The sequence below is a fragment of the Thioalkalivibrio sp. ALE12 genome, assembly GCF_000381105.1.
Taxonomy (GTDB): Bacteria; Pseudomonadota; Gammaproteobacteria; order Ectothiorhodospirales; family Ectothiorhodospiraceae; genus Thioalkalivibrio.
On record NZ_KB905905.1, the window covers coordinates 568826 to 624958 of the forward strand.

Here is a 56133-nt window from a genome sequence, read left to right on the forward strand (position 1 = left end):
CCAGTGTCTCCAGATGCCCCTGGATCATGCGTCGGGGGACCGGATTGATGGCGGGCTCGCCCGGCTCCAGCACCAGGCCCGGGCGCGTGACCGTCCCGACCCCGGCACCCGCCACGAACTCGACACCGGGCGCACCGCACAGATTCACCTCCACCCAGACCCGGGCCCCGTGGGTGGCATCCGGGTCGTCGCCGGCATCCTTGATGACCCCGGCAACCGCGCCGCCCGGAGTGGGTTCGAGGTCGTTCAGTGTCAGGCTCACGACCTGTCCCTTCGGCAGGATGACTTCCACCATCTCGAGCCGCCGCCCCTCCAGCAGCCAGCGTGCGCCGGCAACGGCACCGGCGGTCGCACACACACCGGTGGTCAGCCCCGTGCGCAGACGCCCGCTCGTCTCGGGCGTCTCCGGGCGCATTCCGCCCGCCGAGCTGTTCTGCTCAGCCGGTTTCATGCGTTCCCGGGACGGACTCGGCACCCTGCGTGGCGATCGTCTCGCGCAGGCGCACGACCTCGCCCGCGATCAGCAGCGCCGGCGACTGGATATCCAGATCCGCCACCCGCGCGGGGAGGTCGGCCAGAACGCCTTCGATGACACGCTGGCCCGGGCGCGTCCCCTGTTCGACCAGCGCGGCCGGCATCGCGCCGTCCGCACCCGCCGCCATCATCTCGCCACAGACCTCGGCCAGGGTATGCAGCCCCATGTAGACGACCAGGGTCTGCTGCGGATGCACCAGCGAGGCCCAGTCCAGATTGGTCTCGCCGGCACGCCGGTGGGCGGTCACGAACTGGCAGCGATAGGCGTGATCGCGATGGGTCAGCGGGATCCCTGCATAGGCTGCACAGCCACCGGCTGCGGTAATCCCCGGCACGATGCGCACTGGCACCCCGGCGGCGGCAATCGCGGCGGCCTCCTCGCCGCCCCGCCCGTAGACAAACGGGTCACCCCCCTTCAGGCGCACCACGTAGTGCCCCTCCCGGGCCAGCGCGACCATGCGATCGTTCAGATCGCCCTGATCACAACTGTGCCGCGAGCGCGCCTTGCCCACGTACAGACGCTGCGCCTTGGGGTTTGCCAGATCCAGGATCGCCTGCGGGATCAGGCGGTCGTGCAGCAGGATCTCCGCGTGCTGCATCGCGCTGAGCGCGTCCAGTGTCAGCAGGCCTGGATCGCCCGGCCCCGCGCCCACCAGATCCACGCACCCGGCCCGCCGCTCGCCGCGAAACGGGAGGGTCACCCCAGGGCGCGCACCGGATCCGATCCTGGCCACCTTGTGCTGCCCTGTACCGCTCATGCCTGGAACAGTCGCGCCGTGGCCTGCGGGTTGGAGGGGAACCAGGCATGCAGATAGGTCGCGGTCAGGCGCCCGTCACGATAAATCGCCTCGCCCTGCGACCCCGTCCCGCGCGCACGCCAGCAATGACCATAGGGCTCGAGCCCGACCTCGGAATGGGTGTGATGGAAGGTGTGCCCGCGCAGCTCGCCCTCCGGCAGCGGGGCCGCCTGGAGCCCCAGACCCTGCAGGCGGTCTGCCAGCTGGGCCTTGCCCGGCACCAGCCCGGCCATGGCCGCGGCATGACCCTCGCGATTGGCCAGTTCATCCAGCAGGTAGAGAAAGCCCCCGCACTCCGCCAGGATGGGGCGACCCGCCGCATGATGGGCCTCAAGGTCCGACTTCAGGACAGCATTGGCGGACAGCTGATCCAGATACAACTCGGGGTAGCCACCCGGCAGCCAGACGGCATCGGCCTCTGGTAACCCGTCCCCCGCAAGCGGGGAAAAGAACCGCAGTTCGGCGCCCATCTTCTCCAGCAGGCGCAGGTTGGCCGGATACATGAAAGCAAAAGCCGCATCCCGCGCGATCGCAATGCGCACGCCGGACAGCGCCGCCTCGATCGGCGCAATTGTTTCCGGATCAAAGCGCACCGGCTCCGGGAGCCCTGTCACCCCAGCCTCTTCAATCGCGGCCGCTGCCGCCTCCAGCCGCGCATCCAGATCGGCGATCTCGCCGGCCTGCACCAGCCCCAGGTGACGATCCGGGACACTCAGCGTTTCGTTACGCTGCACGGCACCAAAGAAGCGGATCGCCTCCGGGGTGCAATCCTCCAGCATCCGCGCATGGCCCGGACTGCCCACCCGGTTGGCAATCACGCCCGCGAAGGACAGACCCGGGCGGTAGGTCGACAGGCCATGCACCAGCGCCCCGAATGTCTGGCCCATGCCGCTGGCGTCCACCATGGCCAGGATCGGCAAACCGAAGGCCTGCGCCAGATCCGCCCCGGAGGGATCGCCATCGAACAGCCCCATCGAGCCCTCGACCAGGATCAGATCGGCATCCTGTGCGGCCTCGTACAGCATCGCTCGACAGGCTTCTTCCCCGACCATCCACAGATGCAGGGCGTCGACCGGATGCCCGGATGCCTGTTCCAGGATCATCGGGTCGAGGAAGTCGGGGCCGGTCTTGAACACGCGCACGCGCAAACCCTGGTTGCGGTGGTAACGGGCGATGGCGGCGGTGATCGTGGTCTTGCCCTGCCCCGAGGCCGGGGCCGCCACGAACGCCGCGGGGCAGCTCACACTCACAGCTCGATCCCCTTCTGCGCCTTGATGCCGGCCTGAAAGGCATGCTTGACCACGCCGATCTCGCTCACGGTGTCGGCCGCCTCGATCAGTGCCTTCGGCGCGGCGCGGCCGGTGGTAATCACGTGCTGCATCGGCGGGCGATTGGCGAGATCCTCCAGCACCTCGTCCACATCCAGGTACTGATATTTCAGCGCGATGTGCAGCTCGTCGAGCAGCACCAGGTCGACGTTCGGGTCGTGCAGCATGTCGCGGGCATGTGCCCAGGCCTCGCGGGCCGCGGCCACATCCTTGTCGCGGTCCTGGGTCTCCCAGGTGTAGCCCTCGCCCATCACGTGGTACTGCACCTTGTCCTGGCCACGGAAGAAGGCCTCCTCGCCGGTGGCGAACTGGCCCTTGATGAACTGCACGATGCCGACGTGCATGCCGTGCCCCAGGGCGCGCGCAACCATGCCGAAGCCGGAGGAGCTCTTGCCCTTGCCGTTGCCGGTCAGGATCAGGAACACGCCCTTTTCTTCCTGCGCCTCGGCGATCTTGCGGTCCACCACTTCCTTCTTGCGCGCCATACGCTGCGCGTGGCGTTCGGCCTTAGCTGCGTCGGTATCGTTGGTCATGTCGCTCTCTCCTGCAGTTCGTAATGGAAAAACGCGGTGCGGGTGCGGCCGGACAAGCTACTGGGCCGCCGCCCACTCGGTGTGCCGCGTTTCAAGCTCGGCCAGTCCATCCAGGATCACCGGTGCCGGGTGCGAGAAATACCCGCTTGGCAGATTCACCACCCTCACCGGGCTCGATGCGACCACCGCTCGGCAGCTGCGAGCCTCGGACCCAGAGAAGGTGAACACCACGTCGGCGTCATACTGGTTGATCAGATCGGCCAGTTCGTCGGTGTCCTCCGACAGTCTCAGGTGATGCACACCTGGCTGGTTCGCAACGACGTCGAATCCCGCGCGGGTGAAGGCATCATGCAGCCAGGTCTTCGGGCCGTACACGTAGGCTTGCGCGCTGCACGAGGACATCAGGACCGCACGCTCGCCGGAGGCCCCCACGGCATCGGCCGCCTCCTTCCACGCATCGTCGAATGCGGCGGCGCGCACCGCACCGTCGTCCAGGCCCGCAGCATCCGCAATGCGTTCGAGATTTTCGCGCACGGCATCCATCCCTTCGAAGCCGCCCAGCACGATGGCCCGGGTCCTGGCCGGCACGGTATCGGCCCAGTCATCGCGCTCGACCCAGCTCGAGGTGAACGCCAGATCCGGTTCGACGCGGCCGATCGCCTGCTCGTCCGGGTCCAGAATGCCGCCGGTATCCTCCACGTCGAGATCGTCGTAGCGGCTCGCCCCCACGATGCAGGGGGTCAGGCCCAGGTACTCCAGCGAGTGCGTGATGTACGGTGACTGGCTGACAATCCGCGGGCACTCGCCCGCTGTCGCCGTTACCGGAAACACCAACCCCGCGGTCAGGACAAGGGCCAGAAACCCGGTCCCCGGGGTCCATGGCAAGCTGCAACCGAAAGCGCGCGTGTATCGGCAGACCTGAGTGATCATCGGAAACTCCCCTTGTTAGTTGCCCGCGGGCCAACACGGTACGCAACGGCGTTCACTCGCCGATCAGGATCATGCGACCGGTGTCCGGGTCGCGGTACACCTGCCCCATGGATTCGAAGCCCGAGCCAGCCTCGCCGGCACCTTCGGGCGGGTCCGGGATCTCGCGCCCGGGTTCGATCTCGGCACCGCCACTGGCCGGCTCCAGTCCGCTCCCCGAGGCGGCCATCACCACCATCAGGCCGACGGCGAACACCAGCATGATGTCGGCCAGATTGGCCAGTGGGCCCATCGGCTCCTCGTCGGGGGCGTCGAAGCGCGAGGCGCGGTAGTGCGGGACCCTCATGCCGCTGCCTCCAGGCGCTCCATCGCAGCGTCATACCAGCGCCGCCGGAGGCGTCCGAGCAGGAAGCCGAGGATGCCGACCAGCAGCCCCAGCACCGTGGTGTTGAACGCCACCGTAACGGCCTGGGCGAGGATTTCCAGTTCGCCCCGGCCCATCGCGGCCAGCCCAGGCCCCAGCGGGATCAGCGTGCCCATCAGCCCGAGCATCGGGCCGATGCGTGCCAGCAGATCCGCCCGGTCGATGCGGCGCCGCGCGCGATAGGCCAGGCGCTCGGCGTCACCGGTGGCCTCCAGCCGCCGCACCCCCCCGGAGCGTTCGCCCAGGGCCAGCCCGAACTCCCAGACCGCCACCGCGACCAGCACCAGCAGGCCGACGATCACCGGCTCCAGCAGCCAGCGCACCACGGTGTCCATCAACTCCATCGTGATCGAGAACGACATTCGCGTTTACCTCATTAACCTTTGTTCAGCGCTTCCCACGTTCTTATGTAGGAGGCCAGCCCTCTGGCCGATGGGCCGCCGGACATACCCCATCGGCCAGAGGGCTGGCCTCCTACAGGAGACATTTCCAGCGGCGGTTATCGCCGCCGGCCTGCCGCGATACCGCCGATCAGCAGCAGGAACAGCGCGGCGGCGACCAGCCAGGGAATCCAGGGCATGCCGGCCGCGTCGTCGCCGGTTTCCTGGCCGCCCTCGGCCGCGGCCGCTTCCGGCAGCTCCTGCATCTCCCGGGCGTCCGGGTCCTCCAGCGGCTGGATCTCGGTGACACGGCTGGGGTCGGCCTCCGCCTGTGCGCGATCGATCTGCGCGGACGCGCGCACGGCCTCGAAGGCCTCGCGCAGTTCGGGGTCCTCCAAGCGCTCGGCCACCTCGTCCAGCATCGGGTGGTCGGGGCGCGTGTGCCCGCTGCCCGGCAGGCCGTGTTCCGCAACCAGTTCGGCAAAACGTTCGGACAGGGCCTCCAAGACCTCCGGCTCGGCGTCCCAGAACCCGCGACTGGCGGCCACCAGGTGCACGGCCTGCAGGTGGGTCTTCACATGCACGTTGTGGCCATCGGCGAGGAACGCCTCCAGGCCCAGCCCGTGGCGGTCCTGCAGATACACGTCATGCACCTCGTCCCAGACCCAGGAGCGGATGATTTCGGGATTGGTGGCCTGCCAGCCCCACAGGTTGTCGACGAAGTCACGGGCCATGGTGCGGGCCCCGGCATAGCCGTGATCCATCAGCGGCTCGATCCACTGCGGGTTCAGGTTCTGCCCCTGCAGCTCGCGCATCAGCGCGCGTCCCAGCGTCTCCACCTGCGGGTTGTCCGGATCGGCATGCTGCAGCACGCGGTTGTCCGGCGCCTCGCCGCGGATGCTCTCGACCGCGGTCGAGAGCCCGCCCTGGAAATCGAAACCGTCGTCGTTGTCCAGCAGGCCGTAGAGGTGCGAGGCGCGCCCGAGATAGGTGCGCCCGACCTGGCCCAGCCGGGCCTCGAAGGCCTCGTGCGCGGAGCCACCGGATTCGTCCGCCCCGTAGGCGTGGCCCATCCGGCGCATATAGGCCGCGCCCAGTTCGGCACGATCCTCCCAGGCGCCGGAACGGTCCGCGAGACGATTGACCCCGGCCCCATAGGCCCCGGGGGCGGTACCGAACACCCGCAGCGCGGCCTGTTGCCCCGCCTCGAGGCCATTGAGGCCTGCGGCGCGCAGGGCCTGGGTGTCCTCCACCCATTGTGCGGCCACGTCGTTGCGCGACAGGGGCTCGGCGCCCGGATCGCGCAGGTCCTGCCCCAGCGGGGCCAGGGCCGCCTCCAGTGCCTCTTCCAGCTCGGGGTACTCGGCAAGAATGGTCTCGAACGAGCCGTCCAGTGCGAGGCGGGCGGCTCGATCCAGCCACACCAGCTGGTCCTCGTAGAGGTCGCGGAACAGACCGGAGGTGGTAAAAAGGGCATCGCGACGGCGATCGCGCGCGGCCTCGTCGAGGTCCATGCGCTCCAGCCCCTGGACGATCCCGCGACTGTTCCAGGCCGGACGAATGCCCAGCATGTCCATGCCGAAGGCGATCATCACGCCCTCGTCGCGCACGGTATCCGATGCCCAGAGGATGATCGCCTCACTGCCATCCGCCTCGGGATCGCCGTGTTTACGGGCATCCGCGGCCAGTTCCTGACCAATGCCCCAGGCGATGCGCGTGGGCACGAGATCCGCCGCCAGCGCGTGGAAGTTGCGCCCGGTCGGCAACACCTCCGGCGTGCGGATCGGATCGTTGCCCTGCCCTGGCGGCACGAAACGTCCCTCCAGCGCTGCCAGCAGATGCGCGCGCTCGCTGGCCGGGGATCCACGCAGCTTGGCGTCCCAGTCGTCGCCGACCGCGTCGTCACCCGCCATCGACTCGAGCATCGTGTCCACGGCCTCGTCGCTCCAGTCACGCCCGAACACATGCAGCCCCAGCGGCATCTGGTCTTCCTGCATGTCCGTCAGGTAGTGGCCGATCTCGTGGACCAGCAACTCCTCGTCCATCTCCGCCAGCGGGGTATCCCCGTGATCGTGATCATGGCCATGGTGGTCGTGATGATCGCCCGAATGCCCGTGATCATCGTCGCCATGACGCGCATGAGCCTCCTGATGACCGTGTTCGTTGGCATGTTCGTGCGCTTCATCCCCGTGTTCGCGGTGATGGTCCGCGTGGCGATGTTCGTCGCCGTGTTCGTCCGCATGCACTTCGCCATGCCCGGAGTCGGATTCGTCGTGGTGCCTCTCGTGGTGCCCCTCGTGATGACCCTCGTGGTGACCCTCGTGGTGACCCTCGTGGTGACCCTCGTGGTGACCCTCGTGATGACCCTCGTGGTGATCGTCGTGGTGATGCCCGTGATCGTGATGATGACCCCGCGCCAGTTCACGCTCGATGGTCTCGGTCAGGCCGAGATCGTCGATGCGCTCGCGCAGAGTCTGGGCGGCCCGCGAGCGCGTCGCGGCATCCGGCTGCGCGGCGGCCTCGTAGGTCTCCACCAGCTGGCGCAGTTCCAGCAGGCTGTCGTACAGCTCGGTGGCCGCCAGCGGCGGGGTCAGGTGACTGATCATCACGCCCATGGCGCGGCGCTTGGCCTGGATGCCCTCGCCCACGCCATCGACGATGTAGGGATAGATAATCGGCAGGGCGCCGCCGAGGATCTCGGGATAGTCGTCCGGTGCCAGCCCCGCACGCCGGCGCGGCAGGAATTCGCGGGTCGAGTGACGCCCGACGTAGACCAGCGCATCGGCCTCGAAGTGATCGCGGATCCAGTGGTAAAAGCCGACATACTGGTGGGTCGGCGGGAAGGTGGTATTCGCGTGCAGCAGGCGCTCGCTGACCTCCCAGCCGCGCGGGGGCTGCGGGCCGATGAACACGTTGCCGAATTCGATCCCCGGGAACAGCATCTCGCCGTCACGGGTCATCGCCTCGCCCGGTGGCTCCCCCCATCCGGTCAAGCCCGGGATGCCCGTACGGACCAGGGCACGGCGCAGTTGCCGGGTCGTCGCGTGCTCGTCGTCACCGGACAACGTGGCCTCCCAGGCCTCCTCGTACTGGCCCAGCAGGTCCAGTGCCCGCTCCTGCGCTGCGTGCGGATAACTCTCCAGCATGTGGCGCAGATCGCCGACGCCGGCCTCCAGCGCACCTTGCGCGATCTCGACCTTGTCGGCGGCCCTGGCGGCCTCCAGGCGTGCCTGCAGATAGCCGATCGGGCCGTCGACCAGTTCGGCCCGGACGGGTTCCGGCAGGCTATCGAAATACGCCTGATACTGGTCGCGGTCCAGCGAGGCGACCCGGCCGGCGATCGCGTCCAGCGCATCCGCCTGTTCCGGCAGGTTCACGGCTCGATCCTGGATCATGTCCAGCAGGGCCTCGGCGTCCTCCGGCACCGCGTCGCCCAGGTCGTACCCGGCAGCCTCGAGGCGCTGCAGGATCTCCAGCAGCGACTCGGGGACATCCAGCTTGTCCGCGCCGATGTTCTGGCGACCGGGCGGATGGTTGTAGTAGACCACCGCCACCCGCTTGTCCGTGTTGTCCAGGCGGCGCAGCCGCTGCCAGCTCGCCACCCGGTCGCCCAGGGCCTCGACCCGTTCGCCGACCGGCTCGGTCAGTGTGAGGCGTACGCCCGTGCGGGCGTCCTGTTTCGGCTCGCCGGCGGTCGCCAGCACCATCGGCTGGCTCATGCCCTGCAACTCGGGCATGGCCACGTGGTAGTGGACCTTGTCCCAGGGGATGCCCTCGTGCGAGAGCCGCCACTGGGTCGCGCTCACGTCCGCCAGGCGGATCCCCTTGATCACCGGGACATCCAGCGCGCCGAAGGCCTCGGCCACCGCCTCGCGGTTGCCACCCCCGCCCACCACGAAGTCCTGCAGGCTGACGATCCCTGCCAGATCCGCCGACCCGGCCACCTTGGCCAACGTCTCGACCGCCTCGCGGCTGGCCCCGCCCCAGCGCGCGAGTACCGCGAAGCACTGGATATCCCGGGCCTCCAGGGCCTTGCAGGCGGCGTCAAGCAGCGCCCGGTCGCCCGGCCGGTCACCGGTATCCAGATCTAGCAACGCCACGGCGGGCCCGTCGTCCAGCTCGAGAGCGTCCGGATTCGGGCTGGAGCTGCCATGCCGGTAATAGCGGACGGTCTCGCGCGGATCCGGCTCCGGCACCTCGATCTCGTGCCCGCCACGCGCGGCCAGCCAGCGCATCAGCCCCTCCATATTCTCCGGCGTGCGTCCCTGGTAAAACGCGCGACCCGTCAGCCAGTCCGCCTGCTCGGGGAAACGCGCCTGCTGTTGGGCCAGGTGCACGCGCGGGTCTTTACCCGGGTCGGGGTTGGCCGCCAGTTCGGTGCGCATCTCGTCATCGAGGCCCGCAAGCACGGCCTCGCCGCCGATCCGCGACAGGGCCGTCAGGTGACGCACGCTGTTGATCGCCAGAATCGGGGCCGCCTCGGGCGGCGGGGCCTCCCGCAACAGACGGTCGAGGCGCGCGGCCTGATCCCCGAATACCGCGGCCACCAGCACCGCGTCGGCCTCGCGCCACAGCGCCGATACCGCCTCGTCCGACTGGTCCGTGAGTTGCTCCGGCGTCCGCAGGATCACCTCCGCCTGCGGATGGGCCTCCAGGAAGCGATGCGCGCCTGCGGCGACCTCCGCCGCCGAGCGATCGGAGACCACACCCACCACCAGCGGTCCCGCGCCGGCCGGAACACCCCCAAAGAGGAAAAACGCGAAAGCAATCAGAATGGAAACACGGAAACGCATGGGACTTCCCGACAAAAAGCGGCAAGGGGTCGCGAGGCGTATACCCGACACGCCAGCAACCGCTGCAATGGGAATGGGACGCCGCCAGAGCGGCGCCCGTCAGAAGAGCCGTCAGCCGCGCTGGCTGGCCGGCTGCCAGAGGACCTCGGCACCGTTTTCGTGGCGAGCGAGGACGCGGCAGAGCACGAACAGGAGATCCGACAGCCGGTTGATATAGGCCAGCGAAGACGGTCGCAATGCCTCGTGGTGGTTAAGCGCCACCAGACGCCGTTCCGCGCGCCGGCAGACGGTGCGCGCAATGTGACAGTCGGCCGTAGCGGGACCCCCCCCCGGAAGGATGAACTCCTTCAGGGCGGGCAGATCGTCGTTGAAGGACTCCAACTCCACATCCAGCCGCTCCACGGAAGCCTCCGGGAGGGCCTGGTGCCCTGGCACGGCCAGTTCCGCGCCGAGATCAAACAACTCGTGCTGTACCAGCGCGAGCGAGCGCCGCACCTCCTCCGGCAGGTCGTGGACCAGCAACCGGCCCACCACACTATTCAGCTCATCCACGTCACCAAACGCCTCGACGCGATGCGAGTCCTTGTCCACCCGCGAGCCATCCCCGAGGCCTGTCCGGCCTTCATCACCCGTACGGGTCGCAATCTTCGACAGTCGATTACCCATGGATCACCTCTGCTGATAGCGGAGCTTCACGAACGCGGCGCGCCCCGGCTGGTTGTAGCCAAGGGCCGTCTCGTAGTCCTTGTCGAACACGTTCTGAACCGAAGCTTGGAGCTGCCATTCCGGATGGATCTGATAGCTCGCGCGCAGGTTCAGCAAACCGTACCCGGAGAGACGCTCGTCATTATTGGCGTCGTTATACGAGCGGCTCTTGGCAATCACCGAGCCCCCCAGCGAGAAACGCTGAAACTTCCGATCGATATCCACACGGGCCGTCACGGGTGAACGCCGTTGGAGCTCGTTGCCTGTTTCACGATCTTCTGCATTCAGAAGGGTCAACGAAGCGCGCGAAATCCAATCATAACGTTCGTAACCACCCTCCAGCTCAAGCCCGGAAATCCTCGCTTCGTCAACATTCTCAGGCGGCCAACCTGCGATCATTTTGTCCACCCTCGATTGGAAAATCGAAGCATCCAGATACCCTTGATCAAAGTTAGCGCGCAGGCCTATTTCAGACGTTTCGGACTCTTCTGCTTGAAGTTCTGGATCGCCCGCCCCCGGCCAATACAGTTGGTTAAACGTGGGCGCGTTGAAGGCCGTTCCGTAAGACGCGCGCAGCCGTATAATGTTGGTTGCCTGCATGCCCCAGGCTACCTGCCCCGTCACCTTGTCGCCGAACTGTTCATTATCGTCGTAACGCAAACTTCCCTCGAGATCATGGCGGCCCAGGCCAACCTGCACCACCGAGTATGCGCCAACGTTGTATCGCGAATCTTCAACGTAATCGTTGGTGCTATCCACCCGGTCTTCATACGCATCGATCCCGGCAATCAAATAAACACGATCCGTTATCTCGAGATCGTTTCGCCAATCCACACCATTGCGTTTAGTGTCGAAGCGGGAAGAAAAAACGCCATCGCTAAAGTTATCGTTCTCATCGCGACTGTGACTAACACTGAGTTCGGTGTCCCAAAGAGGGGTTACAGGCACTCGCAAGCCAGCACGAAGGGCGGCATGCCGAAAATCGGTTTCATCTTCGGTACCGTCGAATTCGCTCGTGCCCTCCGAATAAAGGATATTCCCGAAGAACTCGACGCCATTATCCAGACGGTGCGAGACCTTGGTTGCCAACGAGGTGTTGTCGTAGCCATCCCGGTCGTCGTCACCGACATCGTCCTGCACATTGATGCCGTCGGTCGCGAAGTGGCTGAGCGAGAAACTGTAGTTCGTGCTCTCGGTACCACCCGCGACACCAACCCCGGCCTCGCGGGTATTGAAACTGCCACCGCCGACAAACGCGTTGACTTTCGGAGACCCTTTGCGGCCTTCGCGAGTGAAAGTCTGCACCACGCCACCAATCGCATCGGAACCGTAGATGCTGGTGCGCGGACCGCGCACGATCTCCACCCGCTCGATCTCCTCCGGTGGCAGGAACTGCCAGCTTGCGCCACCACTGGTGGCCGACCCCATGCGCACGCCGTCGATCAGAAGCAGGGTGTGGTCGGAGCTTGTCCCGCGGGTGTAGACGGAAGTTGTCTTGCCGAAGGCGCTGTTCTGGGAGGTTTCGATCCCGGCGCGGCCCTCCAGCAGATCGGTGAACTGCTGGGGCTGCAGGCGCTCGATCTCTTCGCGGTCGATGATGGTGACCGAAGCAAGCGTCTCGTCGACGGTCTGCGCGACGCGAGAGGCTGTGACCTGGACGGTTTCCAGGGTCTGCGCGTCGTTGGTATCCGGCGTATCCGCCAGAACGGGACTGGTGGCCAGCAGGATGGCCGTGGAAAGTGCTGTGCGTTTCATGTCGTCCGTGTCTCCCGGCGAGCCGCCCGCACGCCGTTGATTCGTCGGGATCGCGCGAACAGGGGGAGACAGACACGAGGGGGATCGGCCACAACCGGCTAGCGGCCAGGCCCGATCATCCGCCTCGCATGCCCGCCGCATGCCGCGCGATCATTCCCTGGCCGGTCTCCGGGCTGACGAGCGTTCCGGTGCGGCGCCTTCCCGAACATCATGTTCAGTGGCACTGGCCGCGACCATCAGGGACCGTCGGGCGGTCCCTCGCTCGATCACCGTTGCGGGGGCAGCGTCGGTTTCGTCCGCAGGCCTCGGAGACCTGCCCGGACTCACCGAACTTCCCGTTTAACCCGCCAGGTCGAGCCTGGCCGGGCACCGGGGAACGCGGCGAACACTACACAATTGGGCGCAAAATTACCAGCCGGGGGAGATTCGATCTCGCACAACCGGAACCGTCGAACCGGGCCCGTCGCGACGCCTCATCAGCGCCGGCGCCGCTCCTCGGCGTGGAGGTAGCGGGTTCCGCGCTTCAGCAGCAGGCCCCAGGTCTTGTCCTGCAGCATGGCGTCGAACTCGGGCGACCGCTCGGCGCGCAGTGCCACGGGATGCGACTCGTCCCCGGCATGCGTTGCCAGCATGTCCAGGCGCTCGCGGTTGGCGCCGTACTGGTCGACCAGGAAATCGCGCATGGAATCGCTCAAAGGCAGGTGATAGATCCGCGTGAGGCGCATCGCCAGCCATTCGGCCATGCGCCCGAGATCCTGACGTACCTTGCGCACCATGGCCGAGCCCAGACCCGCCTTGGCATCCGCGCTCATGCCCACATACAGCCCCCCGAGATACGCGGCCGGGTTGGCGTAGATCGCGCGCTGGATGCTCGGGTTGGTGAGGTCCACCAGCGGCTCCAGGATCAGGGCCAGCTGGATGCCGATGCGCTTGGCCGTCTCGGCGTCCAGCGCTGCCCCTCCGAAGTAGAACAGGTCGCCCTCACGCTGGATCTTCAACTCCTTAAGGAAGTTGCAGAAGTCGTTGGCCAGCTTCAGCTTCTGGTCATCGGTCAGCTCGATCAGCTCCTCGCTGACCCGGATACCGCGCACACTGCGCTTGAACCAGCGCTTCTCGCCCCGCTTCTCCACCTGGGCGCGGCGCAGGGCCTCCCAGCGCTCCACCGCATTGGCGTAACGGCTCTGCGCCTGCATCAGCTGGTCGCGCGCTTCGCGCAGGTCCTCGACGCGCCGCAGCGCCAGTCCCAGCAGCTGCCCTTCGGCCGAATTTTCCGGCGGCTCGCGATCTTCCAGCGTACGCAGTGCCTCCAGGACCTGGCGCCCCAGGTCGGTGGCCGGCTCGCGCAGGACCTGCGGGTCCAGCCCCGAGGCATCGCTCTGGGACAGCAGAATGCCGAGCGAGCGCAGGCGGCTGACCACCCCGGCCTGCGCCACACGAAAGCGGTTGCCCTGGGACTCCAGCCGGTCCAGCGCCGCTCCGAGCTGCCAGCCACCGGACCATTCGAAGCTCAGGCGCTTGATCTGGCGTCCATTCACGAGCTCGAACGCAAGCACGAAGATCGCCTGCGCATCGTCGAGCGTGCAACGCGCCAGGTCGTCGGCATCGGCCGCCGAGAACAGGCGGTCCAGGAACTGGTCCACCCGGCGCACGCCATCTTCCTGGGTCGGCGCCACGCCGCGCAGCCGATCGCGCAGCAGGTCGGCAACTTCCGGGGCCTCGTGGTGCAGCTTTTCCAGGGCCGCGAGCCGGGAATCCTCGGTCGCGCCCACCAGATCGCCCACGCGCGAGCGCAGGCCCAGGCGGCGATAGATCTCGATCTGCTCCGCGGCGGCGGCCAGGCTGGTATCGCCGGTCATCTCGCGTACCGCGACGGCCACCCCCTCGGGCGAGATATCCACCTCGTGGAGCAGCACCTCGGCCGCCTTGCGCCGGCGCATGTCCGGTGGGAGCTCGCTCATGGCCAGATCGCGAGTCACGAACAGCAGGTCCGGCAGCAGGTCGATCGTATTGCGCAGTTGCTCGCGTGACTGTTCCTGGCGTTTGCCGCGGGTGGCATCGGCAACAAAGCGCGCTACCAGGCCGATCACCCCGAACAGCAGGGTGTAGACGGCGAAGAAGATGAAGTTCTGCGCCGGGGCGGCGTGCCCGAAACCGAGAAAGTACCCGCCCTGCATGGCCAGGAACGTGACCGGGCCCGCCGCCCACAGCAGCTGGAGGAAATTGAGCGACCAGGGGACGCGCCGCGCGGTGGCCGCCACCTCGGTGATGCGGCTGCGGCCAGCCGCCTCGATCAGGACGTTCTCCTGCGAAGGACCGACGGCCTGCGGGTCGTCCTGACCCGGTGCCTCCCTGCGTTTACGAAAGCGACCGAACACGCGCCCCTGCTCCGGAATGGATGGTCACCGCCGGCATGGCCGCAACGTCCCCATTAGTGTAGGGAAAGTACGTTCGGTTCGCGCGCTCCGGGCCCCGTTTTCGCGCCGTTCCCGACGCATTCGGCCGCCCCTCAGGCTGCGTTGCTGCGCCGTGCCTGGGCCTCGCCGGGGGGGATCGAGACCACCTCGGAGGCGTCGTCGCGATAGAGGTAGTCGCGCGTCAGCGGCACCGCGTCCTGCTGCTTGGCCATCTGCACGTGGAAGACCACCTGTCCCCACCAGCGGAAGGTGCCCTCGCAGCTGGCCAGATAGAACTCCCACATGCGGCAGAAGCGCTCGTCAAAGCGCGTCACGGCCTCGGCCCGGACCTTCTGGAAGCGGCGGTACCACTCGGCCAGTGTCTCGGCATAGTGCAGCCGCCAGAACTCGATATCCGTGGTGTACAGCGGGGTGGGTTCCAGCGCACTCATCACCTCGGACAGCGCCGGGGTGTACCCGCCCGGAAAGATGTACTTGCTGAGCCACGGGTTGGAGGTGCCCGGCGGCTCCTGCCGCCCGATGGTATGCAGCACGGCGATGCCGTCGGGCGTCAGGAGGTCGTGTACCCGCTGGAAGAACGTACCGTAGTTGGGTGTGCCGACATGCTCGAACATGCCGACGCTGACGATCCGGTCGTACTGGTCGTCATGCTCGCGGTAGTCCTGGTAGAGAAACCGCACCCGGTCCTCCAGCCCGCGTCGCCCGGCCTCCTCCCGGGCCACCCGCAGCTGCTCCCGGGACAGTGTCACGCCGTCGACCTGCACGTCCGCGTGCTCGGCCAGATGGAAGGCCAGGCCGCCCCAGCCGCAACCGATATCAAGGACCCGCATGCCGGGTTCCAGGCGCAGCTTCCTGCGCAGCATCGCGCACTTGGCCTGCTGCGCTTCCTCCAGCGTCATATCGGGCCGCTCGAAGTAGGCACAACTGTAGAACATGCCCTCGTCCAGGAACTGGCGATAAAGCCACTCGTCGACATCATAATGATGGGCGATGTTCTGATAGCAGCGCGCCACCTTGTTGCCCTGCTCGATCAGCGCCCGGAGCATACGCACCGCCGGATTGACACGCTGCTGGAACATCGGCGCGAAGTTGCGCATAGCCACATCCAGGAACACCTGCAGGCCCTCGGGGCCAGGCGACCACATGCCGTTCATGTAGGTCTCGCCCAGCTGGAACCCCGGATCGCGACCGATCTTGCGCAGCGCCGCCCGGTCATGCAGCTGCATCGCGATCTCCGGCGTACCGCTACCGAAACGCTGCTCGCGGCCATCCGGGTGCCGCAGCACAAAGGTCCCGTAGCGCATGTATTGCTCGAGTAACCGCTCGATCATCTTGACCCCTGTCCTTGTCTCGGCGGCCCGTGCGCAACGCGTGGGTTCCAGGCCGTTGCCGCGCCACCCAATGTAAACTGAGTCTAAATATTGTTATCTCGCGTTGTCCATGCCTGATGCCGCGCGCGGTGAAGTGGGCGGCCGGCGCCGCTTCGAGACCCGTAATAACCCCGACCCGAATCACCTGCATTCCACAGGGACAGTAGCGCATTCCCGAGCGTGATGGCAGACCCCGAAAATCCCTTTCCCCAATTCCGAAAAAACGGCTACCCTGCACTCATGACGCTACGACCCACCCAAGCCTGTCAGCACTGCACCCTGCGCCAGCTCTGCCTGCCGGTCGGCCTGCCGCAGGACGAGCTCTGGCAGCTCGACGAGATCGTCCAGCAGCGCCGGCCGATCGCCAAGGGCGCGGCCCTGTTCACCATGGGGGCCAAGTTCGACGCGCTGTATGCGGTCCGCACGGGGGCGCTGAAGACGGTGCTGATCTCCGATGACGGCACTGAACAGATCACGGGCTTTGCCCTGGCCGGCGACCTCCTGGGACTGGACGCGATCCATTCGGGCAAGCACCCGGTGAGTGCCGTGGCCCTGGAATCCACCAGCGTCTGTGCCGTGCCCTACGGGCATGTCGACGACCTCGCCGGGCGCCTGCCCACGTTCCGCCAGCACATGATGAGCGTGATGAGCCAGGAGCTCGCGCAGGACGAAAGCCTGCATGCGCTGCTTGCCCAGCGCACGGCCGAGCAGCGCCTGGCGACATTCCTCGTGGGGCTGTCGGAACGCCAGCGCACTCGCGGCCTGTCCCCCGAGCGGTTCTACCTGCCGATGTCGCGCGCCGACATCGCCAACCACCTGGGCCTGACCCAGGAGACCATCAGCCGACTGTTCACCCAGCTGCGCAACCAGGGCGTAATCAGCCTGCACACCCGCGACCTCGAGATCCTGGAGCCCGAGAGTCTGCGGAACACCGCCGGGGTGACGTTCACCTCCTCCGCCGCGAGCAGTGCCTGAATCCGGAGGCACCCCGGAGGAGCCGTCGACGGACTTCGAGGCCTTCTGGCGCTTCGCCGGAACCCTCTGGGCCGACCCCGATGCACGCGCGCGCCTGCTGCGCTGGCAGGAGGACTTCGGGGTGGATGTGATGCTGGCGCTGTTTGCCCTGTGGTACCCCCGACCGCTGACGACCTCTCAGTGGCAACGGCTCGCGCAAACCGCCCGCCGCTGGCAGACCTCTGCCACCGGACGCATCCGCGCCCTGCGCCGCCAGTTGCGCACCCCCGAGCGCGACACGCTCTACCGCGCGGTACTCGCGCTCGAACTCCAGAGCGAGCGCCTGGCGGGCCTGCAACTGCTCGCGCAGGCCCGCCAGCTCTCGACGCCGGATAGCCGGTCCCACGCCGTGAACCACCGGCGCCGACTGCACACGCTGTTCCCCGCATTGCCGGAGGCCGAGATCCGCGACGCGCCACACACTCCGGATCGGTGCTCTCAATAGCGTGTCCACGCAGGGACGTACGTAGCGGCATACCGGCTGCATGCGCTGGCTGTTCCGGCTATCCTCCCCGGCATACAGACCCTACACGGCAGGATTCATGTCCGACGATCTGCGCAGCCAGCTCCTGAAGACGGGGCTGGTGGACGAAAAACAGGTTCGCAAGGCCAAGGCGCAAAAGCATCAGGCGCAAAAGGGCAACGCGAAAAAGAAGAAGGACCGCAAGACCGGCCCCGAGCCCGGCGTGGCCGAGGCGCGCAAGGCCGAGCAGGCCGAACGCTCGCGGCAGAAGAACCGCGAACAGCAGGAGCGTGCCGAACGCCGCGCCCGCCACGCGCAGATCCGCGAGCTGGTCAGCACCCACCTGGCGCCGATCCCCACGGGCGATGCCGCGCTGGACTATCACTTTCAGCAGGGGGGGCAGATCCGTCACCTACCGGTGACAGCGGATCTGCAAAAGCGCCTCGCCGACGGGCGCGCCGCGATTGCGGGGCTGGATATCCGGCCGGAGAAGGGCTTCCGGGTCATCCCGCGGGAGACAGCGAACCGCATCCGCGAGCGCGAGCCGGAATGGCCGCTGGTGATTCCGGCCGAGGATGATGCGTCGTCCGACCCCGACCCGGACGACCCCTACAAGGATTACGTCGTCCCCGATGACCTGATGTGGTGAGGGCAAGGGGCACGCACGGACCGGCGGCCCCGCGGGTCCGTCAGTCCGTGGTGCGCTTCACGTCCGCGGCCGGCATGCCGGACTGCTGCGGACGCCGGGCCTCGTCACTGGACATGTCCTGAGGGGTTAGCCCCCCCTCACCCAGACTCTGGGGTGCACCCGCCGACTCCTCCTCCGGCGCGCCGTTGCCACAGCCCAGGGCCAGCAGGCCCACGGCGGTCAGTCCGATCACCAGGGGGGTCGCTCGCTGAATCTCTCGCATCGCTATCGCTCTCGGGTGTTTTCAGGTCAAAGCGTGCAAGCCCGCGGCCCGGCGCGCAAGCGCCGGCGTGAAGATCACGGGCTTGGCACACGCCCTTGAGACCCGCCTGGCTGCGGATTCGCTGTCAGACGGTCCCGACCGGCAGGATGCGGGTCCCGGCCTGGCCGTCCAGGATATCAGCGGCATGCCCCAGCGCACCGATCCCGACCCGGATGCCGCCTTGCGCCGTGCGCCGCGCCGCCTCCATCTTCGGGCCCATGGAACCCGCGGGGTAGGCCGCCGGCTCCACGGCCGTGACCAGCAGGGCCTTCAAGCGCCGAGCGTCCGGCGTGCCCCAGTCCATATAGACGCCGTCGACATCGGTCAGCATCAGCAGCCAGTCGGCCTCGACATGCGCGGCCAGACGGGCGGCCGTCAGGTCCTTGTCGACCACGGCCTCGATGCCCTGCAGGCGCCCGGCCGCGTCGCGCGCGACTGGCACACCCCCACCCCCGGCGCAGATCGCGACAGCGCCACTATCCACCAGGGAGCGTACCGCCTCCATGCCCAGCAGCCGCTGCGGCTCGGGCGAGGCTACCACGCGCCGCCAACCCTCGCCGTCGGGCGCGATATCCCAACCGCGCTCGTCGGCCAGCGCACGAGCACGGGCCTCATCCCAGGTGGGGCCGATGAATTTCTCCGGATGGCCAAAGGCCGGATCGTTGGGGTCGACCTCGGTCTGCGTCAGCAGGCTCGCCACCCGGTCATGCCCCAGTGCGTTGTGCAGCTCGCGCGCCAGGATGTAGCCGATCATGCCGTGACTCTCGGCGCCGACAACGTCCAGCGGCCAGGCGATGCGATCGCACTCCGCCTGATTGGCCAGCAGGCCAACCTGCGGCCCGTTCCCGTGGGTGACGACCACCTCGTGCTCGCGCGCCACGGCGGCGATCGCCTCGGCGGCCTGTTGCGCGTTGCGCTGCTGGGCCTCGGCCGAGGGGGTCTCGCCGCGTTGCAACAGGGCGTTGCCGCCCAGCGCGATCACGATGCGCATGGCGGTCCTCCGGGGTATTTGGTGGGTGTCAGGTCCGCGGCAGGGTGACGCCGCGCTGCCCCTGGTACTTGCCGCCGCGATCCTTGTAGGACGTCTCGCAGACCTCGTCGGACTGCAGGAACAGCATCTGCGCCACACCCTCGTTGGCGTAGATCTTGGCCGGCAACGGCGTGGTGTTGGAGAACTCCAGCGTCACGTGGCCCTCCCACTCGGGCTCCAGCGGGGTCACGTTCACGATGATGCCGCAGCGGGCATAGGTGGACTTGCCCAGGCAGATGGTCAGCACGTCGCGCGGGATACGGAAGTACTCCACCGTGTGCGCCAGGGCAAAGGAGTTGGGCGGGATGATGCAGACATCCGACTGCACATCCACGAAGCTGCCCTCGTCGAAGCCCTTGGGATCGACGATGCTGGAATTGATGTTGGTGAAGATCTTGAAATGATCCGAACAGCGCACGTCGTAGCCGTAGCTGGAGGTGCCGTAGGACACGATCCGCTCCTCGTCGCGGTAGCGGATCTGGCCGGGCTCGAAGGGCTCGATCATGCCCTGCGTCTCGGCCATCTCCCGGATCCAGCAGTCCGACTTGATGCTCATTGGCCCTGTCCCTGGTCGGCGGTTCGCCGGATCAGTTGTTCTGAATCACGATATTGGGGAACTTGCTGCTGTAGTCCTTGGACTGCTCCGCCAGCTTGGCGCCGGTGCGCCGCGCGATCTCGCGATAGATCTCGGTAATGCGGCCATCCGGGTCGGCGATCACGGTGGGCTCGCCGCCATCCGCCTGTTCGCGGATGCGGATGTCCAGCGGCAGGGCGCCCAGCATATCCACGCCGTACTCCTCGGCCATGTTCTCCGCCCCGCCCTGGCCGAAGATGTACTCTTCGTTGCCGCACTTCGAGCAGATGTGGATGCTCATATTCTCGATGATGCCCAGCACCGGCACCTCGACCTTCTCGAACATGCGCAGGCCCTTGCGGGCGTCCAGCAGCGCGATGTCCTGCGGCGTGGTCACGATCACCGCGCCGGACACCGGAATCTTCTGCGACAGCGTCAGCTGGATGTCGCCGGTGCCCGGCGGCAGGTCGATGATCAGGTAGTCCAGATCCTTCCAGTTAGTCTCGTTCAGGAGCTGCTCCAGCGCCTGGGTCACCATCGGGCCACGCCAGATCATCGGCGTGTCCTCCTCGATCAGGAAGCCGATGGACATCGCCTGTACGCCGTGGCGCTCCAGCGGCTCCATGCTCTTGCCATCCTTGGACTCCGGGTTGCCCTTGATGCCCAGCATGCGCGGCTGGCTGGGGCCGTAGATGTCCGCATCCAGGATGCCGACCTGCGCGCCCTCGGCCGCCAGGCCCAGCGCCAGATTCACCGCGGTGGTGGACTTGCCCACCCCGCCCTTGCCGGAGGCCACGGCGATGATGTTCTTGATCCCCGCCATCGGCTTGAGGCTCTTTTGCACTGCGTGCGTCGTGACCTTGGTGTTGATGGTCACTTCCGAGGATTCCAGCCCGGCGACACCGGCCAGCGCCCCCTGGATGGCTGCGCGGAGCTCGTCGTGATAGCCGTTCGAGGAGTAGCCCATCTCGATGGCAATGGAGGCGCGCGCGCCCTCCACCTGAATGTCCTTGACCGCGCCGGCGGCCACCAAATCCTGCTCCAGGTACTTGTCCTGAACAGTCTTCAGGGCGTTTTCGATCTGCTCGCGCGAGAGTTCGGCCATGGTGTTCGTTCCATCCAGCAATTTAAGGGTGACCGCGCGATTCTACTGGCACCGGTACGGCACGCCAATGGCAACACGCAGTGCCAGTCCTTTCCCGGGGCCCAAACATCCTCATCCGGCCGGGTGTCAAGCCTTTCGCAACGGTTTTATGCACAAACATGGCGCATACGGGGAAGACAGGCCTAGATAGCCGCACAAACGTCCAAAACGCTGCACAATAGTTGTTTAAGTTCATGTTTTATTGGATTTCTTTTGGGTTGGTCGATTTTTAACCAATTTGTCATGCGCCCTTGTGTGGCAAGGGGTAGCGACCGATTCCACCGGGTTTCCCACAGACTTATCCACAGCTTCTGTGGACAAGCGGGCCCAGCCCGCGCTGCGCCTCGACAAGCCGCCGGACACACCCGACAATAGCGCCCCTGCACCCGCGGCCCGGCGCCGCCCATCACGAGCCAAGCAATGACCGAAACCCCGCGCAAGATCCTCGTCACCAGCGCCCTGCCCTACGCCAACGGCCCGATCCATCTCGGGCACCTGGTGGAATACATCCAGACCGACATCTGGGTGCGGTACCAGCGTGCGCGGGGCCACGAGGTGATCTACGTATGCGCGGACGACGCCCACGGCACGCCGATCATGCTCAAGGCCCGATCCGAGGGCATCGAGCCGGAAGAACTGATCGCGCGGGTGCGCCAGGAACACGAGGCCGACTTCAGCGAATTCCTGATCGGCTTTGATCACTACCACTCGACGCACTCCGACGAGAACCGCGAGCTGGCCGGCCAGATCTACAAGGCCCTGCGCGACGCCGGGCACATCGAGACCCGCACCATCGACCAGGCCTATGACCCCGAGGCCGGGATGTTCCTGCCGGATCGCTTCATCAAGGGCACCTGCCCCAAATGCGGCGCGCAGGAGCAGTACGGCGACTCCTGCGAGGCCTGCGGCGCGACCTACAGCCCGATGGACCTGAAAGACGCGGTATCGGCCATCAGCGGCGCGCGCCCGGAGTCCCGCGCCTCGGAGCACTACTTCTTCAAGCTGGGCGACTTCGAGGCCTTCCTGCGCGACTGGACCCGCTCCGGCCGTCTGCAGGACGCGATCCGCAACAAGCTGGACGAATGGTTCGAGACCGGCCTGAGCGACTGGGACATCTCCCGTGACAAGCCCTACTTCGGCTTCGAGATCCCCGACGCCCCGGGCAAGTACTTCTACGTGTGGCTGGACGCCCCGATCGGCTACATGGCGAGCTTTCGCGCCTTCGCCGAGCAGCAGGGCCTGGACTTCAACGCCTGGTGGGGCGCGGACTCCGACGCCGAGCTGTACCACTTCATCGGCAAGGACATCGCCTACTTCCACACCCTGTTCTGGCCGGCCATGCTGCATGGCGCGGGCTTTCGCACCCCGTCGGCGGTCTTCTGCCACGGCTTTCTGACGGTCAACGGCCAGAAGATGTCCAAGTCGCGCGGGACCTTCATCCGCGCCCGCGACTACCTGGACCACCTGAACCCCGAATCGCTGCGCTACTACCTGGCCGCCAAACTGGGGGACGGGGTCGACGACCTGGATCTGAACCTGGACGACTTCGTGCAGCGCGTGAACTCGGACCTGGTCGGCAAGGTGGTCAACATCGCCAGCCGCTGCGCCGGCTTCATCCACAAGCGCTTCGACGGCCAGCTGGCCGCGGAACTCCCGCGCCCGGACCTGCACGACGCCTTCGTCGCCGAGGGCGAGGCGATCGCGGCGGCATTCGAGCGGCGCGAGTTCGCCCAGGCGATGCGCCGCATCATGGCGCTGGCGGATCAGGCCAACCAGTACATCGACGAGGCCCAGCCCTGGGTGCTGGCCAAGCAGGAAGGTCGCGAGGCCGAGGTGCAGGCCATCAACACCCAGGGGCTGGACCTGTTCCGCATCCTGATTGTCTATCTCGCCCCGGTGCTGCCGAAGCTGGCGGCCGACGCCGCCGCGTTCCTGAACCTGGACGACACCCGCTGGGCGAACCGCGAACCCCTGATCGGACGTTCCATCCAGAAGTTCAAGCCGCTGATGACGCGCATCGAGCCGGAGACCATCGAAAAGCTGCTGGAGGCCTCGAAGGCCACTCTGGCCGCCCGCGAGACCGCCAGCCCCGACAACGCGGCCCCTGAACAGGCCACGGAGGCGAACGTGGACCCGATTGCCGAGACCATCGACTTCGATACCTTTGCCCGGGTCGATCTGCGTATCGCCCGCATCGCCAATGCCGAGCACGTGGACGGCGCCGACAAACTCCTGAAACTCACCCTGGATATCGGTTCCGAGACGCGCCAGGTATTCGCCGGCATCAAGTCCGCCTACGCCCCGGAGGACCTGATCGGCCGGTATACCGTGATGGTCGCCAACCTGGCCCCGCGCAAGATGCGCTTCGGCGTCTCCGAGGGCATGGTGCTGGCCGCCGGCCCGGGTGGGTCGGAGCTCTACATCCTGAACCCGGATGACGGGGCCCGCCCCGGCATGCGCGTCAAGTGATGCCCACCGCAACCGACGAGAACGGCATGGAACGCGCGCGGCCCATGGATTTGCACCCGAGCCTCGCGTAAGCTGCCGCTCTTTTGTCGACACCCGGACGCATGGAACAAAGCCCCGAATTCAAAGCGCAGGTTCGCCTGCTGGCCGAAGCCGGACGCGAACTCGCGGACCGCGGCTGGCTCCCCGCGCGCACCGGGCACTTCTCCGCGCGTCTGGACGACCGGCATATCGTGATTACCGCCCCGGGGCGCAGCAAGGACCTGCTGGACGCCCACGACTTCATGGTGGTGGATCTCGAAGGGCATCGGGTCACCGGCAGCGGCGAACCCGGCCCCGAGACCTTCCTGCACATCATCATGTACCGCCGCGACGCGCAGCTCGGCGCCGTCCTGCATACGCACAGCGTGCAGGGTACCGTGCTGTCGCGGCAGGTCACGGGCTCACTGCTGCTGCGCGACTACGAGGCCCTGCGCGAACTCCCCGGCTGCGAACACCCCGCGCGCGGCATCCGCATCCCGGTGTTCGCCAACGAGCCGGACATGCAGCAGCTGGCCGCCCGGGTCGACGCCGCCATGGACCGCGACCCGGCACTTGCCGGTTACCTGATCGGCGGTCACGGGCTCTACACCTGGGGCGAGACGGTGGAACGGGCCATGCAGCGCACCGAGGCCTTCGAGTTCATGTTCGAATGCGAAACGCTGGCCCGCCAGCTACCCCTATGACCCCGACCTCCGCTCACCCCGCCCCCCAGGCCGTCATCCTGGCCTTCGAGGGAGTCCTCGCCCCGTCCGGCGTGCTGCGCGATACGCTGGAACCACACGCCCTCGAGGCGCTGCCGGACTTCCTCGAGCGTCACGCCGAGTCCACCGCGGTCCAGCGGACGCTGACGGACATCCTCGCCTACTCCGGGCGCGAGCTGGACGTGGACGGGCTGCTGTCCCAGATCCGCGCGTGGATCCGGGGCGGGCAGGACATCACGCCGGTGCGCCAGCTCCAGGGGATGGTCTGGGCCGATGCGCTGGAGGCCGGGGCCCTGCAGCCACAACTCTCCCGGGAAACCGCCGCGACGCTGGACCGGCTGCACCGCAGCGGAGTGGCCCTGTACAGCTTCGGCGCGACCCCGGCACCGGTACAGCGCGACTGGCTGCGCCACGGCCCGCACCCGGAGGTCGAACAACACCTGACCGGACTGTTCGACACCCGCATCGGTGGCCGCCGCGATGCCGGCAGCTACCGTCGTCTCGCGGAGGAGATCGGCCTGACGCCGGAGACCGTGCTGGTGCTGTCCACCCGCCGTGACGAGCTGGACGCCGCCCACCAGGCCTGGCTGCTGACCGCTCGCCCGGCCGCGGACCCCCAGGCCGAGGACGACCATCCGGTGCGGCCCTTGACCTCGCTCATCTCCGACACCGCCGACGGGCACTAATCTGACTCGACATTCCCGGCCTCGGCCACGCGCCGGACTAGGGAGACGCTGATTGAATCGCACGTCCGCGTTGGTGCCCCCTGTTTTCCGAGACAAGGCGCGTCGTGTAGCGGGTAGTGGTTCTACCCGCAAGCGGCGCAACGCAGGATCGGGGAACAGGGGGCACCAACCCCACAAGCGATTGAAAGCAGGGGCTCGGCCGCCCGTTTTTATGATCAACAACGGGCGCGGGAACGGCGTTGCGGCTCCTTTGTGCAGAATGACTGCACGGCAGTCACCGCGCCTTGTTCGCACGCAAAAGCGACTCGAGCGCGGACGTGCGATTCAATCAGCGTCTCCCTAGGTGTGATCTCTCAATAGGTTGTCCACGGGACGACTCCGAAGGATGCTGAGTTTGCGGACTGAGCCATTCCCAAGGAGGACGCCCCGTGAACCTTCATCAAAATGCCTTAATGGGTCCCCGCGGTCGAGAGCGGATGGCTCGCCTGGTCGTGGATCACGGCCTGAGCCTTCGTGCAGCGGCCCGCGCCTTTGACGTGGATCCGAAGACCGTGCAGCGCTGGGTCCAGCGGTTCCAGGAGGCCGGCCGTTCCGGACTTGTGGACCGTTCGTCCCGGCCGCGGAGCCAGCCGCGGCGAACCCCCCGACGGATCCAACGGCAGGTGGTCGCCTTGCGGCGCCAGCGCTGGACCATGGATCGCATCGCGACCTTCACAAGGATCTCGAGGGCCAGCGTCAGCCGCATCCTGCGGCGCGAGGGCCTGAACCGCCTGAGCGCACTGGAGCCGGCCGAGCCACCCCGGCGCTACGAACACGAACACCCCGGCGATCTGCTCCACCTCGACATCAAGAAGCTGGCGCGCTTCCGTCACCCGGGCCACCGCGTGACCGGCGTCCGCGCCAAGGACTCCATCGGAGCGGGCTACGAGTACGTGCATGTGGCCATCGACGACCGCTCGCGCATCGCCTACAGCGAGATCCATCCCGCCGAGCGGGCCCAGGATGCGATCGCGCACCTGGAGGCGGCCGTGCGCTACTACGCCACCCTGGGGATCACCATCCGACGGGTCCTGACCGACAACGGACCCTGCTACCACGCCCGGGCGTTCAGCCAGGCCTGCCGCCGACTGGGCATCCGCCATCGCCGCACCCGGCCCTACACGCCGCGAACCAATGGCAAGGCCGAGCGCTTTATCCAGACCGCCCTGCGCGAGTGGGCCTACGCCTTCACCTACGCCACGTCAGAGGAGCGCAAACGCCATCTGCCCCGATGGATCCACGACTACAACTGGCACCGCCCACACGGTAGCCTGAACAAGCAGCCACCCATCAGCGTCCTCGGTCTACCTGAGGACAACCTTGTGAGACTCCACACCTAGGTTTCGCGCCCGGAAAGGGCAATGGCCCCGTCGCGGGCAGGGTTGAGCGGGCACCGCCCGTCGCCGATACTGTGTTGTTGACCTGACGACTCGGATTTTTCGTGGAATACGTCCTGATCCTCATCAGTACGATCCTCGTGAACAACTTCGTACTGGTGAAGTTTCTGGGCCTGTGCCCGTTCATGGGGGTCTCGCGCAAGGTCGAGACGGCCACCGGCATGGGCCTGGCCACGACCTTCGTCCTGACGTTGTCCGCCGTCAGTTCCTACGTGATCAATGAATACCTGCTGACCCCGCTCGGGCTGGAATACCTGCGCACCATCGCCTTCATCCTGGTAATCGCGGCGGTGGTGCAGTTCACCGAGCTGGTGGTGCGCAAAACCTCGCCCCTGCTCTACAACGTGCTGGGGATCTTCCTGCCGCTGATCACCACCAACTGCGCGGTGCTGGGCGTCGCCCTGCTCAACGTCCAGGAGGCACACAATTTTGTCGAGTCGGCCCTGTACGGTTTCGGTGCCGCAGTCGGTTTTTCGCTGGTGCTGATCCTGTTCTCCGCGATCCGCGAGCGCATCGCCGTGGCCGATGTGCCGGTGATGTTCCGCGGCAGCGCCATCGCCATGGTCACCGCCGGGCTGATGTCGCTGGCGTTCATGGGCTTTTCCGGGCTGGTGCGGCTGTGAGCGTGCTCTACGCCATCCTCGCGATCGGCGGCCTGGCCGCTGCATTCGGGCTGATCCTGGGGTTCGCCGCGCAGCGCTTCCGGGTCGAGGCCGACCCGGTGGTGGACCAGATCGACGCCCTGCTGCCGCAGACCCAGTGCGGCCAGTGCTCCTACCCCGGCTGCCGGCCGTATGCCGAGGCCATCGCCGCCGGCGAGGCGGACATCAACCGCTGCCCGCCCGGCGGTCAGGCCACGGTCCAGGCCCTGGCCGACCTGCTCGACCGCGAGCCCACCCCGCTGGAGGAAGAAGAGCAGGAGAAGGCCGTCGCGATCATCGACGAGAACATCTGCATCGGCTGCACCCTGTGCATTCAGGCCTGCCCGGTGGATGCCATCCTCGGCGCCGCCAAGCAGATGCATACCGTGATCGAGGAGGAATGCACCGGATGCGAGCTGTGCATCGAGCCCTGTCCGGTCGACTGCATCACCATGGTTCCGGTCGGCACCGACATCACCGAATGGCGCTGGTCGGAACCGGAACCCTCGCCCATCGAGCAGCCCATCAAGCGGCCCATCCACGCCATCGCGGACGGTTCGGGGGCTTCCGACTGAGTCGGATGTCCGCAAACCGTTAGAATACGCTTATGCAGCTGCATCGCTTCCACGGGGGCCTGAAACTGGCCGACGAGACCGAAGCCAGCACCCGCGATCCGGTGCTGGTGATGGGCGTGCCTCCGCAGCTGATCGTCCCGCTGGGCCAGCACATCGGCGAGGCCGCGGAGCCCTGCGTGGCGGTCGGCGACTACGTGACCAAGGGTCAGCGCATCGGCCAGTCCAAGGGATATATCGCCGCCCACGTGCACGCCCCCAGTTCCGGGGAGGTGATCGAGATCGCCCCGCACGCGGTGCCCCATCCCTCCGGTCTGGACGCCCCCTGTGTGGTCATCCAGACCGACGGGCGCGACGCCTGGGGCGACACCCGCATGGAACCCTGGCTGGACTGGGATACCCGCGAGCCGCGCAAGCTGCGCCAGCGCATCCGCGACGCCGGCATCGTCGGGCTGGGCGGGGCCGCCTTTCCCACCGCGGTCAAGCTCAACCCGCGCGCCGGTCAGCGCATCCATACATTGATCGTGAACGGGGCCGAGTGCGAGCCCTACATCAGCGCCGATGACATGCTGCTGCGCACCGCCCCGGAGGCGGTGTTCGAGGGCATTCGCATCGTTGCCCACCTGCTGGACGTCGAACGGGTGCTGTTCGCGGTGGAAGACAACATGCCCGAGGCGATGCGGGCCCTCACCGAAAACCTGCCGGGCGAACTGCGCGAGCTGATCCAGCTGGTCTCGGTCCCCTCCCTCTACCCCACCGGCGGCGAACGCCAGCTGATCAAGGTGCTGACCGGCCAGGAGGTCCCCAGCGGCGGTCTTCCGGCCGATATCGGGATGGTCTGCAACAATCCCGGCACCTTCAAGGCGGTCTGCGACGCGATCATCCAGGGGCGCCCCCTGCTGTCGCGCATCGTCACCGTTACCGGGCCGGGCGTGCGGCACCCGCGCAATGTCGAGGCCCTGCTGGGGACCCCGTTCGCCGACGTCATCGCCGCGACCGGCGGTTACGCCGATGGGGTGGATCGCCTGGTGATGGGCGGCCCGATGATGGGTTTCGCGGTCCACGACGACGCCATACCCGTGATCAAGGGCACCAACTGCCTGCTCGCCACTCGCCCCCAGGACACCCCGCCCCCGGGGCCGGTGATGCCCTGCATCCGCTGCGGCGAGTGTGCGGCCGCCTGCCCCGCCCAGTTGCTGCCGCAGCAGCTCTACTGGCAGGCCAAGGCCAAGGACTTCGACGCGATCCAGGGCTACGGCCTGTTCGACTGCATCGAGTGCGGCTGCTGCGCGCATGTCTGCCCCAGCAATATCCCGCTGGTGCAGTACTACCGCTACGCCAAGAACGAGATCTGGGCGCGCGAGAAGGAACGGCAGAAGTCCGACATCGCCCGCGAACGCTATGAGTTCCGCCAGGAGCGCATCGAGCGCGAGGAACGCGAGAAGGCCGAGCGCATGGCCAGGAAGAAGGCGGCGGTGAAGAAGAAGGAGGGCGAGGAAGGCGCCGACGACGACAAGCAGGCCGCCATCCAGGCCGCGCTGGAACGCGCCCGCGCGCGCAAGGCCGCCAAGGCCGGACAGACCGCCGAGACCCCCGGGGACGGACAGGACAACGCCGGCACCGCGGAGGCCGGCACATCCAGCGAATCCGGCCCGCGCGATTCCACGGACTCGGGCAGCCGCTGATGCGCTTTCGCACCGAATCCTCGCCGCACATGATCCCGGCCCACTCGGTGGGCGGGGTCATGCAGCAGGTCCAGATGGCCCTGGTACCCGGCACGCTGGCCATGGCCTGGTTCTTCGGCTGGGGCGTCCTGGTCAATGTGGTCCTGGCGGTACTGTTCGCCGTGGCCTTCGAGGCTGCGATCGTGGCGGCCCGCAAGCGCCCGGTCATGGCCACCCTGAGCGACAACTCGGCCATCGTGACCGGCTGGCTGTTCGCCCTGGCCGTACCGCCGCTGACGCCGATCTGGGTCACCCTGATCGGTATCGCCTTCGCGATCGTGGTGGCCAAGCACCTGTATGGCGGGCTCGGCTACAACCCGTTCAACCCCGCGATGGTCGGCTACGTGGTCGTGCTGGTCTCGTTCCCGCGGGAGATGGCCCTGTGGCCCGCGCCGGACACCCTCTCCGACCTGTCGCTGGGCCTGGGCCAGACGCTGCAGACCGTGCTCACCGGCAGCCTACCGGCCGCACTCGAGTGGGACACGATCACCCGCGCCACGCCCCTGGACGCAATGCGCGAGGGCCTGGGGGCCGGGCGGACCGTCAGCGAGGTCACCGCGAGCCCGCTGTTCGGCAGCTTCAGCGAGACCAGCTGGGAGTGGATCGGCAATTTCTTCCTGCTCGGCGGCCTGTACCTGCTGTTCCGGCGCATCATCCACTGGCATATCCCGCTGGCGGTGATCCTGGGCGTGGCCATCCCGGCCGGCTTCTTCTGGATGCTGGACCCGGATTCCTTTGCCTCGCCGGCGTTCCACGTGTTCAGTGGCGCGGTCATCATCGGCGCCTTCTTCATCGCCACCGATCCGGTCTCCGCCTCCACCACGCCGCTGGGTCGCATCCTCTACGGCGCCGGCATCGGCGTGCTGATCTTCATTATCCGCACCTGGGGCGGCTACCCGGATGCGGTCGCCTTCGCCGTGCTGCTGATGAATATGGTCGCCCCGACCCTGGACCACCTGACGCGGCCGCGCATCTTCGGGCGCTCGCGCCGCGGACCGCCGCCGGGGGACGGGCATGCTTGACCTGAAGCCCCGCGACATCCTGCTGGCCACCGCCCTGCTCGCCGGCTTTGCGGCCGCCGGGGCGGGGATCGTCGCTCTCGTCCAGGGCACGACCGAGGCCCGCATCGAAGAGAACCGCATGGCGGTCAACCGCAACCGCATCGCGGAGCTGACCGGCGACCTGGATTACCGGAACGACCCCGTGCACGACACCATCGATCTCGGCCATGACCTCCTGGGCGGTGACCACCTGCCGGCCTGGTTCGCCCGCGATGCCGATGACGAAGTGGTCGGCATCGTGTTTTCCGCGATCGCGCGCGATGGCTACAGTGGCGACATCCACCTGCTGATCGGCGTGGATCGCGACGGCGAGCTCCAGGGGGTGCGCGTCTCCGCGCATCGCGAAACCCCGGGTCTGGGAGACGCCATCGAGGCCGAGCGCTCCGACTGGATCCACGACTTCCATGGCCGTTCGCTGGGGAACCCTCCGGCCGAGGACTGGCACGTGCGCAAGGACGGCGGCGTGTTCGACCAGTTCACCGGCGCCACCATCACCCCGCGTGCGGTGGTTCGCGCCGTTTATCGCACGCTGCAATACTTCGACGAACACCGCGAGGAGCTGCTGGCGACCCGGCCCGACGACGCCCGCTCCATGGCGGAACCGCTCCCGCAGCCCGAGGACCACGGGGACGACGAGGCAAGCCGATGAACCCGACCCTGACCGACATCATTCGCGACGGCCTGTGGCACAACAACCCCGGGCTGGTGCAGCTGCTGGGGCTGTGCCCCCTGCTGGCGATCTCCGGCACCATGGTCAACGCGATCGGTCTCGGCATTGCGACCACCCTGACCCTGCTGCTGTCCAATGTGCTGGTCTCGCTGATCCGCAACCACGCGCGCCCGGAGATCCGCATCCCGGTGTACGTGCTGATCATCGCCTCCATCGTCACCGCGATCGAGCTGGCGATGAATGCCTGGTTCCACGGGCTGTACCTCATCCTCGGGATCTTTATCCCGCTGATCGTGACCAACTGCGCCATCATCGGCCGCGCCGAGGCCTTCGCCTCGCGCAACTCGGTGCCGCGCGCCGCCCTGGACGGCCTGATGATGGGCCTGGGCTTCACCGGCGTGCTGATCGCCCTGGGTGCGCTGCGCGAGGTCCTTGGCCAGGGCACGCTGATGGCCAATGCCCACCTGCTGTTCGGCGAGTGGGGGCACGGGATGACATTGCAGCTCTATCCCTCCGAGCACGGCTTCCTGCTGGCCCTGCTGCCCCCGGGCGCCTTCATGGCCATGGGCCTGCTGATCGCCGCGAAGAACTGGATCGACAGCCAGTTCGAGCCGGAGCCGACCGCCAGCCGCGACGAGAGCGCCACCGAATCCGAAGCCGCCCCCGACAACGCCTGAACCGAACCGGCCTTGATTCCTGGCCGTCAGCCGGTAAACTTCCGGCGCCACGAATCCGTTCTACCGGGGCCGCGCGCCCCGGACACTCAAACGTCCCAGGAGATTGGCATGGCTGGACATTTCCCGTTTGCTGGCAAGCGCGGCACGCGCTACGGCCTCGCCCCGCGCGGCACGATCGCCGCCTTTTTCGAGAACCACGGGTTCAACGACGACCTGCAGGAGAAGTACTACAAGTGGTGGTACGACTGGGCCAAGGACTTCGTCGAGAAGGACAGCGACCTGTCCTACACCATGATCCGCAAGTTCGACAGCTACCCGATGGGCACCCACGCCCACCACTCGTTCCACCTGAACGACAAGTACTGGCCGAGCTGCCTGGACGAACTGGGTTCGTTCATCCGCGACGTCATCTTCCCGAAGCTGGACGAGAAGGCGATGCATGATCTGGAAGAGAAGCACGCCAAGCTGATCAAGGACCTGGAGAAGGAAGCCGAATCCAACCCGCGCGACGCCGCGCCGGATGTCGGCATGTTCCGCCACGTCTGAGCAACGCCACTACGCGAGTTGCCGGCCCCGCGAAGCGGGGCCGGTTTGTTTGGAGCCTCCGCATCCATGAACGCCGCAAAGCGAGAAGCCATCTTCGAGCGCCTGAAGGCGGCGAATCCCGAGCCGACCACCGAGCTCGAGTACGACACACCGTTCGAACTGCTGATCGCGGTCATCCTGTCGGCCCAGGCCACGGATGTCGGCGTCAACAAGGCCACCCGCCGCCTCTACCCCGTCGCCAACACCCCCGAGGGCATCCTCGAACTGGGCCTGGACGGGCTGAAGGAACACATCAAGACCATCGGCCTGTACAACGCCAAGGCCGAGAACGTGATCAAGACCTGCCGCATCCTGGTCGACCAGCACGGCGGCGAGGTTCCACGCGACCGCAAGTCGCTGGAGGCCCTGCCGGGTGTGGGCCGCAAGACCGCCAACGTCATCCTCAACACCGCCTTCGGCGTCCCCACCATCGCGGTGGATACCCATATCTTCCGGGTCGCCAACCGTACCGGGCTGGCCAGGGGCAAGACCGTGCTCGAGGTGGAGAAGCGCCTGATGCGCCTGACCCCGAAGGCCTACTTGCAGGACGCCCATCACTGGCTGATCCTGCACGGCCGCTACGTCTGCAAGGCGCGCAAGCCGGAGTGCTGGCGCTGCCCGATCGCCGACCTGTGCGAATACAAGGCCAAGACCCCGCCGCCCGCGGGCGCCTGACACCCCCAACTCCGAGGACAACCCGCATGTACGGCAACCGCGACCAGATCCGTACCCAGTTCGTCGACGCCTGGCAGAAGGCGCAGGCCGGCGAGCCAGTCACCGACCTGGAGCAGCAACTGGTGGACGTGATCTCGGAACACCCCGAGTACCACGAATACCTGAAGGACCGCGAGACCGCGCTGACCGGCGAGTTCCCGCCCGAGCTGGGCACCTCCAATCCGTTCCTGCACATGGCGATGCACCTGAGCCTGCGCGACCAGGCGCGGACCGACCGGCCCGCGGGCATCCGCGAACTGCACCAGGGCCTGTGCGCCCGGTTTGGCGTGATGGACGCCGAGCACCGCATGATGGAATGCCTCGGCCAGACCCTGTGGGAAGCCCAGCGCAGCAACAGCGCACCGGACGAGAACGCCTACCTCGAGTGCCTCAAGCGCCTGGCGAGCCGGTAGCCGACTGTTCGGCCGGCGCCGGCTGCCGGTCCAGTCCCAGCCGATCCAGCAGCACCAGCATCGCGGGGGTGAACAGCAACGTCAGCGGCGTAGCGACAAACAGCCCCCCGGCGATCGCGGTCGCGAGCTGCACCCAGAAGCCGGTCACCGGCGCCCCGACATAGAAATCCCTTCCGGCGAAGTCCACGGTCCAGGCCAGCACCATCGGCATCAAGCCGAGGATGGTGGTGATCGCGGTCAGCAGCACCGGCCGCATGCGCTGGGCGGCGGCCCGCAGGGCCGCCTCCAGGGCATCCAGCCCGCGTCGACGCTGCTCGTTGTAGGTGTCGATCAGCACGATGTTGTTGTTCACCACGATCCCGGCCAGTGCCAGCACCCCGATCCCGCTCATCACGATGCCGAATGGCTCGCCGCGCAGGAGCAGGGCCAGCAGCACCCCGGCGGTGGAGAACACGATCGCCGACATCACCAGCAGCGCCTGCGAGAAGCGGTTGAACTGGGTAACCATCATCGCGAGCATCAGGAACAGCGACAGCGCGAAGGCCGCGAGCAGGAAGCGCGCCGCCTCGGCCTGTTCCTCGGCCTGGCCGCGAAACCGCAGCTGCACCTCCGGGTCCAGGTCCATGCCGGCGATGCGCGCCTCCAGCGCGCGCTGGCGCTCGTCCACCAGGTAGCCGCTGGCCGCATCCGCCTCGAGGCTGTAGGCGCGATCGCCGTCGCGGCGCTTGATCAGACCGGTGGCCGGTACCGGCACCAGTTCCGCGAAATGCGCCAGCGGCACCAGCCCGGTCGCCCCGGGCAGGTTCAGGGTGGCCAGCTGCTGCAGGTGGCGCTGTTCCGCCGGCAGGCGCAGGCGGATATCCACCTCCTCGTCGCTGTAGTCCGGGCGGTAGCTGCCAAGCTGGATGCCGCGGGTCAGCAGCTGCACCCCCTCGCCCAGCAGCGGCACGTCCACGCCGAAGCGCGCCGCCTGTTCGCGGTCGAAGCGCACCTCCAGCTCCACCCCGGGCAGTGGCAGATCGTCGGTCACGTCCTCGAAGCCGCCCAGCTCGTCCATCGCAGCGCGGATCTCGCGGATCACCGGCGCAATGCGGTCGGCCTGGCGGCTGGAGGCCTCGACCACGATCGGCCGGCCCTCGCGCGGCCCGCGTTCCTGGGCGCGAAACTGCAGGCGGATGCCCGGCAGGTCGGCGGTACGCTGGCGCAGGTCCTCGATGATCGCGGCCGCCGGCGGGCGCTCGCGCCAGGAGACCAGTTCCAGCTGGATCAGACCGACGAGATCTTCCGGGTAGTCGCCCTGCAGCCGCCCGAGCTGGGTACCGATGGTCCGCGCATAGACATGCTGGATCTGCGGCACCCCCTGCAGGCGCCCCTCCACCTGTCGCACCAGGGCGTCCGCCTCCCACACCGACAGGTCGCCGCGCGCCTGTACCTGCACCTGCACGAAGTCCGGCTCCACCTGCGGGAAGAACTCCACCCCGCGCCCCTGCTGGGCATACAGTGCATAGGCGGCGGCGACCAGCGCCAGCGTGCCCGCGAGCGTCCAGACGGGGCGACGCACCAGCGGCTGCAGCAGGCGGATATAGGCACGGGTCAGGCCCTGCAGTTCGTCATAGCGACCATCCTCGGCCGCGCGCACGTAGCGCGTCTGGGCCGCGTTGATCGGGTGGCTCTGGCCGATCACGGCCCCCAGCGCCGGGATGAATACCAGCGCCATCGCCAGCGAGGCGATCAGGGTCACGATCACCGTGGCCGGCAGGTAGACGATGAACTCGCCGACCATGCCGGGCCACAGCAGCATCGGCGCGAACACCGCCAGCGTGGTCCCGATCGCGGTGGTGATCGGCCAGGACATGCGCTGGGCCGCGGCGCGGAAGGCCTCCCGCCGCGGCATACCCTCGGCCACGTAGCGATCGGCCAGCTCCACCACCACGACCGCGCCGTCCACCAGCATGCCGACCACCAGGATCAGCCCGAACAGCACCACCACATTGAGCGTGAAGCCCATCAGATAGATCGCCAGGATGCCGCCGAGGAAGGCCCCGGGGATGGCCACCCCCACCAGCAGGGCCGCGCGCGCCCCCATCATTGCCAGGATCACCAGCGCCACGATCAGCACCGCAGCGATCACGCTGTTCTCGAGATCGCCCAGCAGGTCGTCGACATCGCGCGCCATGTCCTGCAGGTAGGTGACCTCGACCGTCTCCGGCCAGTCGGCCCGCGCCGCCTCGATGGTCGCGCGCGCGGCCGCCACCACCTCCAGGATGTTGGCCTCCGAGGCCTTGCGGATCTCCAGCGACACCGAGGGCTGGCCGTCGATGCGGGTGAAGCCTTCCGGGTCCAGATAGCTCTGGCGGACCTCGGCGACATCGCGCACCCGCACCACCGCGTCGCCCTCCACCCGGATCGCGGTATCCAGCACGTCGTCGACGTCGTCGATGGTGCCCGGCACCCGCAACGGGATGCGCCCGGCCCCGGTATCCAGCGCCCCGGCCGCAACCAGACGGTTGTTGCGTTCGATCGCCCGGGTCAGCTCGTCGAACGACAGCTCGAAGGTCTCCAGCACCAGCGGATCGACCAGCACCTCCATCTGCTCCTCGCGATCGCCACCGACATCCGCCTCCAGCACCCCGGGGATCGCCTCCACGCGGTCGCGCAGGTCGCGCGCCAGACGCACCAGCGTCCGCTCGTCCAGCGGCCCGGACAGGTTCAGCGTGAGCACCGGGAACAGCGACAGGTCGACCTCGGAGACGCTTGGGTCCTCTGCCCCGGCGGGCAGTTCCGGGCGCACCTGGTCGACCTCCTCGCGCAGGTCCGACAGGGCCCGGCGGTTGTCCCAGCCGGGCTCGAAGTCCAGTCGCACCAGGGCAAAGCCCTCGCCGGCCCAGGACTGCATCTCGTCCACCCCGGGCAGGGTCTGCAGCTCGCGCTCCAGCGGGCGCAGCATCAGACGCTCCGCATCCTCCGGACTGACCCCCGGATAGGGCACGGACACAAAGAAGATGGGGATGTCGATCTCGGGGGCCGCCTCCTTGGGCACCACCTGGTAGGCGGTCGCGCCCAGTACCAGGATCAGCAGCAGGAACAGCAGCACCGTCCGGGCGTGCTCCACCGCCCAGGCGATCAGGGCCTTCACCGCAGGGCCTCGCCCACCGGTTCCGGCGCGGCCGCGCCCGTCGATGCCTCCATGGGCCGGGGCCGCACGGTCTCGCCCGGGGTCACGAAGCCGTGGCCGATGGTGATCACCCGCGCGCGCTCCGGCAGCCCGGTGACCCAGACGCCGTCGGTGGCGGCACGGATCACCTCGACCGCGTGGAAGACCACCCGGTCGTCGTCATCCACCGTCTTCACCCCGACCCGGCCGCTGTCGTCCAGCCCCATCCAGGCCGGCGACAGCTTGTGCGCCGCGACCGTCTCGGTCGGAATCTCGACCCCGGCGCTGATCCCGGAAGGCAGCGCCTCGTCGGCATTCGGTACCTCCACCTCCACGCGGAAGGTCTGGGTGCCAGCCTCGGCCACCCGCGAGACGAACCGCACCTCGCCCTCCGCACGACGCCCGTCGAGGAAGCGGATGCGCGCCGCCTGGCCCGACTCCACCCGCCCGATCTGATGCTGTGGTACATGCACCACCGCCAGCAGCGGGTCGTTGTCCACGATCTCCGCCACCGGGTCGCCACGGGCCACGAAGTCGCCCCGTTCCGCCAGACGCTGATTCACCACCCCGGCCACCGGCGCGATGATGCGCGTGTTGCGGATATCCAGCTCGATCGCCTCCAGCTCCGCGCGGGCGGCCTCGCGCTCGGCCTCGCGGGCCTCCAGCTGGGTGCGCGACACATGGCCCTGATCGTGCAGCCGCTGGGCGGCCTCGAATTCGCTCTCGGCGCCGCGCAGCCGCGCGATCGCCTGGCGCCGGCGCGCCTCGCGGTCGTCCATGCGCAGTCGCGCCAGGGGTACGTCGGCGGCCACGCGTGCCCCGCGGGCCACCTCCCACTCGGCCACCTGACCGGCGGTCTCGGCACGCACCAACACGCGCAGATCCGGCTCCACCCGCCCCTGCAGCACCAGCAGGCGCTCCACCGGCTCCGCCTCCAGCGTGGTCACGGCCACGGCCATCGGCTGCGGCTCGGCCGCCCGCGGCGCCTCGTCGGCCTCGCGCCCGAACATCCCCGAGGCGATCCAGAGGATCACCAGCAGCAGGATGCCCAGCGCGAGCAGCACGCGCGCCTGTCCGCGCAGGCGCTGCCACCAGGAATCAGCCATCGCCGCGCCTCCGCTGTATGCCGGCGGTACTCACTTTGCCCCGCCGAACAGACGCTGCCACCAGCGCCGGCGGCTGCCGGTCGGCGGCATCGCCGCCTCCAGGTCCACCGGCGGCACCCGCGACAGCACCCAGCCCGGCAGCACCCGCAGCCCCGAGGAGCCGCAGCTGGAGCCGAGGTTGTTGGGGTCGAAGATCTTCACGAATTCCGGCGCCTCGCGGTCATCGACGTAGACGATCCCGCAGTAGTCCTCGTCGTGATCCTGCCGCAGCAGGGTGTCGACCTCGTCGATGAAACGCCGGAAATCTTCTGCGGAGACCGGTTCCACGGGCACGGTATCCCCTACCGCGTAGATGTACCAGCCGCCATCGGCGCGGTCGCGCAGCAGCGTCCACAGCCGCTCCAGCTGCTCCCAGTACAGGATGCCGGTGGAACCGGCCTCGAAACGTTGCAGGAAGTCGGGCACGGGCCCTTGGGACGCTGGATTCATACGGAGATCCGTTTATCCGGAAAAGACCCTTATCCTAGGGAAACACTGATCAATGTACACACTCGCGTTGGCACCCCAGGTTCTTCGAGACCAGGCGCGTCGTGCGGCGGGTAGTGGTTCTACCCGCCCGTTTTTGATGGATTCGGGGCGCAACGCAGGATCGGGGAACCTGGGGTGCCAACCTCACAACCTATTGAACGAAGGGGCTCGGCCGCCCGTTGTTGACAAAAACGGGCGCGGGAACGGCGTTGCGGCTCCCTTGTGCAGAATGACTGCACGGCAGTCACCGCGCCTTGTTCGCACGCAAAAGCGACTCGAGCGCGAGCGTGCACATTAATCAGTGTTTCCCTCGGGAAACAGCGGTGAATGTACACGCTCGTGTAGTTCCCGCATGGCTTGCAGGGAACCCCAGACCGGGGCCAGGCTCTTAAACGGAAAGCCTTTAGCCAAGAAGACTGCGCCATGCGAACCATCTCCCACGCCACTTCCCTGCGCGCCGAGCCGGAACGGGTCTTCGAGTTGCTGAGTCACGTGCCCAACTTTGTCGACCTGTGCGACCACGTCGAGCATATCGAGTGCCTGGGTGACGACTGCTATCGCTGGACCATTCGGGCCGCCGGGATGCGCATGGATTTCGATGTCGAGGTCTGCACCGCGATCGCGCCGGAGCACTTTGCCTGGCGCTCCATCCGCGGGGTGCAGAACCGGGGCAGCTACCGCCTGAGTCCCGAGGGCGAGGACCGCACGCGCGTGGAGTTCGAACTGGAGTACAAGCTGAACCCGCTGCTCGACGCGGCCGTGCGGCGCGCGGCCCAATCCTTGGTCGACCGGGTGTCGGGCCAGCTGATGGAACGGGCCCAGCAGCGGCTGGACGCCGAGGCGGCCCGTTCCTGACCCCAAACCTGGCCCCAGCGTGGCCGGGTGTCAGGCGGTCTCCGCCGCGGCGCTGGCATCGGGGCGCGCCAGCAGGTCGCGCAGGGTGCGCCCGTTCAGGCGCTCCTCGCGCGCCTGATCCACCTCTTTCAGTGTCGTCTCCACACTCAGGCTGCCGCGCAGACGACGAATGGCGTGGTCGTCACTGTCCTCGCGCAGCGCCTCCAGGATTTCGTCCACGCGGATCGCGTCCAGGTCGCGGGCCGGTACCAGATGCTGGCCCTCGCTTCCCGCCTTCAACAGCAGACCGGCTTCTTCCAGCCGGCGCGCCGCATCACCCAGGGCATTGCCCGGCACCGCCAGGGTCGCGGCCACCTCGTCCAGGGTGGGTGCCGGGCGCCCGTCGTGGAAGCGCTGGCCGACCTGCTGCATCAGGTGCAGACCCATGCGCTCGCGTGCCGCCCCGGAAAGGCGCAGGCGGATGCCGCGCACGTTCATGTACTCCGGGTGCTGGACGAAGAAGGCGACATTGGCCCCGATCAGCAGGATCAGCCAGGCGAGGTAGATCCAGATCAGCAGCATGATCATGATGGCGAAGCTGGAGTAGATCGCCGCATAGCGCGTTGAACCCGCCACCATGTTGGCGAATACCCAGCCCACGCTCTGCCACAGGAAACCGGCCACCACCGCGCCGATCAGCGCCGGGAGGATCTTGACCCGGGTGTTCGGCACGAACACGTAGATGAACGCGAACGCGGAGATGATCAGGATGTACGGCACCAGCCGCGAGATCTCGGTAATCAGCATGCCGAAGGGTTCGACCCCGGCAATCGCCTGCATCGCGGCCGATGACATCACCGTGGCGGTCAGCCCCAGCGCCGAGACCACCAGCACCGGACCGATCAGGATCACCGACAGGTAGTTGGAAAAGCGCTGGGCCAGGCTGCGGCTGTTCTCCACCCGCCAGATGGTGTTGAAGGCCAGCTCGATCTTCTGCACCAGCGCGATGACGGTATACACCAGGAACAGCAGGCCGACGAAGCCGAGCACGCCCACGCGCATGTTGTCGACAAAGTCGAGCACGTTGTGGGCGATCTCCACCCCCTGCTCGCCCAGCGGTTCAAGCACGCCCAGCAGGAACGGCTCCACCGCGTTGTGGGCACCAAAGGCCTTGAGCACCGAGAACGACAGCGCCAGCAGCGGCACCATCGACAGCAGGGTGGTGTAGACCAGGCTCATCGCCCGCAGCGTCAGCTGGCCCTCGGAGACCTCGCGGGCCAGGCCGAACAGGCCCCGCACGACACCCAGCGGGACCGCCTTCCACCAGGGCAGCGCCGACAGGTCCGTGTCCTGGACCAGCTCGACCAGCTGGCGCCGGCGGGCATCCAGGCGTTCGGCCCAGGCTACGCCCGCCACGCATCACTCCCGTGGGTATGTGGCCCCGTCACCAGGCCCTACTTCTGCCGCCACTGGCCGTTACGGTCCTGGTACCAGTAGCCCGCCGGGGCCTCTTCCACCCAGACGCGGGCAAAGGTCTCGCGGATCTGACGTTCCCAGTCCGGGCGGTCATTGGCGCGCGCGATCTCGCGGTAGAGCGAATCGCGGTCGGAGTTCTCCTCGCTGACCAGGCGCTGTACGGTGCTGCGGTCCCGCAGCGGCACCTCGGAGAGGTCGCGGATCACCACGTCGCCGTTGTTGCCGAACCCGATCGCCCCGCTGCGGAAATGCGGCGCCAGCTGCGGCGCCCGCTCGCGCATCGAGGTCCGGATGCGATTGATCGCCGGGGTCTCGATCTGCAGGTCCGGGCTCTGCGCCGCGGCCGGGCTGACCAGACGCTCCAGCACCCAGGCCAGCACCGGCGTGCTGCCCGTCGCGGCCCCGGCATGACGCGGCTGGGCCGGAAGCTGCGCACCGGACTCGGACTGCGGCGCGGCCTCGCTGTCCGGCACCTGCAGCGCGTCGCGCACGATGGCACGCGCCGCCTCCTCCGCCGCGGCGGTGGGGAAGTAGATATTGATGGTCACGCAGCCGGCCAGCAGGGCAAACACCAGCGCCAGTCCCGGAACACTCCACAAAGCCTTCATGCCTGTCATCCCTTGTTCGAGCGGGTCCGTCCCGCATGTGCCCAATCTACACCATCATCCTGAATGGCAACCAAACGCTGAATGCGTGGTTACTGCACCACCGGGCCCTCGCCCGCCTGGATCGTGGCCAGGCGGTTGATCAGCTCCGGCCAGTCGACCCGTCGGTTGTACCCGATCACCTGGATCTGCGGCAGCCCGCCACCCTGGACCAGTACGAACCCGTCATCGGGGCGATCCGCGACGCCGGAGGCGGTGCATACGTCCCCGCGCAGCTCGCAACGGAAACCCAGGCGGCGATAGCTGAAGTTCTCGAAGAAGCGCAGAAAGATCGACGACGCCGCCGCCTGGATCCCGCCGCCCAGCTCGGTGATGTTTTCCACCGCGCGCTGGCTGATGCGCCGCCGCCCCGGCGCGTCCATGGGCGTCATCAGCTCCAGATCCATATGCACCGGCGACCAGTCCACCATCACCAGGTCGTTCACGTGGCCCGACAGACGGCCCTGGATACGCCCGAAGTCGAAGGCACGGGTGACCAGTTCCAGATCCAGGCGCTGAATCTGCGTCGACAGCCCCAGCTCCGGGGCGTAGCCGAACAGATCGTGGATATAGACATCGCGCAACACCACCTCGCCGTCAAACACCTGCACCAGCAACCGCCCGTCCACGTTCAGGTCGCCATGCTCCAGGCGGACGCGCGGGATCATTCCCGCCACCTGCCCGGAGAACCGGGGCCATCCCAGCACCTCGGTCAGCGGCTCCAGGCTGATGGCCCGGATGCCGCCCTGAAACTGCACATCCGGCCCGGTCTCCGTCTGCTGCAGACTGAAGGCCCCGACCCGCAGCCCACCATCGAGGATCGGGATCTCGGTCGCCTCCAGTAACTCCAGTCCCTGTGGCCGCGCCCGCACCTGCGCGCTGAAGGCATCGAACGGGAGCCCGTAGAGATGGGCGGCATCCACTTCGATGCGCCCCGGACCGCCCGGCACCGTGTCCGACCAGTCGAGTCCACCCCGCGCCCCACTGAGACCGAAGCGTCCCCGGCGATCCTGCGCCTCCACCCCGGACCACTCCGCACGCATGTAACGCGGCATGGAATCCTGCAGTTCGATCTCGCCCGCCAGGTGACCCGCGACATCCAGCTCGCCCAGCGGGGTCCCCACCAGCCAGGGCGACAGCAGGGTGTCGTAGATCACCCCCAGCGCCGCGATCTCCGCCTGGACCCGGCCCTCCAGCCCGCGCCCGGGCGCGAACGCCAGGTCCTGCCCCTGCAGGGCCGCCGCCGCCCCATAGTCCAGCGAGAGCAAATCCGTGCGCGCCGAGCCGTTGTCGGCGTCCGCCACCAGGCCACGGGCCTCCAGCACGACCGGCCCCTCGGCGTCGAGATCCACGAACCAGGGATCCACGAACACCACGCCTGCCGTCACGGCCGCCTCCACATCCCAGCCGTTCGCGTCCCCCGCGACCCACAGTCGCGCATCCAGCTCCTCGCCCGCCTGCAGCCCGAGGTCATCGCTGAAGGCGAGGTCATGGACCCGCAGGGTGCCTTCCGAACGGCCGCGTTCACGCCAGCGCAGCGCAACATCCGCCCGGCCCTGCCCGAGGTGCACGGGCAGCTCCATCGGCAGGCGCGGGGAGGCGGCCAGCGCCGCCAGATCAATGCCGTCGAGATCGGCCCGCACATCCCAGCCGCGCGCCGGGTCGCGGTGCACACGAACATCCCCGCTGGCCCCGAACCAGCCCGGCCAGGCGCCCGCCAGGGTCAGCTGACCGCTCTCGCGGCCCCAGACCAGGCGCACCCGCGCGCCGCGCAGGTCCAGATCCCCGGCATCCCCCCAGAGCCGGGCGGCCTCGCAGCGGACCTCGGTACGGCCGAGCCGCAGGTCGCCACATTCCACCCGCAGTCGTCGCAGGGTCCCGATCGGGGCGGGAAGCTCGACGCGTTCCGCGCGGATTTCCAGCGACAGGCCTTCGCGCGTCCATTGCAGCCGCGTACTCAGGCCGCGGGCATCGAGATCCTCGCGCAGCAGGGATTCGATCTGCAGGTCGAGCTGGACACCGCCGGCAGCCGATGGGGATTCGGCGGCCGTCACCGACCCCGCCAGCAGGAAAAGCACCAGCCCGGCCGCCGCGGCCACTGCGCCCGGTGCACCGCGCCGCGCGTGCATCAGGCCGGGTCGCCCCGCTCCGGCAGGCGATCGCGCAGCGGGCGCGCCAGACGCGCCACCCACTCGCGCAGGGCGAAGCGGGAGGTCTCCAGGGCGTCCAGTCGCGGCAGGAAGTCCTCGACCCGCATCGGGTCGCCGGTCGGGCCGCGAAAGCCGGCCGGGGCCGGGTCGGCGGCCAGTCCCGCGCGCTCGAAGCAGGCCAGTGCACGCGGCAGATGCAGCGCCTGGGTCACCACCAGTACCCGCTGCACATCACTGTTCTGGAGTCGCTGGCGGGTGTGGGTGGCGTTCTCGCAGGTGTTGCGCGAGGTGTTCTCGAGCCAGCGCACCGGCACCCCCAGATCGCCCTGCAGCCTCGCCGCCATCAGCTCGGCCTCGGAGCGCCGCCCCGGCAAGGCACCCGGACGCCCGCCGGAGACCAGGATCGGCAAGCCGGTATCGCGGTGCAGCCGCGCCGCATGGCGCAGGCGCTCGTGGGTCCGCGGGTTCAGGGCGTCACGCCCGCCGTCCTCGGCGCGCCCGGGCCAGCGGCCACCCCCCAGCACCACGATGGCATCGGCCCGGCCCACCGCGATTACGCCGTCGCGCAGGTCACGCTCGATGCTGTGGGCCAGCGGCTGGGCCACGATGTTCAGGCTCGGCAGCACCAGCGCCAGCAGGCCCAGGGCGAGCAGCGCCCGCCCGCCCCGCCAGTCGGCCCACCACAAGGCCACGCCCACAAGGGTCAGCGTGATGCCCAGACCGGGCGGCAGCAGCAGGTGCTCGGCGATCGTCTGCAGGGTGGCGAGCACGAGAGTCTCCGCCCGCGACCGGGGTTACTTCTTGCCCGGGGAGTAGAGATAGTGGGCGTAGGTGGCCACGTCCTCGGAGACCCGGCGGATCAGGTGATCCAGGCTGATGATGGCGAACTCGAGCAGGTTCACCGCGATGTACGGCTGCTCGACACGCAGGCGGTCATACATGGAGCGCGACAGGCGCAACAGGCGGGTATTGTCGCTCAGGGCACGCATGCGCACGCCGCGCGGCACGCGGTCGAAGAACGACATGGACCCGGCCAGCTCGCCGGTCTGCATGCGACCGACCTCGATCTCCTGGCTGCCGTCATCGTGGTACAGCGCGGCGGTCCCGCTGACCACGAAGAACAGCGACTCCCCGACCTCGCCGATGTCCGCGATCACCTGCTTGTGATGGGTCTCCACCACTTCCAGGTACTCGAGCAGGACTTCGACCTCGGCCGGCGTCAGGGACGCCGAGATCGGGTGCTTGGAGAGGAATTCGGTCAGCAGTTCCTTGGACATGGAGAGGGTTCCTTCTGACGGGTCCGCGGTAGAAGTGAGAGTGCTTTAGAGTATAACGAACACGGCCCCGGGACGGGGCCGACACGCCACGGAACGCCGGGGAGGTAGCCCTTGATCGACATCGACGTCCTGCGCCGTAACCTGCCGCGACGCCTGCGCGAGGGGCGCACCCTCCTGCTGGTCGCCGCCCCGGAGACCACGGACAGTCCACCGGATGTGGAGCAGGAAACGGTGGCAGCGTTTCTCGAGCATCCGCCCGAGCCACGAGTGCCGCTGGTCCTGCTCCCGGACACCCTCAGCGCGCTGGATGTGACCACCGGACAACAACTGCTGGGCGGCCTGCGCGACCGCTGGGCCGACGAGGTGCTGATTCTGCATCGGCTGGACGACCAACGCTGGGACCTGAACGACTTCCTGGCGCTCGGGTTCCGGCGCGACCCCGAAGCCGAGGCCGCCGCGCCGGATCACGCGGTCTATCGCACCAGCCTGTACGACTACAAGCTGACCCCGGACTGGCTGAACGCCCGCTTCTGGGCCAACCCGGAGATGTGGGACAAGGCGCGCTGGTAACGCAGTACCGGGCGAATCACGACCTGATGGCTACTCGTCGCGGGGGTTCAGGCGCGGATGCGTCTCGTCGCCCCACCACCAGACCAGCGCACCGGATGCAAACATCGCGATCACCACGAACCAGAAGCCCCAGTTCACCGAGCCGCCCAGGTGGGCCACGATGCCCAGGCCCAGGGCCCCAACGCCGTAGCCGAGATCGCGCCAGAACCGGTAGGTACCGATGGCCGAACCGCGCCAGTTCGGGTGTGCAATGTCCGCCACCGCCGCACTGAGGTTCGGGTACAGCAGCGCCATGCCGAACCCGGTCACCGCCGCCGCGAAGGACCACCACAGTACGCCCTCGCCGAGCAGGGTCAGGGCGACCCCGCCGCCACAGATCCACATCCCCCAGATGATCGGCTGGCGTCGCCCCACGTGATCGGACAGGCGCCCGGTGAGGAACTGCGAACCGCCCCAGACGAAGCCGTAGATCCCGACGACCCAGCCGATCGCCGCCAGACTGAGCCCCTGCTGATACAGGAACACCGGGTAGAACACCCAGACCAGCGCATCCACGAACTTCTCCACCAGCCCGGCCTGACTGAACGCCGCCATGCGCCGGTCGCGCCAGGACATCAGGGTGAACACCTGCCAGGTCGTCGGCGTGTCGGGGATATTCGTCGGGTAACGCGGCACCGGGCCGGTGGACTGACCGGCCGCATGCCGGGCACCCTCGGCCTTTGCCCAGTCGAGGGTCTCGCGCACGAACACGGCGGTCATCACGATCGCCAGGGCGATCACCACCAGGCCGAAGATCAGCAGGCCCCAACGCGGCCCGAACGCGGCCGCCATATAGCCGGTCACGATCCCCGCCACGGCAACCCCGACATACCCGGAGAACTCGTTCATGCCCATGGTGAAGCCGCGCTCGTCGGCCCGGGTGATATCCATCTTGGCGGTCTGCGTCATCGACCACGCCAGCCCCTGGTTCACGCCCAGCAGGACGGTCGCCGCGACGATCCAGCTCCAGGACGGTGCGTAAAGGATCATGAACGGGATCGGGATGGCCGCCACCCAGCCCAGCATCAGGACCGTCTTGCGCCCCAGCCGCTCGGACAGGCGCCCGGCAACGAAGTTGAGCGCCCCCTTCACGACCCCGAAGGCGACCACGAACGCGGTCAGCAGCATGAACGAGCCCTCGGCCACACCGAACTCGCTCTCCGCCAGCGCCGGCACGACCGTGCGCATCATCCCGATGGTCAGGCCAACGAAGAAGACCTGGATCAGTTGCTGCCCGAACTGCCCGAGGTTCTCCCGAATCCCGTGCGTCAGATGGGCGTAGGCTTCGGCGGCCTTGTGATGGTCCGTCATGAAGAGTCCCTCTGCTATCGGATCAGGAGGCGATATTCGCCGCGACGTAGGCATCCATTCCCACCGGGCGCGGGGGGATGTTCTGGGTCAGAAAATCGACGAACGCCTCCCTCTCACCGATCGCAAGCCCCGGGTTGAAGCGCTTTTCGAACCCGAGCGTCGACGACGGCTTCCCGGACAGCCCCGCGCCGCAGGCACTGCCGGCATAGTGACCGGGATAGATCTCCAGTTCGTCCGGAAGGCCCAGGAGGCGCTCGTGAAGGCTGTCGAACAACCGTCCCGCCATCTCGCGCTCCCGCCCGGCCAGATCGGGGCGTCCAACACTGCCGATGAACAGCGTATCGCCCGTAAGAACGAACCAGGGCTGGTCCCCGCGGCGTTTGTCGGTCACCAGAAGACACAGGCTGTCCTCCGTGTGACCGGGGGTATGGATCACCTCGACCTCGACGTTGCCGACCTCGAGCCGATCGCCATTCTCCAGCGCATGGAAGTCGAACTCCACCACCGAACGATCCGACGCATGCAGGCAATACTCCGCCCCGGCACGTCGGGCCAGGTCACGGCCACCGGAATAGTGATCGGCATGCACATGCGTGTCGATCACATGCGTGATGGCAACACCCGCCTCGGCGGCCCGCTCCAGGAACCATTCCTGGTCCCCGTCCACGACATCCACCGCGATGGCCTTGCCCAGCGATCCACAGCCGAACAGGTAGGACAGCGACGACTCCCGGGTGGGCAATTGATGAAAAAACATGACACTCCTCCTGGACCGTTCACCGGTCGCGTTCTTTTTGTCGGTTGTCCTCATCGGCGCTCACGGGCAGACCGTGGTAGCGCCACTCCGCGATGCCGTCCTCGAGCCGGCTGGCCCGGATGCCGTGCCGACCCAGGATCTGGACGGCCTCGCTCGCCATCAGGCAGTACGGTCCTCGGCAGTACGCCACCACGGGGCGGTCAGTCGGCAATTCGCCCAGCCGGTCGCGCAATTCGCTGACGGGGATGGATCGGGCATAGGGAAGATGGGCGCTGGCGTATTCCATGCCCGGACGTACGTCGAGCACGATCACCTCGCCGCGCCGCGCCCGCTCGAGTAGCTGTTCGCCCGCCATGGGGGCCAGATCGCCCGCACCCTCGGCGATCTCTCGAGTGGCGGCCTGCAGCTCCAGCAGCCGTTCTTCGGCCAGTGTTCGCAGCATCACCCAGAAATCGGCGACATGCCGATCGACCAGGCGGTAGAACATGTACCGGCCTTCGCGCCGGGCCTCCACCAGCCGCGCAAGGCGCAGCTCCTTCAGGTGGGCACTGGCCAGCTTCACGCTGATCTCCGCGTCCGACGCCAGTTGTTCGACGCTCTTCTCCCCCTGCACGAGGATCTCGATCAGCTCCAACCGCTTGGGACTGGCGGCCGCGCGGGCAATGCGGGCCACCTGTTCGTACAGGAGGTCTTTGAGTTCGCGCCCGGACACCGCACACATTCCAATATTCGTTGGAATATAAGCTAACCAACGCGCGCCGCCAACGCAAGCCCTGCTTGCGCACCCGCGCGGGACCGGACCCTCCGGTTTTTGGGGCATTCTGGCGAACGCAGTAATTCCTGAGTACGGTACTCGGGAACTTCAATTAGAAGTTGCTTACTAACTGAATGACTATCCCGTGCCCACGGGCACCCTTCCCCTGCAAAAGGAGGACGTCATGAGCCAGCTGATCAACAACTTCCCGGCCGACGGCGTGGTCACCATCAACCGCGTGATCCTGAAGCCGGAGTACACCATCGACGACCTGCAGGAGCGTGTCGCGGTACTCTGCGAGAACGTGAAGACCTACCACTCGGATACCGGCTTTGTCGGCGGCTTTGTCGCCCTGAACTCCGGCGCGGTCTCCAACGAGGGCTCGACGATCGGCCAGGCGGTCGAGAGCCCGATGAAGGACAAGGAAGCGCTGATCATTACCTTCTGGAACAGCTTCGAGGAACACGAGGCGTCGCATAAGAGCGAGACCTTCCAGCCCCTGTTCCAGCAGGTCCTGGAACTGTGCGAGAACGGGAACGAGGAGATCGCCTACGAGATGCTCTGGTCCGGCGCGGCCTACGACCCGGAACAGGCCAAGGCCGCCCGCGAGGCCAAGGAAACCCACGCGGCCTGACGGCTGCATGCCGGGAGCGATCCCGGACCAAGGAACTGTCGTCTCTCCAACGACTGTACCCATTGCCGGGGCCTAACGCCCCGGCTTTTTTGTCGGCCGCCCTGGTCGCGCCTCCATAGCCCCCTGCAGGAGCCTGCTTGCAGGCGAATTCCCCTGACCACGTCTGACTTTGGCAGGGGCTTCGCCTGCGAGCAGGCTCCTGCGATTTTCGGGGTGTGCTGAACCGGGGGTCATCTCAAGCATCCGGGCTCTTGCTGACGCCGGAGATCCCGGCTCTGCGCTTCACCCCGGCCGGGTGACCGCATGGCCTCCGAACGCAGACGGGTGTCCTCTCGCCCCGGCCGCGCCGGCCCCAAACGAACGAACCCCGCGGCATGGCCACGGGGCTCGCTGGGTATGCCGAAAAGCATCGGTCTCAGCGCGATGCGTCGTCCCGATCCTCGGGCTCGTGCATCTCCGGCGGCGAAGACAGGGTGTGAGTCTTCTCGTCGTAGCGTCCCTTCAGCTCGTCGGTCTTGCTGTGTTCCCACAGCGGGACACCGACGAAATAACCCGCGCGCCCGATCGCATGGGCGGCCACCGGCGCGGTCAGCAGCAGGAAGCCGATCACCGCCACCGCGCGCGTGGTCACGCCGCCGTCACCGAAGTACACCGCGACCCCGACCATCATCAGGCCAGCCCCCAGCACGCCCGCCTTGGTGGTCGCGTGCAGGCGCATCGGCAGGTCGGGCATGCGCACCAGGCCCAGCGCCGCCACGACCATGAACGCCGCACCCACCACCAGAAACAGCCCCGTGAAGAACTCAGTCATCGTCGCGATGCCCCCCTTTCTCCAGGTAACGGGCAAAGCCGACCGCCGCGAGGAACGCGGTCAGCGCCAGCACCATAGCCACGTCGATGAACGGGGTGCGGCCGCTGGAGATTACATACACCGCGATAAAGCCGATCGTCAGCGATGCGATCAGTTCCAGCGCGACCACGCGATCGGGCAGGGTCGGCCCCAGATACAGCCGCCAGAACCCCAGCAGCAGGGCGATACTCAGCAGCACATTGGAAGCGATGATGGCGATATCGAACATCTGCATCCCCTGCGCCTAGCGCAGGACCTCCAGCGCGCGGTGTTCCAGGTACTTGATGGAGCGGATCACCTCGTCGCGATCCTCGATGTACATCACGTGGATGTACAGCACCTTCTTGTCGGTGGACACGTCGAGGCTCAGCGTTCCCGGGGTCAGCGAGATCAGGTTGGCGACGATGGTGATCTCGCCATCGGTCCTGGCATCCAGGGGGAAGGCGATCACGCCCGGCACCATGTGGTGGGTCGGCGTCATCACGTCATACGCCACCTTCAGATTGGACAGGAACAGCTCCCAGAGGAAGTAGCCAATGAACGCGATGAACTTGGGCACCCGCCGCGCGTAGCTCGAGAAACCCGGCTTGTCGCGCAGCGCGAAGGCCAGCAGCACATAGCCGAGGAAGAACCCCACGAGCAGGTTGCCGGTGCTGAACGTGCCGGTCAGGAAGACCCAGATCAGGGCCAGCGCGATATTCCAGGTCAGCGCGATCATGGCTGTGCCCCCAGTACCGCCTCGATGTACTGCGACGGATCCAGCAGCTGTTCGGCCGACATCAGGGCCATCTGGTAGATCGGCTCGCCGTACAGGCCAATGGCCACGGTCATCAGCGCCAGCATGATCACCGGGAGCCACATCCAGATCATCGGACCGGAGGTCACGTCATCGGTCTCCACGCCTTCCGGCTGCGCCTTCCAGAATACCTCGGCCCAGATCTTGATCATCGAGTAGAGCGTCAGCAGCCCCACCACCAGCGCGACCGCCACCACCCAGTAGGCCTCGGCCTCGATGCCCGCGCGGATGATGATGAACTTCGCGAAGAACCCGGACAGCGGCGGCAGCCCTGCCAGCGACAACGCCGGGATCAGGAACAGCACACCCAGCATCGGATTCGTGCGGTAGATCCCGCCCATCTGCTTCAGTTCGTGGGTGCCCTTCATCACGAAGGTGATCCCGCTGATCAGGAACAGATTCGCCTTCACGATGATGTGGTGCATGATGTAGAACACCCCGCCGACCAGCGCCAGCGGCGTAAACAGCGCCAGCCCCATGATCATGTAGCCGATCTGGCTGATGATGTGGAACGACAGGATGCGCCGGAACTCGTAATGCGCCGCCGCCCCGAGCACGCCGGTCAGCATGGTCGCGGCCGCGACCCACAGCAGGATCTCGTGGGTGTAGTCCACGTCCTGATTGAAGATCAGCGTGAACACGCGGAACAGCGCATATACCCCGACCTTGGTCAGCAGACCCGCAAAAAGCGCGGATACCGCGACCTTGGGCGTGTGATAGGAGGCCGGCAGCCAGAAGAAGAACGGGAACGCCGCCGCCTTCACCCCGAAGGCGACCAGGTACAGCATCGCGATCACGGTGATCAGCCCGGTGTCCTCCACCGTGGCCAGCTTGTCCGCGATGTCGGCCATGTTCAGCGTGCCGGTCAGACCATAGGTCAGGCCGATCGCGGTCAGGAAGATCATCGACGACAGCAGGTTCAGGGTGACGTACTTGATCGCCCCCTCCATCTGCGCGCGTTCCCCGCCCAGGATCAGCAGGGCGAAGGAGGCGACCAGCATCACCTCGAACCACACGTAGAGGTTGAAAATGTCGCCGGTCAGGAAGGCGCCGTTTACCCCCGCCAGCAGCAGGTGCAGCAGCGGGTAGTAGCCGAACTTCTCCGACATCTTGCCGATGCCGGAGAGCGAATACAGCGCGGTGGCGAAGCCGATGATCCCGGTCAGCACCACCATGATCGCGGCCAGCATGTCGGACACCAGCACGATCCCGAACGGAGCGGGCCAGGAGCCCATCTCCATCACCACATGGCCGTGCTCCCAGGTATCCGCCAGCAGCCAGACGGAGACCGCCAGCATTGCGCCGGTGCCGAGCACGCCAAGCGAGCGCTGCGCGAAGTGCGAGCGCCAGAACATTACGGACAGTGCGCCGAACAGCAGCGGCAGCACGACCGGAAGGGCTACCGACATCATCATCGATCGGTGTCCTTCATCTGATCCATGTCATCGGCCTGCACCACCTCGTAGGCGCGGTGAATCAGCACCACGGCGAACGCCAGCACCCCGAACCCGATCACGATCGCGGTCAGCACCACGGCCTGGGCCAGCGGATCGGCGGATACGCCCTCGGGCACCGTGTCGCCCGGCGCGATCAGCGGCGGCGCACCGGAGGTCATGCCGGCCACGGTGAAGATCAGCAGGTTGGCGGCATTCGACAGCAGTACCAGCCCGATCACCAGCTTCACGATCGAGCGGCGCAGCATCATGTAGATGGCCGCGGCATACAGGCCGCCCACCACAAAGGCCATGACGACTTCCATCAGTCTTCCGCCTCCGCGAGGTTCAGCATGATGGTCAGCACGGACCCGATTACCACCAGGTACACCCCGATATCGAAGATCAGCACGGTGGAGAGCTTCATCTCGCCGAACAGCGGCGCGGTGAACTCCCACCACTGGGCGGTGAAGAAGGCCTCCCCGCGGAACACCCCGGGGATCGCGCTGATCACGGCCAGCACCATGCCAACGCCCAGCACGTCGCGCGGGTCCACGCGCAGCACCTTGCGCGCCGACTGGATATCCATCGAGAACAGGTAAAGCACGATCGCCGCGGCCGCGACCAGGCCGCCGATGAAGCCGCCGCCCGGTTCGTCATGACCGCGCAGCAGCAGGAACACGGAGAACAGCAGCAGCAGCGGCAGCAGGAAATGCCCCGCAGTGCGCAGGATCAGGGAATGCATGTTCATCGGCGGTCCTCCGCGCGGAAACGCAGCATCGCGTACACCCCGATCGCCGCCAGCGCCAGCACGAAGATCTCGCCCAGCGTATCCAGCGCACGGAAGTCCACCAGGACCACGTTGACGATATTGCGGCCGTAGCCGGAGGGCACCGACTCGTCAATGAAGTACTGCGAGATCGACGGGAACAGGCGCGCATCCAGGGTGCTCAGGATCAGCAGCGTGATCATGCCGCCCATCACCAGCGCGATCCCGGCATCGCGCACCCGCAGCGCGGTGGACGACAGGTTCAAGAAACCCGGCAGGCGGAACAGCACCAGCACCAGCAGGATCACGGTCAGGGTCTCGACGAGCACCTGGGTAATACCGACATCCGCCGCGCTGTAAAGCACGTAGACCAGGGCCACGGTAAAGCCCAGCGACCCCAGCGCCGCCACCGCCCCCAGACGCGAGCGCGTCAGCACCGCGAACAGCATCGAGGCCACCAGGATCGCCAGGATCGCGACCTCGTGGATCTTCAGCGCGGCCCAGTCGAGGCCGCCCACGCCGACGTCGAACAGCTGCGCCGTCACCCCGACCAGGCCCGCGGTCATCGCGACGATCACGATCACGTAATAGCGCAGATAGCCGTTCTGCAGCACGCGGGTCTGCCACTCCGACAGTGCCACCAGGCCGTCCATCATCTTGAAGTAGCCCTTCTCCGGGCCGTATTCGGCCGCGCGGTCCACCCACGCCAGCGCGCGGCGCGCCTGCTCCCAGCGCCAGTACAGCACCCCACCGGCCACCAGGCTGAACGCGGAGATCGCCAGCGGCCAGTTGATCCCGTGCCACAGCGCCAGGTAGCCATCCACCGGCGCGCCCTGCACGCTGGCCGCCGCGGCATTGATCAGGCCTTCGTCCGCCAGTCCCGGGCCGAGACCGAAGATCAGCCCCAGACTCGCAAGCACCGCCGGGCCGGCGAGCATGGCCACTGGAGCGTCATGGTGCGGCGTCTTCGGCGTATCCACCTTGGGCCCGAACCACGGGCGAATACCGACGATCGCGGCCACCGCGACCCCCAGGATCGCGGTCAGCACCGCCAGCAGCGCGAGGATGCCGCCCAGGCTCGGGGCATCGAGCACGGCCTCCAGCATCAACTCCTTGGCGACGAACCCGAACAGCGGGATCACACCCCCCAACGACAGCGCCGCGAGAATCGCGAACGCGGCCGTGACCGGCAGCGCGCTGCGCAGCCCCCCGGTCTGCAGGAAATCCTTGGCACCGGCCTCGTGATCGAGGATACCGGCGACCATGAACAGCGCGCCCTTGTACAGCGAGTGCGCCAGCAGGAAGGCCATCGCCGCCATCAATGCGGTTTCGGTGCCGATCCCGATCAGCATAGTCAGCGTACCCAGGGCCATCACCGTGGAGTACGCCAGCACCTTCTTCACCCCGGTCGAGCGGAAGGCCAGGAACACACCGGTGAACATGGTCACCGCACCGAACAACGCCAGCGTGGTGAACCAGATGTCGGTGCCACCCAGCGACGGGTTCAGGCGCGCCAGCAGGTATACGCCGGCCTTCACCATGGTCGCGGAGTGCAGGTAGGCGGAGACCGGGGTCGGCGCAGCCATCGCGCGCGGCAGCCAGAAATGGAACGGGACCTGCGCCGATTTGGTGAAGGCCCCGATCAGGATCAGCAGCAACAACGGCAGGTACAGCGCATGCTCGCGCACCACGTCGCCGTTGTTGAGGATCTCGGACAGCTCCCAGGAACCGCCGGCCATCGCCAGCATGATGATCCCGGCCAGCAGTGCCAGACCGCCGCCCACGGTGACGAACAGGCCCTGCAGGGCGTACTTCCGGGCGTCCGCGTTCTCGTGGTTGTAACCGATCAGCAGATAGGACGTGATGCTGGTCAGCTCCCAGAACACGAACATCGCGACCAGGTTGTCCGCCAGCACCAGCCCCAGCATGGAGCCCATGAAGGCGAGGATGATCACGTAGAAGCGCCCGAGGTCACGGTCCCCCTCGAGGTAGCGCCCGGCGTAGGTGACGATGAAGAAGCCGATGCCCGAGATCAGCAGCGCGAACAGCAGCGACAGCCCGTCCACCAGGAACGAGAGCTGGATATCCAGCCCCGGCAGCCAGGGCCAGGCCAGCACGATGGACTCGCCACTGGAGACCGCCGGCAGAAAGCTCAGGAAATAGACGAACAACGCGGCCGGCAACAGACCCAGCACCCAGCCACTGGCACGGCCGGTCAGGCGGTGCACCGCGGGGGCGGCTGCCGCCAGCAGGAACGTTGAGAGAATTGCGTAGAGCATCCGGCCAGCTCAGTCCTTTTGGTTCCGGGCCAAGGACGCGGCCCGCGGCCACGCGTACAAATCGTTCCGTCGCAACCGAGACAGGCCGGTACCTGCCCGTCTCGAGCGGTCGCGGAAGCCTACTGACTTGGGTGGGACCGCGCAAGAAACGTGATGTTCCTCGCGCGGACCGTTCCGGGAAACGCGCTGCCGGTCAGACCCAGTCGCTGCGCCGCCGGCGCGTGGGGATGCGCGTCAGGATAATGCCCAGGATCACCGAACCCACCGTGACCAGGGCCCCGGTCATGAACCACTTGCGCTGGCTGTCGGCCTGCATCACCTCGACCTGACGCCGATACTCGTCGGCCGAATCACGGGACTCGATCAGTTCCTGCTCCAGCCGGCGGTTCTCGCGCTGAATCTCCTGCGGCCGCTCCGCGATATCCCGCAGCTCTTCCAGTTCCGACTCCATATCCGCGATCCGGGCCTGGAGTTCATCACGCTCGGTCGTCAGTTCGTTGCGCCGGTCCAGCAACTCCGCGATCCGGCCCTCCTGATCATCCGCACCGGAGCGGATCTCGGCCAGCTCGGCCTCGACCTCGGCCAGGCGTTCGCGGGAATGCGGCTCGTCCTGCAGATAGCGGGTCAGGATCCACGCCTCGTTGCCGCTGGGCAGGCGCACCCGGCTCCAGCCATCGCCGGATGCCTCCAGCACCGTCAGTGGCTGTCCGGCGCGCACCGCACTCACGATTCGATTCTGATTGGACGGGCCACCCCGAACCCCAACCTCGAGTTCCTCGCTGACATAACGCGTCTGCTGCGCGGCCGCCCCGCTCCAGGCCACCAGCATCACGCTACCCAGAATCAGCGCCATCGAGCGCATCGACCACCCTTTCATTGTCATCTCTGCTGCCATCTCTTGATTCGCCGGGTTCTCCCGCGCCGCATTCTACAGGGGGCAGAAAGCCGCGCACGCAAAGCCGTACCGGGGGTTGATCGAGTTCACATTCCGGCACCCGGGCGTTCGGGGAAACACTGAGATCAGTGTTTCCTAAGCGAACCGCTCACGCACGGCCCGCGAGGGGAACGTGATCAGATCAAATGCCACCGGCAGCAGACGCCGCACCTGTGCCGCCGCGACCGCCAGCAGGTACAGGATACCCGCCAGCACCGCCAGCACGAGCGTCAGCAGGCCGCCCAGCATGACCCGAGTCGCCTGCAACACCCCCACCAGCCAGATCGGCGCCAGCGCCACGATCAGGGGTACCAG

Annotated in this window: 55 protein-coding genes and 1 riboswitch (2 of these 56 only partly in view); of the genes, 19 read left to right on the forward strand and 36 right to left on the reverse strand. The window is 67.4% G+C overall.

The genetic code is table 11. The features are described from left to right. The 12 genes from F614_RS0102615 to F614_RS0102670 all read right to left on the reverse strand — a co-directional run. Positions 1-415, reverse strand: the 5' end (the start) of a protein-coding gene (locus tag F614_RS0102615; RefSeq protein ID WP_018875748.1) for a cobalt-precorrin-5B (C(1))-methyltransferase. The gene continues 695 nt to the left of window position 1, outside the view; only the first 415 of its 1110 coding nucleotides appear in the window; the start codon lies at positions 413-415; the stop codon falls past the left edge of the window. Positions 416-437: 22 nt separating this feature from the next. Continuing rightward, entirely contained in the window at positions 438-1292 is an 855-nt protein-coding gene (gene cobA / locus F614_RS0102620) for a uroporphyrinogen-III C-methyltransferase (protein WP_026280246.1), read from the reverse strand. Next, the gene (locus F614_RS0102625) at positions 1289-2581 is read right to left on the reverse strand and encodes a cobyrinate a,c-diamide synthase (RefSeq protein WP_018875750.1); all 1293 of its coding nucleotides are present in this window, start codon (positions 2579-2581) and stop codon (positions 1289-1291) included. The genes cobA and F614_RS0102625 overlap by 4 nt, the downstream gene beginning before the upstream one ends. Then, positions 2578-3192, reverse strand: coding sequence for a cob(I)yrinic acid a,c-diamide adenosyltransferase (cobO, locus tag F614_RS0102630; RefSeq protein ID WP_018875751.1), 615 nt, complete (start codon positions 3190-3192; stop codon positions 2578-2580). Before cobO ends, F614_RS0102625 begins: the two co-directional genes overlap by 4 nt. 57 nt (positions 3193-3249) lie before the next feature. Next, the gene (locus tag F614_RS0102635) at positions 3250-4122 is read right to left on the reverse strand and encodes an ABC transporter substrate-binding protein (protein ID WP_026279245.1); all 873 of its coding nucleotides are present in this window, start codon (positions 4120-4122) and stop codon (positions 3250-3252) included. A gap of 52 nt (positions 4123-4174) precedes the next feature. Next, entirely contained in the window at positions 4175-4465 is a 291-nt protein-coding gene (locus F614_RS0102640) for a DUF2149 domain-containing protein (protein ID WP_018866862.1), read from the reverse strand. Further along, on the reverse strand, positions 4462-4905 hold the full coding sequence (locus F614_RS0102645; protein WP_018866863.1) for a MotA/TolQ/ExbB proton channel family protein: 444 nt from the start codon (positions 4903-4905) through the stop codon (positions 4462-4464). Before F614_RS0102645 ends, F614_RS0102640 begins: the two co-directional genes overlap by 4 nt. A gap of 137 nt (positions 4906-5042) precedes the next feature. Continuing rightward, the gene (locus F614_RS0102650; RefSeq protein WP_019558198.1) at positions 5043-9716 is read right to left on the reverse strand and encodes a cobaltochelatase subunit CobN; all 4674 of its coding nucleotides are present in this window, start codon (positions 9714-9716) and stop codon (positions 5043-5045) included. Between the two features lie 111 nt (positions 9717-9827). Beyond that, entirely contained in the window at positions 9828-10382 is a 555-nt protein-coding gene (locus F614_RS0102655) for a cob(I)yrinic acid a,c-diamide adenosyltransferase (RefSeq protein WP_026143076.1), read from the reverse strand. Between the two features lie 3 nt (positions 10383-10385). Further along, the gene (locus F614_RS0102660) at positions 10386-12176 is read right to left on the reverse strand and encodes a TonB-dependent receptor domain-containing protein (RefSeq protein ID WP_019558199.1); all 1791 of its coding nucleotides are present in this window, start codon (positions 12174-12176) and stop codon (positions 10386-10388) included. A gap of 141 nt (positions 12177-12317) precedes the next feature. Continuing rightward, a riboswitch (cobalamin riboswitch) is annotated at positions 12318-12565 on the reverse strand. Positions 12566-12652: 87 nt separating this feature from the next. Next, positions 12653-14551, reverse strand: a complete 1899-nt coding sequence (locus F614_RS0102665) for a hypothetical protein (protein WP_019558200.1) — start codon at positions 14549-14551, stop codon at positions 12653-12655. A 131-nt stretch (positions 14552-14682) separates the two neighbouring features. After that, on the reverse strand, positions 14683-15921 hold the full coding sequence (locus F614_RS0102670) for a cyclopropane-fatty-acyl-phospholipid synthase family protein (RefSeq protein WP_019558201.1): 1239 nt from the start codon (positions 15919-15921) through the stop codon (positions 14683-14685). Positions 15922-16200: 279 nt separating this feature from the next. On the opposite strand from F614_RS0102670, the gene fnr reads away from it, so the two are divergent. The 3 genes from fnr to F614_RS0102685 all read left to right on the forward strand — a co-directional run bounded on the left by fnr (position 16201) and on the right by F614_RS0102685 (position 18086). Then, positions 16201-16935 (forward strand): fumarate/nitrate reduction transcriptional regulator Fnr, encoded by a 735-nt coding sequence (fnr, locus tag F614_RS0102675; RefSeq protein ID WP_018866869.1) that lies wholly within the window; start codon positions 16201-16203, stop codon positions 16933-16935. Further along, a complete protein-coding gene (locus F614_RS0102680) occupies positions 16928-17419 on the forward strand; it encodes a DUF2390 domain-containing protein (RefSeq protein ID WP_019558202.1) in 492 nt (163 codons plus the stop codon). Before fnr ends, F614_RS0102680 begins: the two co-directional genes overlap by 8 nt. Positions 17420-17516: 97 nt before the next feature. Continuing rightward, positions 17517-18086, forward strand: coding sequence for a DUF2058 domain-containing protein (locus F614_RS0102685; RefSeq protein ID WP_019558203.1), 570 nt, complete (start codon positions 17517-17519; stop codon positions 18084-18086). Between the two features lie 40 nt (positions 18087-18126). Here F614_RS0102685 and F614_RS0102690 read toward each other — a convergent pair whose 3' ends face one another. From F614_RS0102690 to apbC, 4 genes are all read right to left on the reverse strand, one after another. Beyond that, a complete protein-coding gene (locus tag F614_RS0102690; protein WP_018878383.1) occupies positions 18127-18348 on the reverse strand; it encodes a hypothetical protein in 222 nt (73 codons plus the stop codon). Between the two features lie 124 nt (positions 18349-18472). Beyond that, positions 18473-19378 carry a carbamate kinase gene (locus F614_RS0102695; RefSeq protein WP_019558204.1) on the reverse strand — a complete coding sequence of 302 codons (906 nt, stop codon included), beginning with the start codon at positions 19376-19378 and terminating at the stop codon, positions 18473-18475. Positions 19379-19406: 28 nt separating this feature from the next. Then, entirely contained in the window at positions 19407-19973 is a 567-nt protein-coding gene (gene dcd / locus F614_RS0102700) for a dCTP deaminase (protein WP_019558205.1), read from the reverse strand. A gap of 31 nt (positions 19974-20004) precedes the next feature. Further along, on the reverse strand, positions 20005-21096 hold the full coding sequence (gene apbC, locus F614_RS0102705; RefSeq protein ID WP_018866875.1) for an iron-sulfur cluster carrier protein ApbC: 1092 nt from the start codon (positions 21094-21096) through the stop codon (positions 20005-20007). A 459-nt stretch (positions 21097-21555) separates the two neighbouring features. Here apbC and metG point away from each other — a divergent pair, with 459 nt between their 5' ends. The 13 genes from metG (at position 21556) to F614_RS0102770 (ending at position 33523) form a co-directional block, all read left to right on the forward strand. Continuing rightward, a complete protein-coding gene (gene metG / locus F614_RS0102710) occupies positions 21556-23604 on the forward strand; it encodes a methionine--tRNA ligase (protein WP_018880449.1) in 2049 nt (682 codons plus the stop codon). Between the two features lie 101 nt (positions 23605-23705). After that, positions 23706-24326 (forward strand): methylthioribulose 1-phosphate dehydratase, encoded by a 621-nt coding sequence (gene mtnB / locus F614_RS0102715; protein WP_018866877.1) that lies wholly within the window; start codon positions 23706-23708, stop codon positions 24324-24326. Continuing rightward, positions 24323-25030: a hypothetical protein gene (locus tag F614_RS0102720; protein ID WP_019558206.1), complete on the forward strand. Its 708-nt coding sequence runs from the start codon at positions 24323-24325 to the stop codon at positions 25028-25030. Before mtnB ends, F614_RS0102720 begins: the two co-directional genes overlap by 4 nt. A 428-nt stretch (positions 25031-25458) precedes the next feature. After that, complete coding sequence (locus F614_RS13860; protein ID WP_081618406.1) at positions 25459-26409, forward strand: IS481 family transposase; 951 nt, start codon at positions 25459-25461, stop codon at positions 26407-26409. A gap of 101 nt (positions 26410-26510) precedes the next feature. Then, a complete protein-coding gene (gene rsxA, locus F614_RS0102730; RefSeq protein ID WP_018866879.1) occupies positions 26511-27089 on the forward strand; it encodes an electron transport complex subunit RsxA in 579 nt (192 codons plus the stop codon). Next, positions 27086-27682 carry an electron transport complex subunit RsxB gene (rsxB, locus tag F614_RS0102735; RefSeq protein ID WP_018875761.1) on the forward strand — a complete coding sequence of 199 codons (597 nt, stop codon included), beginning with the start codon at positions 27086-27088 and terminating at the stop codon, positions 27680-27682. Before rsxA ends, rsxB begins: the two co-directional genes overlap by 4 nt. A gap of 32 nt (positions 27683-27714) precedes the next feature. Beyond that, a complete protein-coding gene (rsxC, locus tag F614_RS0102740; RefSeq protein ID WP_019558207.1) occupies positions 27715-29364 on the forward strand; it encodes an electron transport complex subunit RsxC in 1650 nt (549 codons plus the stop codon). Next, on the forward strand, positions 29364-30425 hold the full coding sequence (gene rsxD, locus F614_RS0102745; RefSeq protein ID WP_018866882.1) for an electron transport complex subunit RsxD: 1062 nt from the start codon (positions 29364-29366) through the stop codon (positions 30423-30425). The genes rsxC and rsxD overlap by 1 nt, the downstream gene beginning before the upstream one ends. Beyond that, positions 30418-31113 (forward strand): electron transport complex subunit RsxG, encoded by a 696-nt coding sequence (gene rsxG, locus F614_RS0102750; protein ID WP_019558208.1) that lies wholly within the window; start codon positions 30418-30420, stop codon positions 31111-31113. Before rsxD ends, rsxG begins: the two co-directional genes overlap by 8 nt. Then, positions 31110-31811, forward strand: a complete 702-nt coding sequence (locus tag F614_RS0102755) for an electron transport complex subunit E (RefSeq protein WP_018866884.1) — start codon at positions 31110-31112, stop codon at positions 31809-31811. Before rsxG ends, F614_RS0102755 begins: the two co-directional genes overlap by 4 nt. Positions 31812-31919: 108 nt before the next feature. Then, the gene (locus tag F614_RS0102760) at positions 31920-32357 is read left to right on the forward strand and encodes a hypothetical protein (protein ID WP_018866885.1); all 438 of its coding nucleotides are present in this window, start codon (positions 31920-31922) and stop codon (positions 32355-32357) included. 66 nt (positions 32358-32423) lie between these two features. After that, a complete protein-coding gene (gene nth, locus F614_RS0102765) occupies positions 32424-33071 on the forward strand; it encodes an endonuclease III (protein WP_018878554.1) in 648 nt (215 codons plus the stop codon). A gap of 26 nt (positions 33072-33097) precedes the next feature. Further along, positions 33098-33523: a DUF1841 family protein gene (locus tag F614_RS0102770; RefSeq protein WP_018866887.1), complete on the forward strand. Its 426-nt coding sequence runs from the start codon at positions 33098-33100 to the stop codon at positions 33521-33523. Here the strand turns inward: F614_RS0102770 and F614_RS0102775 are convergent. Genes F614_RS0102775 through F614_RS0102785 form a run of 3 tightly spaced genes read right to left on the reverse strand, consistent with a single transcriptional unit; the run spans position 33501 to position 38272 of the window. Further along, positions 33501-36659, reverse strand: a complete 3159-nt coding sequence (locus F614_RS0102775; protein ID WP_019558209.1) for an efflux RND transporter permease subunit — start codon at positions 36657-36659, stop codon at positions 33501-33503. The genes F614_RS0102770 and F614_RS0102775 overlap by 23 nt on opposite strands. Further along, positions 36656-37783, reverse strand: a complete 1128-nt coding sequence (locus tag F614_RS0102780) for an efflux RND transporter periplasmic adaptor subunit (protein ID WP_018878883.1) — start codon at positions 37781-37783, stop codon at positions 36656-36658. The genes F614_RS0102775 and F614_RS0102780 overlap by 4 nt, the downstream gene beginning before the upstream one ends. Positions 37784-37813: 30 nt before the next feature. After that, positions 37814-38272 carry a hypothetical protein gene (locus F614_RS0102785; RefSeq protein WP_026329788.1) on the reverse strand — a complete coding sequence of 153 codons (459 nt, stop codon included), beginning with the start codon at positions 38270-38272 and terminating at the stop codon, positions 37814-37816. A 462-nt stretch (positions 38273-38734) separates the two neighbouring features. On the opposite strand from F614_RS0102785, the gene F614_RS0102790 reads away from it, so the two are divergent. Beyond that, entirely contained in the window at positions 38735-39166 is a 432-nt protein-coding gene (locus tag F614_RS0102790; RefSeq protein ID WP_018875767.1) for an SRPBCC family protein, read from the forward strand. A gap of 30 nt (positions 39167-39196) precedes the next feature. Here the strand turns inward: F614_RS0102790 and F614_RS0102795 are convergent, their stop codons facing one another. The 5 genes from F614_RS0102795 to F614_RS0102815 form a co-directional block, all read right to left on the reverse strand. Continuing rightward, positions 39197-40561, reverse strand: a complete 1365-nt coding sequence (locus tag F614_RS0102795) for a YihY/virulence factor BrkB family protein (protein WP_018878558.1) — start codon at positions 40559-40561, stop codon at positions 39197-39199. Between the two features lie 38 nt (positions 40562-40599). Continuing rightward, positions 40600-41229 (reverse strand): YdbL family protein, encoded by a 630-nt coding sequence (locus F614_RS0102800; RefSeq protein WP_019558211.1) that lies wholly within the window; start codon positions 41227-41229, stop codon positions 40600-40602. Between the two features lie 89 nt (positions 41230-41318). Beyond that, on the reverse strand, positions 41319-43394 hold the full coding sequence (locus tag F614_RS0102805; protein ID WP_019558212.1) for a hypothetical protein: 2076 nt from the start codon (positions 43392-43394) through the stop codon (positions 41319-41321). After that, entirely contained in the window at positions 43394-44185 is a 792-nt protein-coding gene (locus F614_RS0102810) for a YdcF family protein (RefSeq protein WP_019558213.1), read from the reverse strand. Before F614_RS0102810 ends, F614_RS0102805 begins: the two co-directional genes overlap by 1 nt. Positions 44186-44209: 24 nt before the next feature. Beyond that, positions 44210-44692 carry a Crp/Fnr family transcriptional regulator gene (locus F614_RS0102815; RefSeq protein WP_018866896.1) on the reverse strand — a complete coding sequence of 161 codons (483 nt, stop codon included), beginning with the start codon at positions 44690-44692 and terminating at the stop codon, positions 44210-44212. A 111-nt stretch (positions 44693-44803) separates the two neighbouring features. Between F614_RS0102815 and F614_RS0102820 the strand changes: the two genes are divergently transcribed. Further along, positions 44804-45262, forward strand: coding sequence for a DUF6231 family protein (locus F614_RS0102820; RefSeq protein ID WP_019558214.1), 459 nt, complete (start codon positions 44804-44806; stop codon positions 45260-45262). Between the two features lie 30 nt (positions 45263-45292). Here the strand turns inward: F614_RS0102820 and F614_RS0102825 are convergent, their stop codons facing one another. The 3 genes from F614_RS0102825 to F614_RS0102835 are packed head-to-tail and all read right to left on the reverse strand — an operon-like array spanning position 45293 to position 48090. Continuing rightward, positions 45293-46612: an MFS transporter gene (locus F614_RS0102825; RefSeq protein WP_019558215.1), complete on the reverse strand. Its 1320-nt coding sequence runs from the start codon at positions 46610-46612 to the stop codon at positions 45293-45295. A 22-nt stretch (positions 46613-46634) separates the two neighbouring features. Next, positions 46635-47369: an MBL fold metallo-hydrolase gene (locus tag F614_RS0102830; protein WP_019558216.1), complete on the reverse strand. Its 735-nt coding sequence runs from the start codon at positions 47367-47369 to the stop codon at positions 46635-46637. Between the two features lie 19 nt (positions 47370-47388). Next, a complete protein-coding gene (locus F614_RS0102835) occupies positions 47389-48090 on the reverse strand; it encodes a metalloregulator ArsR/SmtB family transcription factor (RefSeq protein WP_018866900.1) in 702 nt (233 codons plus the stop codon). Positions 48091-48307: 217 nt separating this feature from the next. On the opposite strand from F614_RS0102835, the gene F614_RS0102840 reads away from it, so the two are divergent. Continuing rightward, a complete protein-coding gene (locus tag F614_RS0102840; protein WP_019558217.1) occupies positions 48308-48757 on the forward strand; it encodes a hypothetical protein in 450 nt (149 codons plus the stop codon). Positions 48758-49172: 415 nt separating this feature from the next. Here the strand turns inward: F614_RS0102840 and mnhG are convergent, their stop codons facing one another. From mnhG to F614_RS0102885, 9 genes are all read right to left on the reverse strand, one after another. Then, positions 49173-49568: a monovalent cation/H(+) antiporter subunit G gene (gene mnhG / locus F614_RS0102845; RefSeq protein ID WP_018866902.1), complete on the reverse strand. Its 396-nt coding sequence runs from the start codon at positions 49566-49568 to the stop codon at positions 49173-49175. After that, on the reverse strand, positions 49561-49836 hold the full coding sequence (locus F614_RS0102850; RefSeq protein WP_026279247.1) for a monovalent cation/H+ antiporter complex subunit F: 276 nt from the start codon (positions 49834-49836) through the stop codon (positions 49561-49563). The genes mnhG and F614_RS0102850 overlap by 8 nt, the downstream gene beginning before the upstream one ends. Before the next feature lie 15 nt (positions 49837-49851). Continuing rightward, positions 49852-50325, reverse strand: a complete 474-nt coding sequence (locus F614_RS0102855) for a Na+/H+ antiporter subunit E (RefSeq protein WP_018866904.1) — start codon at positions 50323-50325, stop codon at positions 49852-49854. Continuing rightward, a complete protein-coding gene (locus F614_RS0102860; protein ID WP_018866905.1) occupies positions 50322-51818 on the reverse strand; it encodes a Na+/H+ antiporter subunit D in 1497 nt (498 codons plus the stop codon). The genes F614_RS0102855 and F614_RS0102860 overlap by 4 nt, the downstream gene beginning before the upstream one ends. Next, on the reverse strand, positions 51815-52162 hold the full coding sequence (locus F614_RS0102865; protein ID WP_018866906.1) for a Na+/H+ antiporter subunit C: 348 nt from the start codon (positions 52160-52162) through the stop codon (positions 51815-51817). The genes F614_RS0102860 and F614_RS0102865 overlap by 4 nt, the downstream gene beginning before the upstream one ends. Further along, entirely contained in the window at positions 52162-52587 is a 426-nt protein-coding gene (locus tag F614_RS0102870) for a Na+/H+ antiporter subunit B (protein WP_017942333.1), read from the reverse strand. The genes F614_RS0102865 and F614_RS0102870 overlap by 1 nt, the downstream gene beginning before the upstream one ends. Then, positions 52584-54884: a putative monovalent cation/H+ antiporter subunit A gene (locus F614_RS0102875; RefSeq protein WP_018882495.1), complete on the reverse strand. Its 2301-nt coding sequence runs from the start codon at positions 54882-54884 to the stop codon at positions 52584-52586. The genes F614_RS0102870 and F614_RS0102875 overlap by 4 nt, the downstream gene beginning before the upstream one ends. A gap of 193 nt (positions 54885-55077) precedes the next feature. Then, on the reverse strand, positions 55078-55779 hold the full coding sequence (locus tag F614_RS0102880; protein WP_026279248.1) for a TIGR04211 family SH3 domain-containing protein: 702 nt from the start codon (positions 55777-55779) through the stop codon (positions 55078-55080). A gap of 135 nt (positions 55780-55914) precedes the next feature. Further along, positions 55915-56133, reverse strand: partial view of a hypothetical protein gene (locus F614_RS0102885; protein WP_019558218.1) — the 3' portion only. 1116 nt of this gene lie beyond the right edge of the window; only the last 219 of its 1335 coding nucleotides appear in the window; its start codon lies beyond the right edge, outside the window — the gene reads right to left on this strand; it ends in the stop codon at positions 55915-55917.

What these genes read in the sequence shown, in the direction of transcription:
- cobA (WP_026280246.1), bottom strand. Translation starts at nt 1,292, where the DNA reads ATGAGCGGTACAGGGCAGCACAAGGTGGCCAGGATCGGATCCGGTGCG.
- cobO (WP_018875751.1), bottom strand. Translation starts at nt 3,192, where the DNA reads ATGACCAACGATACCGACGCAGCTAAGGCCGAACGCCACGCGCAGCGT.
- F614_RS0102635 (WP_026279245.1), bottom strand. Translation starts at nt 4,122, where the DNA reads ATGATCACTCAGGTCTGCCGATACACGCGCGCTTTCGGTTGCAGCTTG.
- F614_RS0102640 (WP_018866862.1), bottom strand. Translation starts at nt 4,465, where the DNA reads ATGAGGGTCCCGCACTACCGCGCCTCGCGCTTCGACGCCCCCGACGAG.
- F614_RS0102645 (WP_018866863.1), bottom strand. Translation starts at nt 4,905, where the DNA reads ATGTCGTTCTCGATCACGATGGAGTTGATGGACACCGTGGTGCGCTGG.
- F614_RS0102650 (WP_019558198.1), bottom strand. Translation starts at nt 9,716, where the DNA reads ATGCGTTTCCGTGTTTCCATTCTGATTGCTTTCGCGTTTTTCCTCTTT.
- F614_RS0102655 (WP_026143076.1), bottom strand. Translation starts at nt 10,382, where the DNA reads ATGGGTAATCGACTGTCGAAGATTGCGACCCGTACGGGTGATGAAGGC.
- F614_RS0102660 (WP_019558199.1), bottom strand. Translation starts at nt 12,176, where the DNA reads ATGAAACGCACAGCACTTTCCACGGCCATCCTGCTGGCCACCAGTCCC.
- F614_RS0102670 (WP_019558201.1), bottom strand. Translation starts at nt 15,921, where the DNA reads ATGATCGAGCGGTTACTCGAGCAATACATGCGCTACGGGACCTTTGTG.
- fnr (WP_018866869.1), top strand. Translation starts at nt 16,201, where the DNA reads ATGACGCTACGACCCACCCAAGCCTGTCAGCACTGCACCCTGCGCCAG.
- F614_RS0102685 (WP_019558203.1), top strand. Translation starts at nt 17,517, where the DNA reads ATGTCCGACGATCTGCGCAGCCAGCTCCTGAAGACGGGGCTGGTGGAC.
- F614_RS0102690 (WP_018878383.1), bottom strand. Translation starts at nt 18,348, where the DNA reads ATGCGAGAGATTCAGCGAGCGACCCCCCTGGTGATCGGACTGACCGCC.
- F614_RS0102695 (WP_019558204.1), bottom strand. Translation starts at nt 19,378, where the DNA reads ATGCGCATCGTGATCGCGCTGGGCGGCAACGCCCTGTTGCAACGCGGC.
- dcd (WP_019558205.1), bottom strand. Translation starts at nt 19,973, where the DNA reads ATGAGCATCAAGTCGGACTGCTGGATCCGGGAGATGGCCGAGACGCAG.
- apbC (WP_018866875.1), bottom strand. Translation starts at nt 21,096, where the DNA reads ATGGCCGAACTCTCGCGCGAGCAGATCGAAAACGCCCTGAAGACTGTT.
- metG (WP_018880449.1), top strand. Translation starts at nt 21,556, where the DNA reads ATGACCGAAACCCCGCGCAAGATCCTCGTCACCAGCGCCCTGCCCTAC.
- mtnB (WP_018866877.1), top strand. Translation starts at nt 23,706, where the DNA reads ATGGAACAAAGCCCCGAATTCAAAGCGCAGGTTCGCCTGCTGGCCGAA.
- F614_RS0102720 (WP_019558206.1), top strand. Translation starts at nt 24,323, where the DNA reads ATGACCCCGACCTCCGCTCACCCCGCCCCCCAGGCCGTCATCCTGGCC.
- rsxC (WP_019558207.1), top strand. Translation starts at nt 27,715, where the DNA reads ATGCAGCTGCATCGCTTCCACGGGGGCCTGAAACTGGCCGACGAGACC.
- rsxD (WP_018866882.1), top strand. Translation starts at nt 29,364, where the DNA reads ATGCGCTTTCGCACCGAATCCTCGCCGCACATGATCCCGGCCCACTCG.
- rsxG (WP_019558208.1), top strand. Translation starts at nt 30,418, where the DNA reads ATGCTTGACCTGAAGCCCCGCGACATCCTGCTGGCCACCGCCCTGCTC.
- F614_RS0102755 (WP_018866884.1), top strand. Translation starts at nt 31,110, where the DNA reads ATGAACCCGACCCTGACCGACATCATTCGCGACGGCCTGTGGCACAAC.
- F614_RS0102760 (WP_018866885.1), top strand. Translation starts at nt 31,920, where the DNA reads ATGGCTGGACATTTCCCGTTTGCTGGCAAGCGCGGCACGCGCTACGGC.
- nth (WP_018878554.1), top strand. Translation starts at nt 32,424, where the DNA reads ATGAACGCCGCAAAGCGAGAAGCCATCTTCGAGCGCCTGAAGGCGGCG.
- F614_RS0102770 (WP_018866887.1), top strand. Translation starts at nt 33,098, where the DNA reads ATGTACGGCAACCGCGACCAGATCCGTACCCAGTTCGTCGACGCCTGG.
- F614_RS0102780 (WP_018878883.1), bottom strand. Translation starts at nt 37,783, where the DNA reads ATGGCTGATTCCTGGTGGCAGCGCCTGCGCGGACAGGCGCGCGTGCTG.
- F614_RS0102785 (WP_026329788.1), bottom strand. Translation starts at nt 38,272, where the DNA reads ATGAATCCAGCGTCCCAAGGGCCCGTGCCCGACTTCCTGCAACGTTTC.
- F614_RS0102790 (WP_018875767.1), top strand. Translation starts at nt 38,735, where the DNA reads ATGCGAACCATCTCCCACGCCACTTCCCTGCGCGCCGAGCCGGAACGG.
- F614_RS0102800 (WP_019558211.1), bottom strand. Translation starts at nt 41,229, where the DNA reads ATGAAGGCTTTGTGGAGTGTTCCGGGACTGGCGCTGGTGTTTGCCCTG.
- F614_RS0102805 (WP_019558212.1), bottom strand. Translation starts at nt 43,394, where the DNA reads ATGCACGCGCGGCGCGGTGCACCGGGCGCAGTGGCCGCGGCGGCCGGG.
- F614_RS0102815 (WP_018866896.1), bottom strand. Translation starts at nt 44,692, where the DNA reads ATGTCCAAGGAACTGCTGACCGAATTCCTCTCCAAGCACCCGATCTCG.
- F614_RS0102825 (WP_019558215.1), bottom strand. Translation starts at nt 46,612, where the DNA reads ATGACGGACCATCACAAGGCCGCCGAAGCCTACGCCCATCTGACGCAC.
- F614_RS0102830 (WP_019558216.1), bottom strand. Translation starts at nt 47,369, where the DNA reads ATGTTTTTTCATCAATTGCCCACCCGGGAGTCGTCGCTGTCCTACCTG.
- F614_RS0102835 (WP_018866900.1), bottom strand. Translation starts at nt 48,090, where the DNA reads ATGTGTGCGGTGTCCGGGCGCGAACTCAAAGACCTCCTGTACGAACAG.
- F614_RS0102840 (WP_019558217.1), top strand. Translation starts at nt 48,308, where the DNA reads ATGAGCCAGCTGATCAACAACTTCCCGGCCGACGGCGTGGTCACCATC.
- mnhG (WP_018866902.1), bottom strand. Translation starts at nt 49,568, where the DNA reads ATGACTGAGTTCTTCACGGGGCTGTTTCTGGTGGTGGGTGCGGCGTTC.
- F614_RS0102850 (WP_026279247.1), bottom strand. Translation starts at nt 49,836, where the DNA reads ATGTTCGATATCGCCATCATCGCTTCCAATGTGCTGCTGAGTATCGCC.
- F614_RS0102855 (WP_018866904.1), bottom strand. Translation starts at nt 50,325, where the DNA reads ATGATCGCGCTGACCTGGAATATCGCGCTGGCCCTGATCTGGGTCTTC.
- F614_RS0102860 (WP_018866905.1), bottom strand. Translation starts at nt 51,818, where the DNA reads ATGATGATGTCGGTAGCCCTTCCGGTCGTGCTGCCGCTGCTGTTCGGC.
- F614_RS0102865 (WP_018866906.1), bottom strand. Translation starts at nt 52,162, where the DNA reads ATGGAAGTCGTCATGGCCTTTGTGGTGGGCGGCCTGTATGCCGCGGCC.
- F614_RS0102870 (WP_017942333.1), bottom strand. Translation starts at nt 52,587, where the DNA reads ATGAACATGCATTCCCTGATCCTGCGCACTGCGGGGCATTTCCTGCTG.
- F614_RS0102875 (WP_018882495.1), bottom strand. Translation starts at nt 54,884, where the DNA reads ATGCTCTACGCAATTCTCTCAACGTTCCTGCTGGCGGCAGCCGCCCCC.
- F614_RS0102880 (WP_026279248.1), bottom strand. Translation starts at nt 55,779, where the DNA reads ATGGCAGCAGAGATGACAATGAAAGGGTGGTCGATGCGCTCGATGGCG.